This is a genomic window from Pacificispira spongiicola, assembly GCF_012926505.1.
GTDB lineage: Bacteria > Pseudomonadota > Alphaproteobacteria > UBA8366 > Aestuariispiraceae > Pacificispira > Pacificispira spongiicola.
This window is the reverse complement of record NZ_JABBNT010000001.1, coordinates 688,895-746,054: the sequence shown is the minus strand read 5'-3', so window position 1 is coordinate 746,054 and position 57,160 is coordinate 688,895. Positions and strand designations below refer to the sequence as shown.

Annotated in this window: 50 protein-coding genes, 1 other RNA gene and 1 pseudogene (2 of these 52 cut by a window edge); 25 read left to right on the top strand and 27 right to left on the bottom strand. The window is 61.7% G+C overall.

Annotated elements, in window-relative coordinates; all coding sequences use genetic code 11:
- Positions 1-794 carry the 5' portion of a pentapeptide repeat-containing protein gene (locus HH303_RS03445; protein ID WP_169623790.1) on the bottom strand. 568 nt of this gene lie to the left of the window's left edge, so 794 of the gene's 1,362 nt are visible here — the first part of the coding sequence; its start codon is at positions 792-794; the stop codon falls past the left edge of the window.
- Between the two features lie 212 nt (positions 795-1,006).
- Here HH303_RS03445 and trxB point away from each other — a divergent pair, with 212 nt between their 5' ends.
- Positions 1,007-1,975 carry a thioredoxin-disulfide reductase gene (gene trxB, locus HH303_RS03440; RefSeq protein WP_169623789.1) on the top strand — a complete coding sequence of 323 codons (969 nt, stop codon included), beginning with the start codon at positions 1,007-1,009 and terminating at the stop codon, positions 1,973-1,975.
- A gap of 219 nt (positions 1,976-2,194) precedes the next feature.
- Positions 2,195-2,662: a bactofilin family protein gene (locus HH303_RS03435; RefSeq protein ID WP_169623788.1), complete on the top strand. Its 468-nt coding sequence runs from the start codon at positions 2,195-2,197 to the stop codon at positions 2,660-2,662.
- A 24-nt stretch (positions 2,663-2,686) separates the two neighbouring features.
- Here HH303_RS03435 and HH303_RS03430 read toward each other — a convergent pair whose 3' ends face one another.
- Positions 2,687-3,604 carry a LysR family transcriptional regulator gene (locus HH303_RS03430; RefSeq protein WP_169623787.1) on the bottom strand — a complete coding sequence of 306 codons (918 nt, stop codon included), beginning with the start codon at positions 3,602-3,604 and terminating at the stop codon, positions 2,687-2,689.
- 101 nt (positions 3,605-3,705) lie between these two features.
- Between HH303_RS03430 and HH303_RS03425 the strand changes: the two genes are divergently transcribed.
- Entirely contained in the window at positions 3,706-4,563 is an 858-nt protein-coding gene (locus tag HH303_RS03425) for an alpha/beta fold hydrolase (RefSeq protein WP_169623786.1), read from the top strand.
- A gap of 83 nt (positions 4,564-4,646) precedes the next feature.
- Here HH303_RS03425 and HH303_RS03420 read toward each other — a convergent pair whose 3' ends face one another.
- Positions 4,647-6,230: an aromatic amino acid lyase gene (locus tag HH303_RS03420; RefSeq protein WP_169623785.1), complete on the bottom strand. Its 1,584-nt coding sequence runs from the start codon at positions 6,228-6,230 to the stop codon at positions 4,647-4,649.
- Between the two features lie 143 nt (positions 6,231-6,373).
- Between HH303_RS03420 and rnpB the strand changes: the two genes are divergently transcribed.
- An RNA gene (gene rnpB, locus HH303_RS03415) (RNase P RNA component class A) lies at positions 6,374-6,806 on the top strand.
- 5 nt (positions 6,807-6,811) lie between these two features.
- On the opposite strand, the gene HH303_RS03410 is transcribed toward rnpB, so the two are convergent.
- Entirely contained in the window at positions 6,812-7,150 is a 339-nt protein-coding gene (locus tag HH303_RS03410) for a DUF1491 family protein (protein WP_169623784.1), read from the bottom strand.
- 107 nt (positions 7,151-7,257) lie between these two features.
- On the opposite strand from HH303_RS03410, the gene HH303_RS03405 reads away from it, so the two are divergent.
- Together HH303_RS03405 and HH303_RS03400 are read left to right on the top strand one after the other, a co-directional pair.
- Positions 7,258-8,667: a malonyl-CoA decarboxylase gene (locus tag HH303_RS03405; RefSeq protein ID WP_169623783.1), complete on the top strand. Its 1,410-nt coding sequence runs from the start codon at positions 7,258-7,260 to the stop codon at positions 8,665-8,667.
- Between the two features lie 61 nt (positions 8,668-8,728).
- Positions 8,729-9,214 carry a hypothetical protein gene (locus HH303_RS03400; protein ID WP_169623782.1) on the top strand — a complete coding sequence of 162 codons (486 nt, stop codon included), beginning with the start codon at positions 8,729-8,731 and terminating at the stop codon, positions 9,212-9,214.
- A gap of 16 nt (positions 9,215-9,230) precedes the next feature.
- Here the strand turns inward: HH303_RS03400 and HH303_RS03395 are convergent, their stop codons facing one another.
- The 6 genes from HH303_RS03395 to eutB form a co-directional block, all read right to left on the bottom strand.
- Positions 9,231-9,737: a DUF934 domain-containing protein gene (locus tag HH303_RS03395; RefSeq protein ID WP_169623781.1), complete on the bottom strand. Its 507-nt coding sequence runs from the start codon at positions 9,735-9,737 to the stop codon at positions 9,231-9,233.
- 14 nt (positions 9,738-9,751) lie between these two features.
- Positions 9,752-11,422, bottom strand: coding sequence for a nitrite/sulfite reductase (locus tag HH303_RS03390; protein ID WP_169623780.1), 1,671 nt, complete (start codon positions 11,420-11,422; stop codon positions 9,752-9,754).
- Entirely contained in the window at positions 11,422-11,742 is a 321-nt protein-coding gene (locus HH303_RS03385; protein ID WP_169623779.1) for a DUF2849 domain-containing protein, read from the bottom strand. Before HH303_RS03385 ends, HH303_RS03390 begins: the two co-directional genes overlap by 1 nt.
- A gap of 16 nt (positions 11,743-11,758) precedes the next feature.
- Positions 11,759-12,736 carry a precorrin-2 dehydrogenase/sirohydrochlorin ferrochelatase family protein gene (locus HH303_RS03380; protein WP_169623778.1) on the bottom strand — a complete coding sequence of 326 codons (978 nt, stop codon included), beginning with the start codon at positions 12,734-12,736 and terminating at the stop codon, positions 11,759-11,761.
- A gap of 197 nt (positions 12,737-12,933) precedes the next feature.
- On the bottom strand, positions 12,934-13,926 hold the full coding sequence (locus HH303_RS03375) for a cyclodeaminase (protein WP_169623777.1): 993 nt from the start codon (positions 13,924-13,926) through the stop codon (positions 12,934-12,936).
- Complete coding sequence (gene eutB, locus HH303_RS03370) at positions 13,926-14,933, bottom strand: hydroxyectoine utilization dehydratase EutB (RefSeq protein WP_169623776.1); 1,008 nt, start codon at positions 14,931-14,933, stop codon at positions 13,926-13,928. The genes HH303_RS03375 and eutB overlap by 1 nt, the downstream gene beginning before the upstream one ends.
- Positions 14,934-15,092: 159 nt before the next feature.
- Between eutB and HH303_RS03365 the strand changes: the two genes are divergently transcribed.
- Positions 15,093-16,499: an amidase gene (locus HH303_RS03365; protein ID WP_169623775.1), complete on the top strand. Its 1,407-nt coding sequence runs from the start codon at positions 15,093-15,095 to the stop codon at positions 16,497-16,499.
- Here the strand turns inward: HH303_RS03365 and HH303_RS03360 are convergent.
- A complete protein-coding gene (locus HH303_RS03360) occupies positions 16,491-17,252 on the bottom strand; it encodes a prephenate dehydrogenase/arogenate dehydrogenase family protein (RefSeq protein WP_169623774.1) in 762 nt (253 codons plus the stop codon). The genes HH303_RS03365 and HH303_RS03360 overlap by 9 nt on opposite strands.
- 158 nt (positions 17,253-17,410) lie before the next feature.
- On the opposite strand from HH303_RS03360, the gene scpA reads away from it, so the two are divergent.
- Together scpA and HH303_RS03350 are read left to right on the top strand one after the other, a co-directional pair.
- Positions 17,411-19,573 (top strand): methylmalonyl-CoA mutase, encoded by a 2,163-nt coding sequence (scpA, locus tag HH303_RS03355; protein ID WP_169623773.1) that lies wholly within the window; start codon positions 17,411-17,413, stop codon positions 19,571-19,573.
- Positions 19,574-19,777: 204 nt separating this feature from the next.
- The gene (locus tag HH303_RS03350) at positions 19,778-20,884 is read left to right on the top strand and encodes a GlxA family transcriptional regulator (protein ID WP_227421490.1); all 1,107 of its coding nucleotides are present in this window, start codon (positions 19,778-19,780) and stop codon (positions 20,882-20,884) included.
- Between the two features lie 100 nt (positions 20,885-20,984).
- Here the strand turns inward: HH303_RS03350 and HH303_RS03345 are convergent, their stop codons facing one another.
- Complete coding sequence (locus tag HH303_RS03345) at positions 20,985-21,995, bottom strand: NAD(P)H-quinone oxidoreductase (RefSeq protein WP_227421489.1); 1,011 nt, start codon at positions 21,993-21,995, stop codon at positions 20,985-20,987.
- Positions 21,996-22,129: 134 nt separating this feature from the next.
- Between HH303_RS03345 and HH303_RS03340 the strand changes: the two genes are divergently transcribed.
- Complete coding sequence (locus tag HH303_RS03340) at positions 22,130-22,312, top strand: DUF1192 domain-containing protein (RefSeq protein ID WP_169623772.1); 183 nt, start codon at positions 22,130-22,132, stop codon at positions 22,310-22,312.
- A gap of 18 nt (positions 22,313-22,330) precedes the next feature.
- Here HH303_RS03340 and HH303_RS03335 read toward each other — a convergent pair whose 3' ends face one another.
- On the bottom strand, positions 22,331-23,284 hold the full coding sequence (locus tag HH303_RS03335; protein ID WP_169623771.1) for a phosphatase PAP2 family protein: 954 nt from the start codon (positions 23,282-23,284) through the stop codon (positions 22,331-22,333).
- A 160-nt stretch (positions 23,285-23,444) separates the two neighbouring features.
- Here HH303_RS03335 and HH303_RS03330 point away from each other — a divergent pair, with 160 nt between their 5' ends.
- From HH303_RS03330 to HH303_RS03310, 5 genes are all read left to right on the top strand, one after another.
- Entirely contained in the window at positions 23,445-24,452 is a 1,008-nt protein-coding gene (locus HH303_RS03330; RefSeq protein ID WP_169623770.1) for an NADP-dependent oxidoreductase, read from the top strand.
- A gap of 31 nt (positions 24,453-24,483) precedes the next feature.
- Entirely contained in the window at positions 24,484-25,266 is a 783-nt protein-coding gene (locus HH303_RS03325; protein WP_169623769.1) for a 3-hydroxybutyrate dehydrogenase, read from the top strand.
- A 484-nt stretch (positions 25,267-25,750) separates the two neighbouring features.
- Positions 25,751-27,058, top strand: a complete 1,308-nt coding sequence (locus HH303_RS03320; protein WP_169623768.1) for an O-acetylhomoserine aminocarboxypropyltransferase — start codon at positions 25,751-25,753, stop codon at positions 27,056-27,058.
- A 22-nt stretch (positions 27,059-27,080) separates the two neighbouring features.
- Complete coding sequence (locus HH303_RS03315) at positions 27,081-27,887, top strand: alpha/beta fold hydrolase (RefSeq protein ID WP_169623767.1); 807 nt, start codon at positions 27,081-27,083, stop codon at positions 27,885-27,887.
- Positions 27,884-28,318, top strand: a complete 435-nt coding sequence (locus HH303_RS03310) for an acyl-CoA thioesterase (RefSeq protein WP_169623766.1) — start codon at positions 27,884-27,886, stop codon at positions 28,316-28,318. Before HH303_RS03315 ends, HH303_RS03310 begins: the two co-directional genes overlap by 4 nt.
- Positions 28,319-28,370: 52 nt before the next feature.
- Here HH303_RS03310 and HH303_RS03305 read toward each other — a convergent pair whose 3' ends face one another.
- Both HH303_RS03305 and HH303_RS03300 read right to left on the bottom strand, forming a co-directional pair.
- On the bottom strand, positions 28,371-29,204 hold the full coding sequence (locus HH303_RS03305; RefSeq protein ID WP_169623765.1) for a sugar phosphate isomerase/epimerase family protein: 834 nt from the start codon (positions 29,202-29,204) through the stop codon (positions 28,371-28,373).
- Positions 29,204-30,208, bottom strand: a complete 1,005-nt coding sequence (locus HH303_RS03300) for a fatty acid desaturase (protein WP_169623764.1) — start codon at positions 30,206-30,208, stop codon at positions 29,204-29,206. Before HH303_RS03300 ends, HH303_RS03305 begins: the two co-directional genes overlap by 1 nt.
- Positions 30,209-30,345: 137 nt before the next feature.
- Here HH303_RS03300 and HH303_RS03295 point away from each other — a divergent pair, with 137 nt between their 5' ends.
- On the top strand, positions 30,346-31,275 hold the full coding sequence (locus HH303_RS03295; RefSeq protein ID WP_169623763.1) for a LysR family transcriptional regulator: 930 nt from the start codon (positions 30,346-30,348) through the stop codon (positions 31,273-31,275).
- 4 nt (positions 31,276-31,279) lie between these two features.
- Here HH303_RS03295 and HH303_RS03290 read toward each other — a convergent pair whose 3' ends face one another.
- The 7 genes and pseudogenes from HH303_RS03290 to HH303_RS03260 form a co-directional block, all read right to left on the bottom strand.
- Positions 31,280-31,612 carry a hypothetical protein gene (locus tag HH303_RS03290; RefSeq protein WP_169623762.1) on the bottom strand — a complete coding sequence of 111 codons (333 nt, stop codon included), beginning with the start codon at positions 31,610-31,612 and terminating at the stop codon, positions 31,280-31,282.
- A gap of 162 nt (positions 31,613-31,774) precedes the next feature.
- Positions 31,775-33,163, bottom strand: coding sequence for an NAD(P)(+) transhydrogenase (Re/Si-specific) subunit beta (locus HH303_RS03285; RefSeq protein ID WP_169623761.1), 1,389 nt, complete (start codon positions 33,161-33,163; stop codon positions 31,775-31,777).
- 22 nt (positions 33,164-33,185) lie between these two features.
- The gene (locus tag HH303_RS03280; protein ID WP_169623760.1) at positions 33,186-33,611 is read right to left on the bottom strand and encodes an NAD(P) transhydrogenase subunit alpha; all 426 of its coding nucleotides are present in this window, start codon (positions 33,609-33,611) and stop codon (positions 33,186-33,188) included.
- 156 nt (positions 33,612-33,767) lie between these two features.
- Positions 33,768-34,982 (bottom strand): annotated as a pseudogene (locus HH303_RS03275) (Re/Si-specific NAD(P)(+) transhydrogenase subunit alpha); the annotation flags it as partial.
- A 166-nt stretch (positions 34,983-35,148) separates the two neighbouring features.
- On the bottom strand, positions 35,149-36,492 hold the full coding sequence (locus HH303_RS03270) for an ABC1 kinase family protein (RefSeq protein ID WP_169623758.1): 1,344 nt from the start codon (positions 36,490-36,492) through the stop codon (positions 35,149-35,151).
- Positions 36,493-36,517: 25 nt separating this feature from the next.
- Positions 36,518-37,357, bottom strand: coding sequence for an alpha/beta hydrolase (locus HH303_RS03265; protein WP_169623757.1), 840 nt, complete (start codon positions 37,355-37,357; stop codon positions 36,518-36,520).
- 62 nt (positions 37,358-37,419) lie between these two features.
- Positions 37,420-39,240, bottom strand: coding sequence for an AMP-dependent synthetase/ligase (locus tag HH303_RS03260; protein ID WP_169623756.1), 1,821 nt, complete (start codon positions 39,238-39,240; stop codon positions 37,420-37,422).
- A gap of 111 nt (positions 39,241-39,351) precedes the next feature.
- On the opposite strand from HH303_RS03260, the gene HH303_RS03255 reads away from it, so the two are divergent.
- Positions 39,352-41,133, top strand: coding sequence for a M3 family oligoendopeptidase (locus tag HH303_RS03255; protein WP_169623755.1), 1,782 nt, complete (start codon positions 39,352-39,354; stop codon positions 41,131-41,133).
- A 26-nt stretch (positions 41,134-41,159) separates the two neighbouring features.
- On the opposite strand, the gene HH303_RS03250 is transcribed toward HH303_RS03255, so the two are convergent.
- The 3 genes from HH303_RS03250 to HH303_RS03240 form a co-directional block, all read right to left on the bottom strand.
- Entirely contained in the window at positions 41,160-41,753 is a 594-nt protein-coding gene (locus HH303_RS03250; protein ID WP_169623754.1) for a type 2 periplasmic-binding domain-containing protein, read from the bottom strand.
- Between the two features lie 231 nt (positions 41,754-41,984).
- Entirely contained in the window at positions 41,985-43,238 is a 1,254-nt protein-coding gene (locus HH303_RS03245; protein ID WP_169623753.1) for a nucleotide sugar dehydrogenase, read from the bottom strand.
- Between the two features lie 107 nt (positions 43,239-43,345).
- On the bottom strand, positions 43,346-44,083 hold the full coding sequence (locus tag HH303_RS03240; RefSeq protein WP_227421488.1) for a sulfite exporter TauE/SafE family protein: 738 nt from the start codon (positions 44,081-44,083) through the stop codon (positions 43,346-43,348).
- Positions 44,084-44,152: 69 nt separating this feature from the next.
- On the opposite strand from HH303_RS03240, the gene HH303_RS03235 reads away from it, so the two are divergent.
- Positions 44,153-44,932, top strand: coding sequence for an alpha/beta fold hydrolase (locus HH303_RS03235; protein ID WP_169623751.1), 780 nt, complete (start codon positions 44,153-44,155; stop codon positions 44,930-44,932).
- Complete coding sequence (recQ, locus tag HH303_RS03230; RefSeq protein WP_169623750.1) at positions 44,929-46,719, top strand: DNA helicase RecQ; 1,791 nt, start codon at positions 44,929-44,931, stop codon at positions 46,717-46,719. The genes HH303_RS03235 and recQ overlap by 4 nt, the downstream gene beginning before the upstream one ends.
- A gap of 31 nt (positions 46,720-46,750) precedes the next feature.
- Here the strand turns inward: recQ and HH303_RS03225 are convergent, their stop codons facing one another.
- Entirely contained in the window at positions 46,751-47,536 is a 786-nt protein-coding gene (locus HH303_RS03225) for a hypothetical protein (RefSeq protein WP_169623749.1), read from the bottom strand.
- 233 nt (positions 47,537-47,769) lie between these two features.
- Between HH303_RS03225 and HH303_RS03220 the strand changes: the two genes are divergently transcribed.
- From HH303_RS03220 to HH303_RS03205, 4 genes are read left to right on the top strand one after another with little or no spacing between them, the layout of a single operon-like run.
- On the top strand, positions 47,770-49,044 hold the full coding sequence (locus HH303_RS03220; protein WP_169623748.1) for an imelysin family protein: 1,275 nt from the start codon (positions 47,770-47,772) through the stop codon (positions 49,042-49,044).
- Positions 49,045-49,054: 10 nt separating this feature from the next.
- A complete protein-coding gene (locus HH303_RS03215; protein WP_169623747.1) occupies positions 49,055-50,551 on the top strand; it encodes a di-heme oxidoreductase family protein in 1,497 nt (498 codons plus the stop codon).
- Positions 50,548-51,624, top strand: coding sequence for an imelysin family protein (locus HH303_RS03210; RefSeq protein WP_169623746.1), 1,077 nt, complete (start codon positions 50,548-50,550; stop codon positions 51,622-51,624). The genes HH303_RS03215 and HH303_RS03210 overlap by 4 nt, the downstream gene beginning before the upstream one ends.
- Before the next feature lie 2 nt (positions 51,625-51,626).
- The gene (locus HH303_RS03205; RefSeq protein ID WP_169623745.1) at positions 51,627-52,703 is read left to right on the top strand and encodes a DUF1513 domain-containing protein; all 1,077 of its coding nucleotides are present in this window, start codon (positions 51,627-51,629) and stop codon (positions 52,701-52,703) included.
- 48 nt (positions 52,704-52,751) lie between these two features.
- On the opposite strand, the gene clpB is transcribed toward HH303_RS03205, so the two are convergent.
- On the bottom strand, positions 52,752-55,352 hold the full coding sequence (gene clpB / locus HH303_RS03200; protein WP_169623744.1) for an ATP-dependent chaperone ClpB: 2,601 nt from the start codon (positions 55,350-55,352) through the stop codon (positions 52,752-52,754).
- 270 nt (positions 55,353-55,622) lie between these two features.
- Here clpB and HH303_RS03195 point away from each other — a divergent pair, with 270 nt between their 5' ends.
- Both HH303_RS03195 and dusA read left to right on the top strand, forming a co-directional pair.
- Positions 55,623-56,219 (top strand): HD domain-containing protein, encoded by a 597-nt coding sequence (locus HH303_RS03195; RefSeq protein ID WP_169623743.1) that lies wholly within the window; start codon positions 55,623-55,625, stop codon positions 56,217-56,219.
- A 65-nt stretch (positions 56,220-56,284) separates the two neighbouring features.
- Positions 56,285-57,160 carry the 5' portion of a tRNA dihydrouridine(20/20a) synthase DusA gene (gene dusA, locus HH303_RS03190; RefSeq protein WP_169623742.1) on the top strand. The gene runs 141 nt beyond the window's last position, so only the first 876 of its 1,017 coding nucleotides appear in the window; its start codon is at positions 56,285-56,287; the stop codon falls past the right edge of the window.

Below are 57,160 nucleotides of genomic sequence, written 5' to 3'. Positions count from 1 at the left end.
AGGATTTCCCCGAAAGCCCGACCGATCTGGTCGATCTTGGTGGCGACGGACACTTGCGTCAGATCGACATCCGACAGGTCCACCAGGTCAAGGATGGCGCAGGTCAGGTTGGCGCCTTTTAAACGGGTGCCGCTCATCTGCGCGCGGGTAAGGATGGCGCCGTGCAAATCCGCGTTTTCCAGATTGGCGTCGGTCAGGTCCGCGCCTTCCAGGATCGCCCCGGCCAGATTGGCGCCGGAAAGGTCCGTGCGTGTCAGGTTGGCGTGACGCAGGGTCGCGTCCTTCAGGTTCGTGCGTTCGACCTTGGTGCCGACCATGCGGGCATTGGTCATCTCCGCCTTCGTCATAATGGCGTCGGTCAGATCAGCTGCCCCATTGACCTGGTCGCTCAACAGAACCGTGTTCCCGTTGTCGTCAGGCACGTATAAAAGGCCGCTGCGGAAATCCGCACCCGTCAGGTCGCAATCTTCCAGGTTGGCATTTACCAGACGCGCACCGCGCAAATCCGCGCGTTGCAGGTTGCCGCGCGACAGATCCGCCTCCGTCATGTCGCAGGCGAACAGCAAGGCATCGGCCAGGACCGATTCGCTCATCCGCGCGCCTTTCAGGGACGCGCCGCTGAAATCCGCGCCGGATAGGTCGTATCCGCTCAAATCGTAATAGGATAGATCGGCAAGTTTGAAACTCGCCCTTCGTCCGCCCTTCGACCGCTTCAGGTAGGCCTGATGCGCGCGCAGGATTTCGGGCAGGGCGTTCCGATCGAGCGTAAGTCGTTGGAATTTGGAACTCGTCACTCCCGCTCCACCTCTGGGCGCGTGCCGGAAATTCCGTTTGTCGCGCCGGCCATTGTTATCGCGGCCCCTCCGATGCGAGGGAGTTTAGTGTGTCTCGGGCATTTTGCCACGCTGGATTCCGGATATCGCGGTTGCGGATGCCGTTTCGGTGACTATCTTTGGGCACAGTCTTGCCCGTTTCGGGCGTTCTCGAATGGAATGAAGGTACCGCCATGCCGCAGCAACATCGCGTGAAACTCCTGATCATCGGGGCAGGACCCGCCGGGTATACGGCGGCGATCTATGCGGCGCGCGCCAATCTGTCGCCGATGCTGGTGGCGGGGCTGCAGCCGGGCGGCCAACTGACGATCACCACCGATGTCGAAAACTATCCGGGTTTCGAGGACGCGGTGCAGGGGCCCTGGCTTGTCGAACAAATGCAAAAGCAGGCGGAAAAGGTCGGTACGGATATTCGCTACGACCTGATCACGGATGTCGATTTCACCAGCCGACCGCTGAAGGCCGTCGGTGACGGTGGGGATGTCTATCTGGCCGATACGATCGTGATCGCGACCGGGGCGCAGGCGCGCTGGCTGGGCCTGGAAAGCGAACAGACCTTCATGGGCTTCGGCGTGTCGGCCTGCGCGACCTGCGACGGGTTCTTCTTCCGGGGCAAGGAAGTCGCGGTCGTCGGCGGCGGCAATACGGCGGTGGAAGAAGCCCTGTATCTGACGAACCATGCCAGCAAGGTGACCCTGATCCATCGCCGGGACAGTCTGCGGTCCGAACGCATCCTGCAGGATCGTCTGATGAAGCACCCGAAGGTGGAGATCATCTGGGACACGGTCGTCGACGAAATTCTGGGCGAACAGCCGGCGGGCGTCACGGCGCTGAAGCTGCGCAATGTGAAGACGGACGCCGTGTCGGAACTGCCCGTCGATGGAATCTTTGTCGCCATCGGTCACGATCCGGCAACCAAGGTCTTCAAGGGCCATGTCGATATGGACGAAGAAGGCTATGTCCTGACCGCACCGGATTCGACGGCGACCAACGTCCCCGGCGTTTTCGCGGCAGGCGACGTGAAGGACAAGATTTTCCGTCAGGCCGTGACGGCGGCGGGCATGGGCTGCATGGCCGCGCTGGAAGTCGAAAAGTATCTGGCGGAACTGGAAGACGGCGACGCGTCGGTCGCCGCCGAGTAAGCCCATCTCTTCTAAAATTCGATGGGGTCCGACTCGGAAAACGGGTGTCGTCCGAGAATATTCACATATGGCCTGTTGAACCGGTGTGAGCGGTAAACTAGTATATTTATTAGAGGGTTAGGAGAATCTACATCTGGCGTCAGGTCTGGAGGGGGACACAAAATGTTCGGGGGTAAGAAGCGTTCTGAGCCGACACCGTCGACGGAGAGGAAGATTGTCTTGAGATCTCACATCGCAGAAGGCATGACGGTTACAGGGGATATCGACGGGGATATCGACCTCCTTCTTGATGGGAAGCTGGAAGGAAATCTACGCTGCCGCGCCGTGACGATCGGCAAGTTGGGCAGTTTGATCGGGAAAATCAGCGCGCAGGAAGCCTTCATCGACGGTCGGATAGAAGGCGATATCGACGCCAAGTCGGTTCACCTGAACGAAACCGCCGTTGTCATTGGTGATGTCCGCCACGAAGTGGTCGAAGTCGCCGCGGGTGCCCGGATCGAAGGCCATTACAGCCGGTCCGAAGAACTCCAAAAGATCGAGGCCCCGAAAGACCCGCCGGTCTCCGCGGGTGTGACGATTTCGGCGGCGGTTCAGGACGAAGACGACGAGACATCCACCGACGCGGATGATGAGGATCGGGATGGCGCCGATGTCGTCACTCTCGGCCCGTCGTCCAAAGTGGGCTAAGGCCCGGATATCCGAAAAGACCGTTCACGCAATGGCGGCATCCTGCGTTCGAACGGTATCGCTTAACGTCGTTCGCAGCCATTTATGCGCCTTGTCGTTGGACCATTGACTGTTCCAGACTTGCACGATGGGGTGGCTGGGAACGTCGGCCGGCAGCGCGAATACCGACAATCCATAAGCCTTCGCCAGCGGGGCGGCCAGCCGCTGAGGCATCGTCGCCACATAGTCCGTTCCGGAAATAGCGGCGGGCATGGCCAGGAAATGCGGCACGGTATGCGCAATATTCCGCTCTAGCCCACGCGCCTTCAGAAAATCGTCCAGCCAGGTGCTCATTCCTGACGGGGCCATGATGACATGTCGGGCGGCGACGAACCGTCTCAACGTGACGCCCTCCTTCAGAAGACGGCTTTCCGGACAGGCGAGGCCGACCGCCGTTTCCTCGAACAATGTCTGAACGGTAGCCCATCCCGGGATGTCCTGCGGAATCGTGATGGACAGATCGACGTCGCCTCGACGCAGTGACTCATACTGGGTGCCATGTTCAAAATGTTGGGTCCGGATACGAATGCCGGGCGCGTCTTTCTCCAAGACCCGGATCAGCGGCGGTATCAATGCCACGGCGCCATAGTCGTTCGCGGCAATGACAAAGGATCGTTCGGCGGTTTTCGGGTCGAAATCCTCGTCGAATTGCAGGGCGTCGTTCAATGCGCCGACGCTTTCACGAATTCTGCTATAGAGCTCGTTCGCCTTGCGGGTCGGCTCCATCCCACGCGCAGTGCGCACGAAGACTTCGTCCCCCACCAAATCGCGAAGTCGTTTCAGGGCATGACTTAGGCCGGGTTGGGTCTGTCCCAGACGATCCGCCGCAGCGGAAATCTGCCGCTCCTCATATATTGCGAGGAACACTTTCAAGAGGTTCAGGTCGATGCGATAGATATTCATATATCAATAGTTAGCATGATAAATATGAATTGGTGAATAGATAAATGCCGCGCCATAGTCTGCCCTGTGTTAAGCGATGTTCAATGCAGGGAGAGTTCTCAATGACGATTTTCAGGACCGCGATGGCCGGTATCATCAGCCTTTGCGCCGTTGTTTTATCCGGGTGCGCCGGGAACATGACGCCGACCGCATCGATCGATTATGAGCTGTTCGGCAGCGGTGCGGAAAAGGTCGTCGTCCTTCATGATTGGTTGGGGGATCGGTCAAATTACGATCCTATCAAACCGTATCTGGACGGGGAGACGTTCCAATTCGCCTTCGCCGATCTGCGCGGCTATGGCGGGTCGCTGAAGAAAACCGGGGCGTTCACCGCGACGGAGGCGGCGATGGATGCGATTTCCGTTGCGGATGCGCTGGGGTGGGACCGGTTCCACATCATCGGTCATTCCATGACCGGGATGGTGGTCCAGAAAGTGGCCGTCCTGGCGGGCGAGAGGGTGAAAAGCGTCGTTGCGACCACGCCGGTCTATGCCAGCGGCATGCAGGTCGACGAAGGGACGTTCGGCTTCTTCACGGCAGCGGCCAAGAAACCGGAAGAAATGGGACAGGCGATCCAGGCGTTGACCGGCGGGAAACTGTCCGAGGAATGGACGTCCTTCAAGGTGGATCGTGCGATGACCTGGTCGACGGAGGAAGCCCGGCTCGCCTATCTAGATATGTTCGCCTATGAGGATTTCAGCGGCGAGGTCGATGGGATCGGAACGCCGTTCCTGGTCTTGATCGGGGCGAACGATATTGAGGCATTCCATCCGCCGGCGATCCAGGCGACCTTCGGTAAATGGTATCCCGACTTGACGGTCGTTCAGGTCACGGATGCCGGACACTATCCGATGCAGGAAGTCCCGGTCCTCTATGCGACGGAGGTCCAGAAATTCCTGAAAGCCCATCTCGGCGATTAGTGCCCGTCTGATTTGGACTGGACGGTAGGGGGCTCTGTTCCAGCGTGAGCTGGGGAACTACGGTCTATACCAGACAGGCCCCGCTAGATCGCTTTCCAGGTTCGCGGGTCGATCCCGGCGGCATCATAGGCCGTTTCTACGAGGTCGCCGTTCACGACGAAGTCGATGAGCGGCGATAGGGAGAAGGTCTCCTCCCCTTCGCGGTCTATCGGCAACAGGGGCAGCAGCGCCTCGAAGACCGGGCGAACGCCGTGTCCCAGCTTTCCGGGATCGATATCGCGCCGATGGATGGCCCAGACTCCGACCGTCAGCTCGATCGTGGCGATCTTGTAGGCGGCCTCGATCACGCGGGCCAGATCGGCGACGGCATGCATCGCGAGACCGGCGGTATCCTCGACCCCATCGGCAAGCTGCCCGACCGAGTTCAGCAGGACCGGTGTCGCCCAGATCTTACTGGAGGCGATGAGGGAGGCGGCGATATGAGAGAGGTTCAGGAACTGCACGCCGCCGATCGCTCCGGCCTCGCGGGCGAGCCCCGTCGGCAGGCCGGAGAAGGCGGGCCAATGTTGCTTGTGCAGCCGTTCGCCCGACAGTTCGCAGATTTTGGCCAGAATCTGGCGAAGCGGGTCGATTGCGGCAGTGAGCGCCGTCGAATCCATGTTGCCATGGCTGATCACGGCGCCGTTCTCCCGATCGATCAGCGGGTTGTCCGTCGGCGCGTTCAATTCGACTTCCCAGACCTGCTCGGCCCGGGCCAGGACCTCGTGACCGACGCCGTGAATTTGCGACACGCATCGGAAGGACAGAGGGTCCTGCAGGAAGCGCGACTCTCCCCCATACCAGAGCGCGGAGTCTCGAAGCAGGCTCCTGAGACGCGACGATGACGCATGCTGGCCGCGCCGTCCGTGGACGCGGTTCACCGGTTCGGCGATGGAGCCCAGATTGCCGCGCAGCCCTTCCAGCGCAACTGCCGCGGCGAGGTCCAGCGTCGCCAGCAGGCGCCTCGCCGAAACGAGGCACAGCGATCCCATGCCGAGCGAGATGGCATTGCTGTTCATCAGCGAGAGGGCCTCCTTGGCGCCCGGTTCGAAAACTGAGTCCGGTGCATCTTCAAGAAGCCCGAGGCCGAGCTGCGCCAGGGGGACCAAGTCCGATGCGCCCACCGATCCGGAGGCATCGACCGTGGGCACGCGATTTTCGTTCAGCCGCTTCATCAGGCGTTCGACCAGTTCCCGACGGACGCCGCTGGTGCCGGTCGCGAAGAGGTTGAGCTGCACGGCCATCGCGGCGCGGACGACCGCCGGGTCAAGGGTGGGGCCGGGCACGCGCGTCGCATGTGCGGCGAGCAGCCGTCGATTGAAGGTGGCGAGGTCGGTCTGCTGGACGCTCGACTCCTTTTGGGAGCCGACGCCGGTGGTAATGCCGTAGGCGGGACGGCCCTCGGCGACGATCGCTTCCACGACGGCGCGCCCTTCCGAAATTCTGGGCCAGGCGCTTTCGTCTATCGTCGCGTCGGTCCCGTCCACGGCGATGGTGGCAATCTGATCCAAGGTGAAGTTGTTGCCCGACAGCGCGACGGGGGCGCCGGGTTTTCCTGCACGGGGAATAGCCGCCGGAGCTGGAGAAACGTAACGCGGCGAAATGGAGGCGGCTGTCGGGTTGTTCATCAAGTTCTCACGATAAAGGGTGCCGGGCGAGGGTCATTTGACGGATTGCTGCAGACCATCGCCATCCGGAATGCGACGTCTATTTGTTTGGACATATGCGGGCGTTGAATTCAAGCGGGGAAAGGTCTATCCCCTGCTTCGGGCCAGACGGTTGGACGGTCGCGCTCGGGCAATGGGGAAACCCGTCCGGGTGAGGAAAGTCCGGGCTCCACGGAAACACGGTGCCGGCTAACGGCCGGCGGGGGCGACCCTAGGGAAAGTGCCACAGAAAGCAAACCGCCCGGAACGGTCCGCCGCTTCGGGTAAGGGTGAAAGGGTGCGGTAAGAGCGCACCGCCTCTCCGGCAACGGCGAGGGCAGGGTAAACCCCACCGGGAGCAAAACCGAGTAGGGACGGTAGCCGCGCGGCGGTGTGATCTCTCTTTTGAGATATCCCCCCGAAAGACGGCAGGCGGGTTTTCGCGCCCCGTCCGGGTAGGTTGCGAGAGGCGGTCGGCAACGGCCGCCCCAGATGAATGGCCGTCCACCACCGGTTCGCCGGTGGGGACAGAACCCGGCTTACAGACCGTCTGGCCCTAATTATCAGTGATCGGAATCGAAGGGATTGGCGCCGGACCGATCCTCGATTTCAACGATCCACAAATCGGGGTCGCGCTGCCTAGCCCGCCCGATATAGGCGTCGGCATCCGCCTCGTCAGGCGTTGCGTCGGACGGCAGGGCATCCATCCAGGTCAGGTTGCCGTCAATATCGCGCTGCTGCGTCAACAGGCGGCATTTGCCGTCCAGGGTGGCGATCTTCACCAGGACGACACCGGTATGCGGATCGCCGCTTTGCAGAACCATGGCGGATATGCCGCGACCGGAGCACAGGGCCAGCCCGGCTTGCAGCCACATCTTGGTGGGTAATCTATCGTCCTGCATGCATTGCCCCGTTCATCATGAATTCGCACCATGCCGGTTGCGGTGCGTCATTTCCAGGCCATATGAATTCTGTACCCTGACAGCAGTCGGATTTTGAGGATGGCGCCATGTCGATCGAAGTGAAATCGGAAACCGGGTTCTTCTCGCGGACATTGGCCAGCCTGCGCGAATTGTGGGCGGATATGGCGGGCAGCGAACCCGTGGCGAACCTCAAGCCTGATTTGGTTGGGCGGGACACGGAATCCGTCCGCAAGCAGATGATTGCCTGCCTGGACGGCAAGGGCGGAGAGGTTTCCGCCCGTCAGCGGGCCGCCGGATTGGGCCAGGCCTATCTGTCCTTGAGCCGCGAGGGGCGCAAACGCTTCCTTCTATTGCTGGCGACGGAATTCGGCACCGACCCCTTGGCCATCGATCAGGCCATCGACCGTCTGCATCTGGCATCGGACCCGGCGGCGCGCGCCACGGCGGAACAGGCGCTGCGCGAGGCTCTGACCGCGCGGCGGATCACGCTTCTGACGCAATTCAACGCCCTGCCGCAGGGGGTAAAGTTCCTGGTCGATATGCGCGCGGATATCCTGTCCATGCTGCGCGAGGAACCGGCTTTGCGCCCGTTGGATACCGATCTCCAGGCCATGCTGATCAGTTGGTTCGACATCGGCTTTCTGGAAATGCAGTCGATTTCCTGGCGGTCGCCCGCGTCTCTATTGGAAAAGCTGATCGAATATGAGGCCGTGCACGAAATCCAATCGTGGCAGGACCTGCGCAACCGGCTGGCGCCGGATCGGCGTCTCTTTGCCTTCTTCCATCCGCGCATGCCGGAAGAACCGTTGATCTTCGTTGAGGTTGCGCTTGTCACCGGCATGGCGGGTAACGTTCAGGCCCTGCTGGATGAATCCGCGCCGACGGAAGATGCGACCCAGGCGGATACGGCAATCTTCTATTCGATTTCCAATACCCAAAAGGGCCTTCGCGGCATCGGCTTTGGCAATTTCCTGATCAAACGCGTCGTCGGGGAATTGAGCAAGGAACTGCCGAACCTGAAGACTTTCGCCACCCTGTCACCGATTCCGGGCTTTCGCGCGTGGCTGGACACGGCCCTGGCGGAAGGGCGTCCGAATGTCCTGACGGCGGATGACCGCGCGAAACTGAAGGCCGCGGTCGGCAAGACGGTCAGCAAGGGGCAATTGCCGAAGCTGATCGACGATCCGGCTTGGCGGGACGATCCGGCCTTGGCGGAAGCCTTGCGGGAACCGATGATGCGGCTATGCGCGCGTTATCTGGCGAAGGAACGGAAGCGCAAGATGCCGTTGGATCCGGTCGCGCGATTTCACCTGACCAACGGCGCGCAGATCGAACGGATCAACTGGCTGGGCGACCGATCGGACAAGGGCCTGACCCAGTCGGCGGGCATGATGGTCAACTACCTTTATCGCCTGTCCGATATCGAACGGAACCACGAAAAACTGGCGTCCGACGGGACTGTCGCCTTTTCCAGTCAGATCAAGGCGTTGCTGTAGAAATTTCCACTCTGAATGGCACAGGAATTGCTTGGTCTTCCGGTATGGAGGGCCCTGTGGCATGCGTTTGTCGTTCTTTTCCGGCCGCCCTTCGGCCGATGAAACCTTGTCCGAATTTTCCCCCGGTCCCATGGGCCGGGCACGGCGTATCATGCGCTCCAAGCCGCCCCGGTCCCTCGACCGGCGACCGGACCCGCCGCCGCTGGACAATCCCGACGCCCGTGTCCGGGTCAGTACCGAGGCTGCCTATCTGATGGCGGGCGACCGCTATGATCCGGCGTCCATCACCCCCAATGAAATCGTGGATATGACCGAAATCCTGCTGGCCGGGCGGGTGATTACGCGCGGGGATCAGGCAATTTTGCTGAACGGCCCGACGGGCGGCGGCTATCCGCCGGACCGTGCCGGGTCGCCGCGCGACCTGATTGCGGATTGGCAATCCGCCCTGGCGGCGTCCGTCGGCCGATCCAATCTAAACGGTATCAGTCGGGCGACGCAGGCACTGGGCATTCTTGGCCGGGTTGCGGCGACAAGAATGCCCGGTTGACGGTCTGCGACAGATTTTATTCGGCCGCTGCGACCGTGGTATGCCGCTTCGCCCAGACCGGTTGCGCAGCGTCGGATGCTTTCTGGTAATAGTGGGAAAACTCCTCCAGGGCATCGATCCAGGACGAGATTTGCGTCTTATCTGTTACCTCGAAGGCATCGATCCCGGCGCGCAGCATGAACAGATATTGATCGCGCAGCACGTTGCCCGTTGCCCGGATTTCACCGCGATAGCCGTACCGCTGACGCAGCAACCGGGCATAGGAATACGCACGGCCGTCGGTGAAAGCCGGGAAATCGACCGCGATTACCTTCAGCCGGTCCAGATCGCCGGCAAGCGCCGCCACATCGTCGCCGGGCGACAGTTTCACGCCGATTTCCGCCTGACTGCGCAGCAACGAATCCCGTTCCGCGATAAAGCGGGCGAAGGGCACGATGGTCGGGATATCCGGTTGCACCGGCGTGTCGGCATCTGCCGTCAGCCATTGGTCGGAAACCTGTTTGCCGTCCTTGATCAAAGCCATGGTTCGATCCTTCCTTACGCGGCCTTCGCGCCGTAGAGACGTTCCTTGAACGGATCCTGTCCGACGCGGTCCAACGTGTCGATGAAGCGTTCTTCCGGATTGGCGCGGATCGCCAGATAGGTTTCCACCACGGTTTCCACCGCATCGATGATGCCGTCGTAGGAAAAACCCGGTCCGGTGATGCGTCCGATGGCGGCGGCTTCATCCGCGCGCCCGCCGAGCGTGAGCTGATAATGTTCCTCGCCCTTCCGGTCGACGCCCAGAATGCCGATATGGCCGACATGGTGATGTCCGCAAGCATTGATGCAGCCGGAAATCTTGATCTCCAGCGGGCCGATATCGAACTGCCGGTTCAGATCGGCGAAGCGTTCGGAAATGCGCTGGGCGATCGGGATCGACCGCGCATTGGCCAGGTTGCAGTAATCCAGCCCCGGGCAGGCAATGATATCGCCCGCAAGACCGATATTGCCGGTCGCCAATTCCGCCGCCTTCAGCCGGTCATAAACGGCCGGCAGGTCGGACAGTTTCACATGCGGCAGCACGAGGTTCTGCTGATAGGTCGCGCGGATTTCGGACCCGACGGCAAAGGCATCGGCGATATCCGCCACCGTATCCATCTGATCGGCGGTGATATCGCCGGGAATGCCGCCGGTCGGTTTCAGCGAAATATCGACGATGGCATAACCGGTCTGGCGGTGCGGCTTCACATTGCTGCGGACCCAGGCGGCGAAATCGCGGTCTTCGAAGCGCCGGGCCTCGAACCCGCGATCCGTATCGGCCAAAACCTCAAAGGCAGGGGCGGAGAAATAGGAGGCGATGCGGTCGCGTTCGGCGGTGGGAAGGTCCACCGACGTTTCCTTTTGCATGGCCTCCCATTCGGCCTCGACCAGGGAGCGGATTTCCTCCACACCGACTTCATGTACCAGGATTTTGATGCGTGCCTTGTACTTGTTGTCGCGCCGACCCAGCATATTGTACACGCGCAAGACCGCTTCCAGATAGGACAGCAGGTGGTCGCGCGGCACGAAATCGCGGATGGTTTTCGCAATCATCGGTGTGCGGCCCTGACCGCCGCCGACCATGACTTCGAAGCCGATTTCCCCGGCCTCGTTCTTCTTCGCGATCAGGCCGATATCATGGACCCGAACGGCGGCCCGGTCATGCGTTGCGCCGGTGACCGCGATCTTGAACTTGCGCGGCAGGAACGAAAATTCCGGGTGGAAGCTAGACCACTGGCGGATGATCTCCGCCCAGGCGCGGGGGTCTTCGACTTCGTCCACCGCCGCCCCGGCATAGGGGTCCGCTGTCGTATTGCGGATGCAGTTGCCCGATGTCTGAATGGCGTGCATTTCGACATCGGCCAGTTCGTCCAGGATATCCGGCGTTTCGTCCAGCTTGATCCAGTTGAACTGGATGTTCTGGCGCGTCGTGAAATGGCCGTAGCCCTTGTCGTAGACGCGCGCGATATGGGCCAGCTTGCGCATCTGCCGGGCGTCGAACGTGCCATAGGGGATGGCGACGCGCAGCATATAGGCGTGGATTTGCAGGTACAGACCGTTCATCAGCCGCAGCGGCTTGAACTCGTCTTCCGTCAATTCCCCGGCGACGCGGCGCGCGACCTGTCCCCGGAACTGGCTGACCCTTTCGCGGACCAGCGTGGCGTCGAATTCGTCGTAGCGATACATCAGGCAACCTTTCCAAGTCGCGATTCCGGTTCGGCCTGCTTGCCGAGGTCCAGACGAACGGTCGGGCCCAAGGCGCGGATCCGTTCCTTCAGTTTCGACGGGACAGGGGCGCCGTCCCGGATTTCCATGTCGATCAATTCCGCGTCGACGACGATACAGTCCGCCGTCGCCGTGCGGGCGGCGTCTTCCAGCGCGGCGATGCCGTCCGCGTCTTCTTCGACACGGGCCAGGGTTACGCGCGTTTCCCAAATGCCGGTCCGGGACAGCCACACGGCCTCGCCATCGGACAGTCGGTTTGCTTTCAGGGCTTTGGCTGCCATGGGTCTCTCTTTCCGATCAGGCAAAACGGACGGCCGGGACGGTTTCCCGCGCCGCCGAACCGTGACGAAGGGTTTCGAACATTTCTCCCGGTGCGGTGCCGGGCAGGGTCAGGATTACCGCCGATAGGCCCTTGCCGCGAGCCGTGCAGGCATCGCTGATCGTCCGGGTCATATCGGTGAAAGCGCTGTGATCGGCATCGCGGCGGGCCAGTTCCAGCACACGGCTATCGAAGCGGGCGTCATGGAAAACGACATCGGCGCGCTGCAACCGGCGCAGTCCGCGCAGGCTCAACAAGTCCGGCTGGGTCGGGTCCAGTTCGATGACGGTCACATCGCCGGTAACCTGCTTACGGCTGTCATGCCGGTTCAGGTCGGACAGCATGGCTTCCCGCGCGGCGGTTTCCTCACCACGCAGAACCATGTCGGAGACGGGACCGTCGAAGAACTTTTCCCAAAATGCCTTACGCTGTTTCCCATGCGGGATCGTACCCGCGACGGCGGGACGGAAGCTGGCGGCGAAGCGGGCCAGCGCGCCCAGCTTTTCGGGCAGTGCGGATTCGACGGTCTCCCGGATATTGCGGGCCAACACCGGGGCCGCGCCGCCGGTGGAAATCCCGACGACGACGGAGTCCCGATCCACGATGGACGGGACGACGAAGTCGCAATTGTCCGTCCGGTCGACCGCGTTTACCGGCACATGGGCGTCTTTCAGGACGGCGATCGCAGCCTCCGCTTCCGCGTCGTCTTCCGTGGCGACGATGGCGAAGGCGGTGTTGTCTGGAATGTCTTGCGGGCGCAGTGCTCCGGCGACCAGCGTGATCCGGCCATTGTCTCGCAGGCCTTCGATTTCCGCATCGATCGGGCCGGTGGCGAAGACGGAAACCTGCCCCGGCGTCCGGGTGACGAGCCGCAGCTTCCGGACAGCCGCATCGCCGCCGCCGACAACCAGCACGGTTTTGCCTTCCAGCTTCCAAAAGGACGGGAAAACGTCCATCGGTCTCTCCGCTCGTTAAAAACACACAAAATTGTGTGTTAAAAATTGTTAGACGTAATATAAGTGTGAAATAATAATTTGTCCATATTCTCACGATAAAATTCGTGTGTGCGAAATGGAACAAGCCTTGTGTCGCATGGACCAAGGCCTGGCCCGAAAAACGGGTGTAGGTCAGAAGGGATATGACCCGCCTGGGGTCAGTTTGCGATCTTGGTTCCGAACCCATTGGCCAGACAGACGGCCAGGGTATGGGTGGCGATCGCCGTATCCTGCACGCCGGTGCCGGTCAGGTCGCACAGGGTAATTTGATCCGCGTCGGTGCGGCCCGGTATAGTGCCGGACAGGATCGCTCCCAATTCGGCGACGGGCATGTCTTCCGGAACGGTCCCCGCGCCGATGGCGTGGTGCAACTCGCCCAGATGGGCCGATTGCTGATGCCGGTCGCAGGCGAAGACATCGACTTCGGCAATGACTTCCGGCGCAATCTCGTTTTTGTGTTCCGCGTCCGATCCCATGGCGGTGATGTGCAGACCGGGATGCAGCATATCCGCCGTGATCAGCGGCGAGCGGCTGGGCGTCGTGGTGACGACGATGTTCGATCCTGTCACCACATCGGCGACACTGTCGGCAACGCGAACCTCCGTGCCGGTGGCGCGTTCGATGTCGTCCGCGCAGGCGGCGGCCTTTTCGGCGTCGCGGCCCCAGACCAGGATGGTTTCGATGGACCGCACCATGCACAGGGCCTGCATCTGCAAGCGCGCCTGGACGCCGGTGCCGATCACGCCCGCGCGGGTCGCATTTTCCCGCGCGAGGGCCTGGGCGGCGACGGCGCCCGCGGCCGCGGTCCGCACATCGGTCAGATAGCCGTTGTCCAGCAGGATCGCCCGGACGAAACCGGTATCCGCGTCATGCACGATCATCAAACCGCTGGTGGTCGACAGGCCCTTTTTGGGATTGTCGAAAAAGCCGGGGCTGACCTTGATCGCGAACCCGTCGAGACCGGGGACATAGGCGGTCTTCACATCGACCTCCCCATTTTTGTCTTCCATATCCATGCGCAGGATAGGCGGCATGGAAACGGTGCCGGCGGACAATTGTTCGAAGGCTTTGCCGATCAGGCTGACGGATTCGATGTCCAGGGTCACCGCCTGGCGCAGTTCGTTTTCGGTAAGGATCAGGACTTCGCGCATCAGGCTTTCCTTTCCTGCTTGAGGTCCACGTCCTCTCCGCCCGCGATCCGGGTGAAGATATCCATATCGACATTACGCCCGCTGATGACGACCGCAACCCGTTCCTGCGGCTTCACCGCGATTTTTCCCGCCATAAGCGCGGCGACACCGACGACCGCCCCGCCTTCGGCGACCAATTGCTGGTCGCGATACAGGGCACGCATGGCGGCGGCGATTTGGGCTTCCGAAACCAGACAAGTTTCATCCACCAAATCGCGGATCATGGTGAAGGTGTGGTCGTTGTCCAAACCGATCCCGCCGCCCAGAGAGTCGGCGAGAGTCGGCTCCTCCACCACATCGACGGGATGACCGGCCTTCAGGCTTTCGACCATCGCCGGGCCGCGGTCCATGGTGACACCGACCAGACGCGTATCCGGTTTACGCGCCTTGATCGCGGCGGCGATCCCGGCCAGCAACCCGCCGCCGGACAGCGGTACGACGACCGTGTCGACATCTGCCCAGTCTTCCAGGATTTCCAGTCCGATGGTGCCCTGTCCCGCGATCACCGCCGGATGATCGAAGGGGGAGATGTAGACGAGGCCCTCTTCCTCCATCAGGCGCAGGGCTTCCCTTTCCGCGTCGTCCTGGCTTTTGCCCGCAATGCGGACTTCGCCGCCGAAGCGTTTGATGCCGTCGATCTTCACCTGCGGAACCAGTTCGGACATGCAGATCACCGCCCGCACGCCCAACTGCTTCGCGGCAAAGGCGACGCCGCGCCCATGATTGCCGGTGGAGCAGGTGACGACGCCCTTCGCGCGATCCGCCGCATTCAATTTCTGAATCGCATTCGTCGCACCGCGCAGTTTGAAGGCGCCGGTCGGCTGCAACAGTTCGAGTTTCAGGCGGACCTCCGCCCCCGTCGCATCGGACAGGGGATAGGCGGGCACCAGCGGCGTGCGCAGGACATGCGGCGCGATCTGCGCCTTGGCGTCCTCAATATCAGCGATTGTGATTTTCTGTTCTGTCATGGCGCGCAGGATAAGCGGTTCGGGTAGCGATCCGCAAGAAAGCCCGGCAAGAAAACCTCATAAGAAATCGACACGAAGGAATCGCGTGTCGCAATTAGGATGGAGCAGCCCTCGAAGCGGTGCTATCGCACTGTTCGAGGGGTTTTGCGGAGTTGGGGCATGCAGGAAATCACCAGACTTTCCGCCGGGCAATTGGCCGACGGCATGCGGCGCGGCACGTTTCGCTGTGTCGAGGTTATGCGGGCATTTCTGGATAGAATCGAAACCCACAACGCACGGGTGAACGCGATCGTCCAATTGGACCCCCAGGGCGCGATGGCGTCGGCGGAAAAGGCCGACCGCGACCGGGAGGCCGGTTTGCCGCTGGGGCCCCTGTTCGGCGTGCCCTATGCCGTGAAGGACGGGTTCGACGCGGCAGGCTTCGCGACGACTTACGGCGCGGCGGCGCTGCGCAACAACCGCGTGGACACCGATCATTGCCATGTCGCGCGGATGAAGTCGGCCGGGGCCATCGTTATCGGCAAGACGAACATGCCGGAATTCGCCTTCGGCGAGGATACGGACAACGCGCTATGGGGGCGGACCCGGAACCCCTATTGCCTGGATCGCAGTCCGGGGTCCAGTTCGGGTGGGGCCGGGGCGGCCCTGGCGCTCGATCTCGTCCCCCTGGCCGATGGCAGCGACCTGGGCGGGTCGCTGCGCATTCCGGCGGCTTGGTGCAACACGGTCGGCATTCGGCCCAGCGTTGGAGTAATCCCGGCGGCCCCCTGTAAGGCGCCTTATGATCGGCTGCATGTCATAGGACCGATGGCGCGTCGGGTGGACGATATCCGTCTGGCCCTGTCGGTCATGGCGGGGACGGACCCGCGCAGCCCCTTCGTCAGCCCGGTCGCCCGGGACGCGTTCGATACGCCGCTGACCGGGGATCTGTCCGGGCTGCGGATTGCCTTTTCCGTCGGCAAGTCGGCCTTCGATATCGACCCGGCGGTCACGGCGGCCCTGGCCCCCTGTGCGGAGGTTCTGGAACAGGCCGGGGCGACGGTCGAAGGGGCCGACCCCAATGTCGCCTTCGTCGCCCGCAGCCAATCCGTGTTCCGGGCTGTCTGCGCGGCGGATCATGCCGGATGGGCGGCGGACGAATACGGATTGCGCCTGGGGCACACGATCCTGGACCTCGTCGGCCAGTCCCGGCGCTTGAGCGGGTTGCAGATCGAACGGGCGAAAGCGGCCCAGACGAAAGGCTGGGCGCGCTTGCAGGCGTTTTTCGAAAACTTCGACCTGATCGTCTGGCCGACGACCAGCGGCCCGCCCTTCTTCGCCAAGGATGCGGTGGAGGATGGCTACGATTGGGGTACGCTTCTGGTCAGCCCGGCGCTGGACCTGCCGTCGGTATCCGTGCCGGGCGGCATGATGCCCAGCGGACCGTCGGGCGGATTGCCGGTCGGCCTACAAATCATCGGCCCGCCGGGCGCGGACCGGATGGTTCTGGAAGCGGCGGAAGCGATCGAGCGCGGCCTCGCGGTCTGGGAAAAGAACCCGCCGCGCACCGACCTGGAGTTAGTCTAGCCCATAACCTTCCGGCGCGGGGTCGACATCCATCAGGCGCTGACGCACCTGCTGCTCGACCGCGTCGAAGCGCTGCACCACGTCCCGGCAATACGGGTTGAAGCGGAAGACTTCCTCAAACAGGCGGGAATCGTGCCGCACGCTGTCCACGGCATCCATCAGGAAACCGAAGGACACGGTATCGATTTCCGTGCGTTCGAACCCGCCGCGCGCGATCACCTGACCGACATAGTGGGTCAGGAACAGGGTTTCCGCGAGTTCGCGGTCGTGTTCGTCCGCCGTCTTCTCAACGATGTCGAAGCCTTCGCGGCTCAGATAATCGCGGATCGGCGCGAAACGCTCCAGCGGCAGGTTGCTTTCCGTGATGACGACGCGCAGGCCAGTCACGTCGCCGCCTTGCTTCGTGTAGGATTCCGGGCCGAACATCGGATGAGTGCACAGATGCGGCTGCCCCGGCAGGATCTTGCGGATCAGCGCGCTGGTGTAGCGTTTGACCGTCGCCACATCGATCAGCACCGTTTCCGGGCGCAGGCGTCCCTGGATATCCAACAGGGTTTCCTCATAGGCCCCGATCGGCACGCAGAGCAGGACCGCGTCGCAGTCCAGAACCGCGTCCAAATCCGTAAAGACGCCGCCTTCCGACACCCGCTTGCGGGCATAGATACGCAGGTCCGCTTCCGGAAAGAAGCGTTCCGCCATGCGATGCATGAAGGCACCGAAATGCCCGTATCCGATAATGCCCAGACTGACCATGGTTCCTGTTCCAACAGCGATTGCGCTGCTTCCCTAGCGGCTTCCGCGCCGAACGGCAACCGATCAGCGACTTTTGGGAACGAAATTGGGGAACGGTGGACTCGCCGATTTGCGGCGCGGTATAACGCCCGTAACGACATAGGCGGGAGGCGACAGCCATGACCGAATTCGACAAGAAGACATTGGCCGATTGGGAAGCCCTTCTGGAGAAGGAAACCAAGGGCAAGTCCGCCGCGGATCTGACCTGGCCGTCCCCTGAAGGCATCGCGATCAAACCGCTGTATACGGAGGCCGATCTCGACGGGTTGGATCATGTCGGGACGCTGCCCGGTTTCGCGCCCTTCACGCGCGGGCCGAAGGCGACGATGTATGTCGGGCGGCCCTGGACGGTCCGGCAATATGCGGGCTTTTCGACAGCGGAGGAATCCAACGCCTTCTACAAGCGCAATCTCGCGGCCGGTCAGAAGGGCCTGTCCGTCGCCTTCGACCTCGCCACGCATCGGGGGTATGACAGCGACCATCCGCGTGTTGTCGGCGATGTCGGCAAGGCAGGCGTCGCCATCGATTCCGTCGAGGATATGAAGATTCTGTTCGACGAAATCCCGTTGGGCGAAATGTCCGTATCGATGACCATGAACGGCGCGGTCCTGCCCGTCCTGGCCGGGTATATCGTCGCGGCGGAAGAACAGGGCGTTTCCCGCGATCAACTGTCCGGCACGATCCAGAACGACATCCTGAAGGAGTTCATGGTCCGCAACACCTATATCTACCCGCCGGAACCGTCGATGCGGATCATCGCGGATATCATCGAATACACCGCGCAGCACATGCCGAAGTTCAATTCGATTTCGATTTCCGGCTATCACATGCAGGAGGCGGGCGCGACCCTGACCCAGGAACTGGCCTTCACCCTGGCCGACGGGTTGGAATATGTCCGCGCCGCCGTCGCCAAGGGGTTGGATGTCGACGCTTTCGCGCCGCGCCTGTCCTTCTTCTTCTGCATCGGTATGAATTTCTTCATGGAGGTGTCGAAGCTGCGCGCCGCGCGCTTCCTGTGGGCGGAACTGATGCAAAAGCATTTCCAGCCGAAGAAGGCGCAGTCGCTGATGCTGCGCACCCATTGTCAGACGTCGGGCTGGTCGCTGACGGAGCAGGATCCCTATAACAATGTCGTGCGCACGGCGGTGGAGGCGATGGCCGCTGCCCTGGGCGGAACGCAGTCGCTGCACACCAATGCCTTTGACGAGGCCATCGGCCTGCCGACCGACTTTTCCGCACGAATCGCCCGCAACACGCAGTTGATCCTGCAGGAAGAAACCCAGATCACCCGCACCGTCGATCCCCTGGCCGGGTCCTATTATGTCGAGAAACTGACCGGCGACATGATCGAGGAGGCCCGCCGCCTGATCGCGGAGGTCGAGGAAATGGGCGGCATGACCAAGGCCGTCGATACCGGCTGGCCGAAGATGAAGATCGAGGAAAGCGCCGCCGCCCGTCAGGCCCGCATCGACCGGGGCGAGGAAACCATCGTCGGCGTGAACAAATACAAACCCGCCGACAAGGACGAGATCGACGTCCTGCAAATCGACAATACCAAGGTCCGCGACGGGCAGGTGGCGCGGCTGAAGAAAATCCGCGAGTCCCGCGACAATGCGGCCTGCCATGCGGCGCTGGACGCGATTACGAAAGCGGCGGAAAGCGGGGAAGGCAACCTGCTGGACCTCGCCGTGAACGCGACGCGAGCCCGTGCCACGGTCGGCGAGATTTCCGATGCGATGGAAAAGGCGTACTCCCGCCACCGGGCGGTGATCCATTCCATCTCCGGCGTCTACGGCTCCGCCTATGAAGGGGATGAGGGCTTCATGAAAATTCAGAAGGATATCGACGGTTTCGTGGAACGCCATGGCCGCCGCCCGCGCATGCTGGTGGTCAAAATGGGCCAGGACGGCCACGACCGTGGGGCCAAAGTCATCGCCACGGCCTTCGCCGATATCGGCTTCGACGTGGATATCGGCCCCCTGTTCCAGACACCGGAAGAAGCCGCCATGCAGGCGATCGAGGCCGATGTGCATGTCGTCGGCGTGTCGTCCCAGGCCGCGGGACACAAAACCCTGGTGCCGCAAATGATCGCGGCGCTGAAGGAACAGGGCGCCGACGATATCCTGGTCGTCTGCGGTGGCGTCATCCCGCCCCAGGACTATGACTTCTTGATGCAGGCAGGCGTCGCGGCGGTCTATGGCCCCGGCACGAACATCCCGGCGGCGGCGGGCGAGATTCTGGCCCTGATCGACAAGGCGGCGGACGCGCAAGCGGCGGAATAGGTCGAATAGCCGGACTTGTTGGCGCCACAGCGACATTCGCGGCGCGTCTGGATAAGTGTGCGCTGCACCTAAATGACGCGCATTGACAAGAAACCCACGAAAGATCATACGCGATTGGAGCGACGGTCTATAATAAGGGCCGTCACCTATAAGCGCGCAATGTCGCATATGGTCTAATGGGCTTTGATGGGGCTGGGTTGGTCGATGGCGGACCGGATGTTCAAGCGGGTTGCCGGTACGGGGCCGGACAAGGTCGTGATCGTGCTGATCCCGAACTTCTCGATGATCGCGCTGTCGGGCGTGGTGGAACCGATGCGGCTTGCCAACCGGGCCAGCGGCAAGACTCTGTATGAATGGGAATTGGCCAGCCGCGATGGGGAGCCGGTGCAGGCGTCCAATGGCATGGCCCTGGTGGCGAACCGGTCGGTCGCGGATTTCACGCAAACCCCGGCCAATGTCATCCTGTGTTCCGGTATCGACGGCCATGTCTATAAGGACAATGCGGTGTTCGGCTGGCTGCGGCGCTGGGCGCGGGAAGGCGCGCATATCGGCGCGGTCTGCACCGGCGCGCATGTTCTGGCCCATGCCGGATTGTTGAAAGGCTATCGCTGTACCATCCATTGGGAAAACCTGGATAGCTTCACCGAAGAATTCCCGGACCTGGACGTCCGCGCGGAATTGTTCGAAGTCGACCGAGATCGTTTCACCTGCGCAGGCGGGATCGCGGGCCTGGACATGATGCTGCAGGAAATCGCGGCGAAGCACGGTCAGGAATTGGCCGCCGCCGTTGCCGAGCAGTTCATGCATGAACGCATGCGCGAAGGTCATGATGATCAGCGTCTGCCGCTGCAGGCCCGGCTGCGCATCAGCCATCCGAAACTGATCCGCGCGATTTCCGAAATGGAACGCAACACGGAAGAAGCCCTGACCCGCGACGAAATCGCCGACCGGGTCGGCCTGTCCCGGCGTCAGTTGGAACGCCTGTTCCGGCGCTATCTGAACACCAGCCCGGCGCGCTATTACCTGAAAATTCGGTTGAACCGGGCCCGCACGCTGCTGACCCAGACGACCATGCCGGTGACCGAAGTCGCCTTTGCCAGCGGCTTTACCTCCGCGTCGCATTTTTCCAAATGCTATCGCGACATGTTCGGCCGGACCCCGCGCGCGGAACGCCGCAATCCCGGCGCGCCGATAGACGAGGGGCTGCGCGATCCGGGTCTCGACTTCCTGGACGCGACCAGCGACCTGTCGGAAGACGGGTTCGAGGATGACGACTTCGAAGACGATTTCGACGACGACGAGTTGGATTAAGACTGTTGTCACCTTGGCGCAGGCCAGGGTCCAGAGCGTCCGGCAGGCATCGAGCGGCCCGCCCTGGATTCCGGCCTTCGCCGGAATGACGGTGTATAGGTCAGTCGACCGTCAGCATGATTTTCCCGATATGACTGGAACTTTCCATCAGGCGATGGGCTTCCGACGCTTGGTCCAGCGGGAAATCCTTGAAGATCACGGGGCCGATCTTTCCGGCCTCCAAGAGGGGCCAGACGTCGCGGCGCAGGTTGTCGGCGATCGCCTCTTTCTCCGCGATCGTTTGTGGCCGCAGGGTCGCCCCCATTACGGTCAGGCGGTTCATCAGGACGCGGGAGAAATCCACTTCCGCCCTGGGGCCTTTCAGGAAGGCGATGAAGTTATACCGCCCGTCGCGGCGCAGCAGCTTGATCCCCGGATCGATATAGGGGCCGCCGACCATGTCCAGGATGACGTCCAAGCCGGGGCCGTTGCCCAGGGTTTCCGCCCAGGCCGCGACTTCCGACGGCCAAGCACCGTCCTTGTAATTGATTGCCGCATCGGCGCCGAGGTCGAGGCAGGCCTGGCATTTTTCCGTGCTGCCCGCCGTCACGGCGACATGCGCGCCGAAGGCCTTCGCCAATTGGATTGCGGTCGTGCCGATTCCGCTGGACCCGCCATGGACCAATAGACGCTCCCCCGCTTTCAGGCCGCAACGCATGAACAGGTTATAGTAGACGGTGAAGAAGGTTTCCGGCAGGGCCGCCGCGCGGATCATGTCGAATCCGGCCGGAATCGGCAGACAGTGACCCGCCGGAACAACGCAATAGTCGGCATAGCCGCCGCCCGGCGTCAGGGCACAGACGGTGTTGCCGACCTGCCACTGCCGGACACCGTCGCCTAGGGCCGCGATTTCGCCCGCGATTTCCAGCCCCGGCAGGGGGGACGCCCCCGGTGGCGGCGGATACATGCCCGCGCGTTGCGACACGTCCGGTCGGTTAACCCCCGCCGCGCGGACGCGGACCAGAACCTCACCCGGTTTCGGTGTCGGTGTTTCCATTTCAACGGGCTTCAAGACATCCGGCCCGCCATGTTCTGAGATTTCGATGGCTTGCATTCGCGGCGGCAGGGACATCACATGGCTCCTCGGGATTTGGTGTGGGCTTGTTGCGGCTGGCGCGTGCTTAGATACTGGCAACCCCGGCCCCGTGGGACAAGAGGGGGCGGGAACAGTCCATGGTCAGACATAAGCGAATGAGGAAGACCGGCATGTTCGATGAAGAGGAAGCGCCAAAACCGAAAGGGATCGTCCCGCAGGATTTGGATGTGATGAGTGTCGAGGCGCTGAACGACTATATCGCGGAACTGGAGTCGGAGATCGCCCGGGTCCGTGAGAAGATCGAGGCGAAGCAAGGTGCCCGCAGCGCGGCCGAGACGTTTTTCAAATCCTGAACGACGGCGGCCTTTGTCTTACCATTTGTAGGACAGGACGACACCGTGCGTGTCGGGTTCGGTCATGCTTTGCATGTCGATCGGCAGATCCGCCGTGAAATAGTCGAAGTCGGAAACCGCCTGCCCGACCCCCCATCCGACGAGCGCGCTGATGAAGACGTCCGAGGTCCAGTGCTTGTCCGCATAGATACGTTGCGCGCCGACCATGGATGCCGTGCCGTAGGCCAACCACGGCACCCAGACGCTGTCGCGATATTCGTGCGACACGACGCTGGCCACGGTGAAGGCATAGGTCGTGTGCCCGGACAGGAATGAATTTCCGCCGTCGAACCACGAACCGTTGCCGTCGTTCTTGTTCGGCCGCTTCCGCCCGAAAAGGTACTTCGTGCCGCCAACCGGGATTGCGGCGATCGCCAAGCCTTGCATCCCGTTCAGGCCGATCCGTTGCAACGACCGGCTGTCGGTCAGTTCCCCGGCGATGTAAGTGCCGCCGGTCGCCGCCAACATCGTATAAAGGTCGCCGAGCGGTTCGAACGTGTCGAAGAAATCCTTCGTATCCTGGGAATCCGCGCTGGTCGCGTCGTCTCGGACGCTTTCGTCCAAGGTGTAGAAAAACCCGAAACCGCCCAGGGCAACCGCGTCGATTACCAGGGCGCGTTTCGAAAAATCGAACGGGCGCGCCGCCATGGCCATTGGGACCTTGTAGAACCCTTTCAGGTAATCCTTATCGAATGGGGACGGGTCTTCCTCGCACAGGGCCGGACTGGTGCTACAGTCCCCTGCGGCGGCAGTATAGGTCGCGGCAGCCAATTGCGGATTGGCTGTCTGTGGAGTGGAGGCATCGAAGGTGGTCGGTTGCGTCAGCCATTGCCGACCGACGCCGGATTCCTCAGCGACGGCCATGCCGCATAGTAGCGGAAGGCAGAGGCATGCTGCGACACCGGCCTTTGAAATAACCCCCGTGATCGACATTCGTCCCCCAACGACTGCGCAATCACAACGCCCCATGGCGTCGTTCCGGATCGGGACGCTACCATAAAAATCAACCCGTGCAATTTCAATTCGACGCATCCGCCGTCCTGGGGCAGCATGCGGCTTCCGCGTGACCGGCGAATAGCAGTTGAGGTTTGAAATGACGGAGCGAAACAGATGCTGGGTTCTGGCCGAGCATCCCGACGGAATGCCCGACCTGTCCAATTTCCGGATGGAGGAACGGGCGTTACCGATCCTGGAGGAGGGCCAAGTGCTGGGTAAGTCGCGATGGCTTTCGGTCGACCCCTATATGCGCGGGCGGATTTCGAAACAGGCGAATTATGCCGGCGGTGTGTCGATTGGGGAGGTCATGCACGGCGCGGCGGTCGCGGAAGTGATCGACAGCCGTCATCCCGATTGGAAGCCGGGCGATTTGTTCGAAACCATCGGCTTCGGTTGGCAGGATTATGCCGCAGTCGACGGTGATGCCCTGACCCGCGTCGATCCCGAATTGGGGCCGGAACATGCCTGGCTCAGCTATCTGGGTATGCCGGGACTGACGGCGCTGATCGCCCTGGAATTGATCGGCCAGATCAAGCAAGGCGACACGGTCGTCGTATCCGCCGCCTCCGGCGCGGTCGGTCAGGTCGTGGGTCAAATCGCGAAAATAATGGGCGGCAACGCGGTTGCCGTCGCCAGTTCCCAGGAAAAGTTGGATTGGTGCCGGGAAATCGGTTTCGACGTCGGTATCAACTATCGCGAGGAGCCGGATTTGAAGGCGGCGATCGCCCATGCCTGCCCGACCGGCGTCGACGTTTTTTTCGACAATACCGCCGGGCCGATCCACGATGCGGTCATGAACAATCTGGCGGTCGGGGCGCGGATCATCATCTGCGGCACGATCAGCCTGGCCGGGCAATTCGAAAAGCCCGACATGGGCGAACGGTTCCTGCGCAAAATACTGGTCGCCCGGGCGCGGATGGAAGGTTTCCTGATTTTCGACCATCTGGACAAATACGATGCGGCCCGGCGGCAACTCGCCTTATGGGCCTCCGCCGGGATGTTGCAGTTCAAGACGGACATCCTGGATGGTATCGAATCGATGCCGCAGGCCTTCATCAACATCCTGACTTCCAAGAATTTCGGGAAGCAGGTAGTCCGTATTTGAACGATAACTCCTGATCTGAAAGGAATTGGATATGCTGGATGGGAAAGCAGCCCTGGTCACCGGATCGACAAGCGGGATCGGTCTGGCCATGGCGCGGGCGCTGGCGCAGGCGGGTGCGAATGTCATGCTGAACGGTCTTGGCGACGCGGCGGAAATCGAGAAGACCCGCGCCGGTCTGGCGGCGGAAACGGGGCGGCAGATCGCCTATCATCCGGCGAATATGCTGAAACCGGACGAAATCGCCGATGCGGTCGAAAAGACGGCGGAAACCTTCGGGTCCCTGGATATCCTGGTGAACAATGCCGGAATTCAGCATGTCAGTCCGATCGACAGCTTCCCCGGCGATAAATGGGAAGCGATCGTCGCGATCAATCTGTCCGCCGCGTTCTATTCGACGAAGGCGGCTCTGCCGCATATGCGCAAGGCCGGGTGGGGCCGCATTGTAAATACGGCGTCGGTGCATGGCTTGGTCGCCAGTGTGGAGAAGGCGGCCTATGTCGCCGCGAAGCATGGCATTGTCGGCCTGACCAAGGTCACCGCCCTGGAAACGGCGGAAGAACCGATCACCTGCAACGCGATCAATCCGGGCTGGGTCCGCACGGAATTGGTGGAACGTCAGATCGAGGCGCGTGCCAAGGATATGGGCGTCGGGATCGAGGAAGCCGCCGTCAGCATCCTGTCGGAAAAGCAACCGTCGCTGAATTTCGTGACACCGGAACAATTGGGCGGCGCGCTCGTCTTCCTGTGTTCCCCGGCGGCGGATCAGATTACGGGGATTTCCCTGCCGGTCGACGGCGGTTGGACTGCCCGCTAAACGGCGCCGATTCGAGAAAATTTTCGTATAGGGGTTAACTCTTTGTTAGGAAACCCTAGGTAAGTTAAGAGCGTCTACCCCTCGGCCCCGATGTCCCCCTCCTTTTTCCGGGGCCGCATAGACACTCTTTGACCCCCTGTTCAACTCGGCCGCAATCTTGCGGCCGATTTTTTTTGAATTTTTTGTGTCCTGATGAGGCAATGGGACGCATAAGACTGTTGACCCGACGGAACAGCACGATTACCGTCTGCGGCGTGAGGCAAGTTGAACAGGGGGGTGCAGGTAGATCGGGTCAACCCGGCGCCGGTGCCGAGATTAGCGAAAAGGCCGCCGTAAGGCGGCCTTTTTGCGGGTTTAACGCTAGGCTGCAAACCGCGCCCCCCTTTGTTTTCCTATCTTGATCGGTCGTATTTTCCTTTCCGGTAAAAGGCGCTACCGTCGCCGGCGGAACGCGCTGGAAGCGCGATTTGAGGAGACGCGACCGATGAAACCGGAATTTCTGAAATTCGATACGCTCAGCCTGCATGCGGGCCAGCAACCGGACCCGGCGACGGGCGCGCGGGCCGTGCCGATCTATCAGACGACCTCCTATGTCTTCGACGATACGGACCACGCGGCGGCCCTGTTCAACCTAGAACGGCCCGGCCATATCTATTCGCGAATCTCCAATCCGACCGTCGCCGTTTTCGAAGAACGAATCGCGGCGCTGGAAGGTGGAGTCGGCGCGGTGGCGACGGCCAGCGGCCACGCCTCCCTGTTTCTCGCCATATCGACCTTGATGGGGCAGGGCGGCCATATCGTGGCGTCCAAGTCGCTGTATGGCGGGTCGATCAATATGTTCCTGCATACCCTGCCGCGCTTCGGCATTACGGCGACGCTGGTCGATCCCCGCAAGCCGGAGGAATTCGAGGCCGCCATCCGTCCGGAAACGCGTCTGGTCTTCGCGGAAATCCTGGGCAACCCGAATCTGGAAGTCCTGGATATCGAAAAGGTCGCCGACGTCGCGCATCGCAACGGTCTGCCGCTGATGATCGATGCGACCTTCAATACGCCCTATCTGTGCAAGCCGTTCGATTTCGGCGCGGACCTAATCATGCATTCGGCAACGAAATGGATCGGCGGGCACGGCACGGCGATGGGCGGTGTCCTGGTCGACGCCGGTCGGTTCGACTGGTTCGCGGAACCGGAAAAGTTCCCGACCATGACGGAACCCTATGCCGGATATCACGGTATCGTCTTCGCGGAGGAATACGGCCCGGCGGGGTTCATCACGCGGGCGCGGGCGGAAGGCCTGCGCGATTTCGGCGCGGTTATGAGCCCGGCCAATGCGTTCTATCTGTTGCAGGGGGTCGAAACCCTGCCCCTGCGCATGGCGCGGCATGTGGAAAACGCGAAAAAGGTCGCGGCCTTCCTGGCCGGACATGATGCGGTTGCCTGGGTCAACTATCCGGGCCTGGACAGCCATCCGGATCATGCCCTGACGAAGAAATACCTGCCGAAAGGCGCGGGGTCGATGCTGGCCTTCGGGGTGAAGGGTGGCCGCGCGGCGGGGGCGACCTTTATCGAATCGGTGCAGCTGTTCAGCCACCTCGCCAATGTCGGCGATGCAAAATCGCTGGTCCTGCACCCGGCGTCCACCACGCATCAGCAGATGACGAAGGAACAATTGGCGGCGGCGGGGATCGGCGACGATCTGATCCGCGTGTCGGTCGGTCTGGAAGACCCGGACGACCTGATCGCCGATCTGAATCAGGCCCTGCGGCGGGCCTACAAGGCGGCGGCAGCCGAATAACAGGTTAGGGGAGACCGCGTTCATGTTCATCGACCTGCCGCAAGGCCGGATTTTCGCGAATACCGGGGGGACCGATCTGGACTCGTCGAAACCCTGCGCCATCCTCGTGCATGGGGCGGGTGGCGACCATACCGTCTGGGGCGGGCAGAACCGCTATCTGGCGCATCACGGCGCGTCGGTCCTGGCACTGGATCTGCCGGGACATGGCCGAAGCACGGGCGATGCGCTGACCAGCATCGGCGCGCTGGCGGATTTCCTGATCACGTTGATCGACACGCTTAAGCTGGAGCGCCCGGTGTTGATCGGTCATTCCATGGGCGCGCTGGCCAGTCTGGAAGCGGCGAGCCGCCTGGGCAACAAATGTGCGGGGCTGGGCCTGTGCGGGGTCGCCACTAAGATGCCGGTGCATCCCGATCTGTTGGGCGCGGCGGAACGAAACGATCTGACGGCGGCGGAATTCATAGCGTCCTGGGGCCACGGGACGAAGGCGCATCGCGGCGGCAACCCGGCCCACGGCATCTGGATGCTGCGGCAGGCCATCGTTCTGACGGATCGGACGCCGCCCGGCGTGCTGCATAAGGATCTGGCGGCCTGCAATGCCTATCTGGACGCCCCGGCGGCGGCGGCGAAGGTCGCCTGTCCGACGCTGTTCCTGTTGGGACGCGGGGACAAGATGACCCCGGTTCGCGCCGCCCAAGGCCTGATCGATGCGGTCGCGGATGCGGAGGTCCGTGTCTTGGACAGCGCCGGTCACATGATGATGATCGAATCCCCGCATGAAAGCCGGGAGGCGCTGATGTCCCTGATCAAACGGGTTGCAGCGGGATGAGCGACGCCGTGCCCTCCCGTGGCGATTTCAAACGCCTGCTGGCCATCCCGACGCGTTGGATGGATCAGGACCCCTACGGTCATGTGAACAATGTCGAATATTATTCCTTCTTCGACACCGTGGTGAACGAACACCTGATCCGGGAGGCGGGCCTGGACCCCGCCACGACGCCGGTGGTCGGGCTGGTCGTTGAAACCAAATGCCGCTTCATGAAGGAAATTACCTTTCCGCAGGTCGTGCATGCAGGCCTGCGCGTGGCGAAGATCGGCAATTCGTCGGTCACCTATGAAATCGGCCTGTTCCGGGACAATGAGACGGACGCCGCCGCCATCGGCCATTTCGTCCACGTCTATGTCGATCGTGCGACGCGTCAGTCCGTTCGCGTTCCGGATCGGGTTCGGGATGCCGTTGGGCCGTTGCTGGTTGAATAAAAAAGGCTCCCGCCGAAGGGGAGCCTTTTCCATTTTCGAGACCTGTGCCTGATCAGGTCCGCGCCCAGATATCCTCGACCCAGCCTTTGATCTTCAGGGCTTCTTCCCAGCGGTCGGACAGTTCGAACCCGTCCGCGCCGGTGATCGCGTATTCCGGTGGGCCCAGTTCGGTCAGGAAGATCATCGTGTCGTCCGGACCGTGGCGGCCCTTCCAATAACCGATGCCTTCTTCCCACCAGGCCTTGTACTGTTCGACCCATTTTTGATGGCGGGGGAAGTCGATCTGAATCTGCACCTGTTCGCGGTTTGAAATCCGGCCCTGGAACATGTCGGCGCGTTTCAGGATGCGACGGATCAGGGCCTGATCCCCGGCGCTGAGCGGGAACCAGAATTCCCGGTCGACGATATAGTGGGACAGGTCCGCGCAGATCGGCATCTCCGGCAGGCGATCCATCAACTGCAGCGTATAGAACAAATCGTTGGTGATGCAGTTGCGGTGCGTTTCGAACAGCACGTCGACGCCGGAAGCCTCCGCCATCTCCATCCATCGTTTCACGACTTCCACGCCCTCGTCGACGGTGAAGGGCATAACCTGACCGATGATGTTCACATAGGACGCGTCGAATTCCTTCGCCATGTCCAGAACCGGCTGCAACCCGTCGATCGTGTCGGGGAAGGCGTTGATCATGCATTCCAGATTGTGCTTCCGGAACAGCGGCAGCGTCTTCTTGGCTTCCGCCATATCCGACGCGCCGAGATCGAGAGCCATGCCGTGGAAGCCGGCCTCCGCCACCAGGGCGAAGGCTTCTTCATCCGTGCGCTCCACCCCGTCCGGGCGGCGGAGTTCCATCGCCCAGCGGGATTGATAGATTTTGAGTTGTTGCATCAGGCAACCGCCTCCGCGGCTTCCTTGCCGCGCGCCACATCGTCGGTCTTGGCGGTGGAGCCGTCGATTTCCGCGATGCCGTCGAAGGGTTCCGGGCCTTTCATCAGCTGCTTGATGAAGCGCCACTGGAAAGCCAGATAGCCGGTGGTCGGCGGCTCATACCCGGCCTGTTTGCACATTTCGGCATGCAGTTTCGGCAGGTTATAGAACGGCACGGCGGGGAAAGTGTGGTGGGCGGTGTGATACTGCATGTTCCACGCCATCCAGCGGAAGATCCACCAGGTCTTAATCGTGCGCGTATTGTGCACGGTGTCCTGAACATGGGTCAGGCCGGTATGTTCTGTGACGTTCTGGATGTTCTGGAAAATCTTGGTGGCGAACATCGGGGCGATCCACAGCTGCACCGCAAGCCAGCTTTCGAAATAGACCGACACCGCCGCGACCAGGGCATAGAGCACCAGATGCACGCGGGATTCCAGGACGACCTGCTTCTTCTGTTCCGGCGTGAAATAGTCCGCCGTCTCGCCGCTGGCGACGATGAACAGACGCTTGATGCGGCCCGTCCAATAGGTGATGCCGATCAGATAGGGCAGGTATTCGCCCAGCGTGTACGGCCCGCCCCGGCTGATAAGTTCCGGGTCTTTTTCCCAATCCGACGTGTAGCGATGGTGTTCGAAATGATACCAGCGTTCGTAATCGCGGGGATACAGCTGAAGGAAGCCGGTGATCCGATTGAAGAAGTCGTTCAGCCAGCGCGTCTTGAACGCGGTGTAGTGATTGTATTCATGCTGGGCGGCGAACAGATAGTTCAGCAGCGCCCCTTCCGCGATGAAGAACGGGATCATCCACCACGTTCCCCAGGTCAGGTACAGGCCTGCACCCGTCGCGATGATCGCCCCGAAATGGCTGAGCGTCTGCACCCAGCCATGAAAGTCGGAGCGTTTGGTGAATTCCCGCATCTTCTTGGCCGGAATCATAGTCCGGCGGCCGACAAAATCGTCCATCTCCCGATCTCCTCACGCTATCCATCCGGGCCGCCGTTCAAGACGACGACCGCAATTGCCATTGCGCAAACCCTAGCCTTTCCCGTAACGTCTATAAATAAGGCAGTATAGAACTTTACTTCTAAGGTTTTCGACGTATGGCGCAGACTCCCTTTACCGGCCGGTTGGGCGACACGGATATCCGCCTGTTGAAAGTGTTCGCGCGGGTCGTGGAGTGCGGCGGCTTCACCCCGGCGGAGGCGGAACTGGATATCGCACGGTCCACCATTTCCACGCATATCGCCAATCTGGAAACGCGGCTGGGCATCCGCCTGTGTACGCGCGGGCGCGGCGGTTTCGCCCTGACGGAGGAAGGTCGGCTCGTCTATGAGGAAACGCAACGTCTGCTGACCGCGCTGGATTCCTTCGAAGCGCGGGTGTCCGGCGCATCCCGGCGGTTGGTCGGCGACCTGCATGTCGCGGTGATCGACGGCATTCTGACCCTGCCGGGCATTCCGGTGACGCAGGCCCTGGCGAAATTCCGCGACGCCGCGCCGGATGTGCATGTCACCCTGTCGGTGATGAGTTCCGAGGAAATGGAGCGCCGCTTGCTGGACGGCACGCTGCATGTCGCCTTTCTGGGGCAGCATCGCCCGAAATCCGGGCTGTCCTATCGCGAAGTCGCGCGGGAAGTTCAGTATATCTATTGCGGGCGCGATCATCCGCTGTACGGCAAACCGGATGCGGAGATTACGGAGGCGGATTTGACCCGTCACGCCTATGCCGGTTTAAGCCTGCTGGAAGGCAGCCACGCCGCCGATCGTCCCTATCGCACGCGGCCCGCCGCAAGCGCCAGTAATCTGGAAGCGATCCTGATCCTGCTGAATACGGGGCGTTATCTGGGCCGTCTACCGGAACAATATGCCGAAGTCTGGGAAGGCCAGGGCTTGATCCGCCCGCTGCGCAAGGACCTGACCCGATACGACCAGGGCTTCGCGATTACGACCCGCGACACGAAACGCCCGCCCCCGGTGGTGGCGGCGTTCCTCAACCGCTTCGACGAGAGCGTGGCGCGCACGCGCTCCTAACCGGTCAAGACGGCTGGTCGTCGTCCTTCATCACGACGGGGACGACTTCTTCCCAATTCTCCCCGGCGGCCAGCAGGCAGGTCATGCCGTCCGGCTGGGTATGGACGAAGGTCCAAGTTCCGGCGGGGGAGATGAAGAGTTCCACCAGCGACCCGCCGCTGGTCATGCCGATGGCGGACTGGTTTTCGCTGTATTTACCGGACAGGCGCTGAATGATCGTTTCGCGCGGCCCGCAGACCTGCGGTTCGCCGAAGGCGGCGGCGGGCGTGGTCAGGAAAGCACCGCCGATCAGGGCAGCGGAACAGAGAGATAGGGATACGGTCTTGAACATCGACACCGGGTTCTCCTCTTCGAGAAATGTGACAAGTTCATGACCTCACTATCGATGATTTCTGAAACATCCAGTGTGATTGTTTTATTACGGTAATGTTACAGAAACGAAAGAAGCCGGAACCCGTGTAGATTCCGGCTTCACTTCGGGACCCGGACGGGTCGGGTTTTAGTCCTTCAAGGCCTTCACGATCTTTTCCACCATGTGCTTGGCGTCGCCGAACAGCATGGTCGTATTGTCGTTGAAGAACAGCTCATTCTGGACGCCTGCGTAACCTGACGCCATGGAGCGTTTGAGGAACAGGACCTGACCCGCCGCTTCGACATCCAGGATCGGCATGCCGTAGATGGGCGACGTCTTGTCCGTCTTCGCCGCCGGGTTGGTGACGTCGTTTGCCCCGATGACGAAGGCGACATCGGCGGATTTGAACTCGCCGTTGATTTCTTCCAGTTCGAAGACCTCGTCATAGGGCACGTCGGCTTCCGCCAGCAGCACGTTCATGTGACCCGGCATCCGGCCCGCGACCGGGTGGATCGCGTAGGAAACCTCGACCCCCGATTCTTTCAGCAGGTCCGCCATTTCGCGCAGCGCGTGCTGTGCCTGGGCGACGGCCATGCCGTAACCGGGGACGATGATGACCTTGTCCGAATTCTGCATGATGAAGGCCGCGTCTTCCGGGCCGCCGGATTTCACCGGACGGTCGTCGTCGCCGCCTGTGGCCGCCGTCACCGATTCCCCGCCGAAACCGCCAAGGATGACGTTGACGATGGAACGGTTCATGCCCTTGCACATGATGTAGCTGAGGATCGCACCAGACGCGCCGACCAGCGCGCCCGTGACGATCAGCGCCGTATTGCCCAGCGTGAAGCCGATGCCCGCCGCCGCCCAGCCGGAATAGCTGTTCAGCATGGACACGACGACCGGCATATCCGCGCCGCCGATGGGCACGATCAGCAAGACGCCGATGGCGAAGCTGAGCAGCACGATGGCCCAGAAGATCCAGGGTTCCTGCGTCACGCAGAAGCCGACGATCAGCGCCACCAGCGACAGACCCAGCAGGGCGTTCAGCGGATGCTGGCCCGGGAAGGTCAGCGGTTTGGACCCGATCAGGCCCTGCAATTTGCCGAAGGCGATGATCGACCCGGTGAAGGTCACGGCGCCGATGGCCGTGCCCAGGCCCATTTCGACCAGGGAGCCCGGATGGATTTCGCCCGCCGTGCCGATATTATACGCCTCCGGCGCATAGAAGGCGGCACCGGCGACGAAGACCGCCGCGAGACCGACAAGGCTGTGGAACGCGGCGACGAGCTGCGGCAGGGCCGTCATCTCGATCTTGCGTGCGATGACCGTCCCGATGGCGCCGCCGACGACGATACCCAGGATGATCCATTCGTAGGAAAGCACGGACGGCATGGCCAGCGTCGTGACGATGGCGATGGCCATGCCCACGATGCCAAAACGATTGCCGTTGCGTGCGGTTTCAGGGTGACTGAGGCCCCGCAGTGCGAGGATGAAGCATACCGCTGCGACGAGGTATGCGTAACCGGCCCAATCCATTGTTACGTCTCCTTGCCGTCTCTTAGCGTTGCTTTTTCTTGAACATCGACAGCATGCGGTTCGTGACAACGAACCCGCCGAAGATGTTCACACTGGCCAGGACCACGGCGATGAAGCCGAAGACTTTGGACAGGTTCATATCCGCCGGGCCGGCGGCGATCAGCGCGCCGACAATGATGACGGAGGAGATGGCGTTGGTGACACCCATCAACGGCGAATGCAGCGCCGGGGTCACCGACCAGACCACGTAATAGCCCACGACGCAGGCCAGAACGAAGGCGGTGAAGAGATACAGGAACGGCGTGCCGGTTGCGGCTTCCGCCGCCTGGGCGATACCGGTCGGGTCCAGGGCCGTTGCCTGCTGGGCCAGTTCCGCGGCCTTCGCCGACAGGGCGTCGGCCTGTTGCTGCAGGTTGTTCGCCGCGTCGATGAGGGATTGCTTATCCATCGATCAACCCTCCTTCTTTTCGTCTTGTTGCGGGGCAGAGGTGGGGGCAGAGGTGGGGGCAGAGGCGGGGGAAGAGGCGGGGGCGGCAGGAGCCGGAGCCGCAGGAGCAGGAGAGGCAGAAGCTTTCTTCGCCGCGGCCTTTTTGGTTCCTGCTTTCTTGGCTCCCGCCTTCTTTGCGCCGGATTTCTTGCCCGCCGCTTTCTTGGCGGCAGCCTTTTTCGATCCCGCCTTTTTCGGGGCCATGTCCTTCAGCCGTTCATGCACGACGGCACCGTCGCGGCAGACCAGCGTGCCGCGCACGACCTCGTCTTCCGTGTCGATGGTCAGCTTGCCGGTTTCCTTGTCGATCATCGGCGTCAGGAAGTTCAGCAGATTGCGTGCGAATAACTGGCTGGTCGTTTCGGCCAGACGGCTGGGCACATTGGCATGACCGACCAGGGTGACGCCGTGTTTGGTGACGACCTTGCCGTATTCGCTGAGCGGACAGTTCCCGCCGGTTTCGACAGCCAGATCGACGATGACCGACCCCGGCTTCATCGATTTGACGTGGTCTTCGGTGACCAGGACCGGTGCCGGACGGCCGGGGATCAACGCCGTCGTGATGACGATGTCCATGGTCTTGATCTTTTCCGCGACCAGTGCGGCCTGCTGGCGTTTGTAGTCGTCGGACATTTCCTTGGCATAGCCGCCGGCGGTTTGCGCCTGCAGGAATTCCTCGTTCTCGACCGCCAGGAATTTACCGCCCAGGCTTTCCACCTGTTCTTTCGTATCCGGGCGCACATCCGTCGCCCAGACAATGGCGCCCAGACGCTTGGCGGTGGCAATGGCCTGCAGGCCCGCAACGCCGACGCCCATAACGAAGACGTTGGCGGGGCTGACGCGACCCGCCGCTGTCGACATCATCGGCAGCGCGCGGCCGTAATGCTCCAGAGCGTCCAGGACCGATTTGTAACCGGACATGTTCGCCTGGCTGGACAGGATGTCCATCGACTGCGCGCGGGTGATGCGCGGCACCAGTTCCATCGCGAACAGGGTGACCCCCGCCGCCGCCAGTTTCGCGACCAGATCGGTTTCGGTCAGCGCATGGGCGTGGCAGGCCAGCGCCTGTCCCTTGCTGAAAAGGCCGATTTCGGCATCCGTGGGACGCGAGACCTTCAGGATCAGGTCGGCCCCTTTTACGGTTTCCGCCGGTGTCTTGGCGATTGTAGCCCCCGCCTTGGCGAAAGCGTCGTCGGAAATCGACGCGTCGGAACCGGCTCCGGTTTCCACCGTCACGGTGCAGTTCATCTTGATGAACTTCTCGACACTGTCGGGTGAAGCGGCGACACGCTTCTCGCTGTCGCGCCGCTCCTTCAAAATTGCAATCTTCATATGGTTTCCCTAGTTCCCCAATTGCGGCTGGTCGCTGTGCCGGGACGACGCCCCACACTGCCCGCGTATCGTTAAAGCGCCCAGATCGGGCATCAGATACGGAACAGAAGATATGTTAGAATGACCGGCGTTGGCTAGGGGTGTGGTCCAAAAAATTTGAAAAATTCTAAATTGCGACGGAAGAAGTTGCTGCTTTTTGGTTTTTTTCTACATTTTGAACAGAAAATCCGTCGATCAGCTCATGAAAAAGGCGGTGCCAGTTTACCGTTGCGCGCAAATGCATGAAGACGGAGCCGAGTCCGATCGCCGCCCGATCGACCAAAACGAACTCGCGGGGCGGCTCGACGCCACCCAGTTTCGACAGTTCCGCACGGACCTTTCCGGCGATTTGCGCACCGTATAGACCGTTGTCGGCTTCCTGGATTTTTTGGACCTTGTCTTCCATCAACGGGCTGTAGAGGAAGCGGGCCCAGATATTCAAGACCTCCAGCATTTCCTTCGACAGATTGGTGAAGCCCCAGCTTTCGTAAGCGTGGACGGCCAGGGCGTCGTCATTCGTCCTCAACGCATGATACAGATCGATAACGCCGCCGACGAAGGCGGGCGGGAAAATGCGGATACAGCCGAAATCCAGCAGGTTGATGGATCGGGAATCCTCCCGCACCGCATAATTGCCCAAATGCGGATCGCCGTGAATGACGCCGTAGCCGTAGAACGGCACATACCAGGCGCGGAACAGGGCGAGCGCGATGTCGTTCCGCACGTCCTGCGGCGCGTCTTTGAAATCCAGCAACGGCTTCCCGTCCAACCAGGTCATGGTCAGCAGACGCCGGGTTGACAGATCGGCCACCGGCTCCGGGACGGTGACGCGGGGTTCGTCCTTCAGGATTTGGGCGTAAAGGCGCATGGCCTTCGCCTCACGCGCATAATCCAATTCTTCGCGCAGGCGCTCCGCCAATTCCTCATGAATGCGCGCGGTGGAGATCGCCTTGTCGTAGCGTTCATAGAGCGAAAAGATCATTTTCAACTGGCGCAGATCGGAATCGATCGCGGAGGCCATGTCGGGATATTGCAGCTTGCAGGCGACCGGCGTGCCGTCCGTCAGCGTACCGCGATGCACTTGCCCCAAAGAGGCGGCATGCGCGGCCTCCCGTTCGAACGACCCGAACCGGGACTGCCAGGACGGTCCCAATTCGGTCGCCATCCGCCGCCGCACGAAGGGCCAGCCCATGCTGGGCGCGTTCGTCTGCAATTGGCGCAGTTCTTCCGCATATTCCTTGGGCAGGGCGTCCGGAATGGTGGCGAGGATCTGGGCGACCTTCATCAGCGGGCCTTTCAGCCCACCGATGGCGGTTTTCAACTGTTCGGCATGGCGATCCTTGTCGATCCCTACGCCCAAATAACGAGCCCCGGCCAGCCGCGCGCCCAGGCCCGCCATCGCGCCGCCGACCTTGGCGGCGCGGATCAACTGCCCGGAAACCTTGGAATTGTCTTCATACCGATCCGACATGCGTCCCATCCGTTATGCTGCCGGGTCAGATATCGTGCGCGTCCAGCCAATGGGCAAGGTGCTGTGCCGCTTCCTGCCAGTTTTCGCCCAACATCAGGCTGTGTCCGATATGGTCGTAGATCGTGGCATCGGTCCGGAAAAGGCGCGCTGTGGATCGAATGAAGGCAGGGGGGATCAAGCTGTCCTGCGCCGCGCCCGCGACGAAGACCGGCATGCGGTCGCGGATGCGCGTCGGGTCCACCTGGATCAGACCGTACATTTCCGAAACCGCCGTTTGGGACTCGGTGCCCATCATCGGCATGAACCGTTCGACGCGTTCCTTCGAACTGGCGTTTGAAAACAGCGCCTGACGCATGCCGTCCACGGACATGGCCTGAGGCTGTCCGGCCTGCACCATGCCGATCTCGTAGACCAGCATCGGATTCCACAATGCGAGGCTCATCGACGGGCCGATCAAGCCGCCCGGCGGGACGGAGGCGAGCAGCACGAGCCCGGCCAGGTCGTGGCCTTCGGCATATTTCATCGACACGAAGCCGCCCATGGAATGGCCGATCAGAACCGGCCTTTCCGACAGGTCGGAAATCGTGTCGGCGATATCCTCGACATAGTCGTAGATGCCGTAGGCGTCGATCGTGTCGCGGCCGAAACTTTCGCCATGCCCGCGCAAGGACGGCGCGATACAGCGATAGCCGCGCGCGGCGAAGAATTGCAGGAAATGTTCCGCCCAACACCATGCCCCGGCGAAAGCGCCATGCACGAAGACAAGCGGTGTGGGACGGGTTTTAACGCCCTTCGGCGGCATGGCGCGGAGGATCTCCAGCGCCTGTCCGCTTCCCTGAATCGGGGACGGTCCTAAATCTCTCACTTGGGCGGGGGATCCTTAAGGTCTGAACTTACGACCGATTGAAATGGTCCGGCGCGATGCCGTCACCCTTTGCCATATAGGGCTTCCAACCGATCAAGGTAGCTTGCCTTGATAATATGACGCCGAATCTTAAGAGAAGGTGTCAGCATTCCATTTTCGACATTGAAACTTTCGTCCGCCAGGGTGAAGCGACGAACCTTTTCCAGAATATTCAATTGCGTGTTTGCCCGGTCGATCGCGGCGCGCAGCGTCTTCAGGAACGCTTCGTCGCTCTGGAGATCGGCCCAGCCCGACGTGCCGGGATCGCGGTCGTTCGCCGTGCGCCATTCCTTGACCCAATCCGCGTCCGGGACGATCAGCGCAACCAGATGCGGGCGTTTGTCGCCATGCACCATTACCTGGGCGATTTCCGGTTCCAGGGATAGAATGCCCTCGACGCGCTGCGGAGCGACGTTGTCGCCACCGGAATTGACGATCAGGTCCTTCTTGCGGTCGGTGATGCAGATGCGGCCCTGATCGTCGATATGCCCGACATCGCCGGTATAGAGCCAGCCGTCCTGAATGACCTCCGCCGTGCGGTCGGGCTTGTTCCAGTATCCCAGCATGACCAATTCGCCGCGCACCAGAATCTCGCCGTCTTCCGCGATTCTGACCTCCACGCCCTTCAAGGGCGGCCCGACGGTTTTGAGGTTATTGGTGGGCACGCGGTTCACGGAAATTACCGGGGCGCTTTCCGTCAGGCCATAGCCCTGATGGATCGGAACGCCCAGGGAGAGGAAGAACAGGCCGACATCGTAGTTCAGCGGCGCGCCGCCGGACACGAAGGCCTTTAACCGACCGCCGAAGCGCGCGGCGACCTTGCGCCGGACGAGCAGGGACAGGACCGCGTTTTGAAGCCGTTCGATAAAGGAGAGAGAGGCCGGGCCTTCATATCGTTTCGACCCCAGTTCGATCGCCTTCGTGAGCAGTTTAAGCTTTGCGCCCCCCGCCTTTTCCGCGCCGCGCAGGACCTTGCCGCGAATGCTTTCGTATAGGCGCGGCACGGCGGTCATGATGGTCGGTTGAACCTCCACCATATTCGCGGGCAGCTTGTCGACGCTTTCGGCGAAATACACCTGCGCCCCAATAGAAATCGGCACGAATTGCCCGACCGTGTGTTCATAGGAATGACTGAGCGGCAGGAAGGACAGGAAAACTTCCTTCCCGTATTCGAAGCCGGGCAGTTCCTGCAGGAAATGGTCCGCGCCCATGGCGTTGCAGATCATGTTGCCGTGGCTCAGCATCACGCCGGTCGGTTCCGCGCTGGTGCCGGAGGTGTAGATGATCGCGGCCATCGCATCCCGGGCGAGGGCGGAGGCCTCCGCTGAAATGGTGCTGACGCTCGCTTCCGGCTTTCCCTTGCCCATGCCCAAAAGGTCTTCCCAGCCGTGCAGGCGGATCCCCTGGGGCACCGGTCCCGGCCATTCCATAACGACGACCGTTTCGATACCGGTGCGGGCGCAGGCCTTCAGGACGTTCTGGGACAGGGTGGCGGACGAGGCGATGGCCAGTTTCGCGCCGGAATCCTTCAACACATGGATATGATTTTCGACCGTATTCGTGGTGTAGGCGGGGACGGAAATCGCACCGATCGACATAATGGCCAGATCGGTGATCGTCCATTCCGGGCGGTTTTCGGAGACCAGAAGAACCCGGTCCCCCGGCTTGATGCCCAACTGCCGCAATCCATAGGCCAGACGGGCGACTTTTTGCGCGGCTTTTTTCCAGGTTGTCGGCTGCCAGCGATTGCCGTCCTTCGCCCATAGGAACGGCTGTTCCGCATAGCGTTCGGCCTGCTGGAAAAACATGGTGGGCAAATTCGGAATGGAATCGTAGTCGAGCATCGGTCCGCCGCTGTATCGTTTCCCCCTGCCTTCTTATTCTTCGGGTGCTGCCCGCTTGTTCCGAAGGCGTATCGGACATAGATACGAATCATAGCGAAGGAGACAAGCATTATGCCTGATACCGCGATGACCGCCGATCTGCCTGTTTGGGACCTCACGGACCTCTATCCCGCACAAGACTCGGCGGAAGTGAAGCAGGACGTCGATACCGCGCTGTCCCGCGCACGGGACTTCGAAACCCGCTATTCCGGGAAGATCGCGGACCTGTCGGGCGCGGATTTGGCCCAAGCGATTCGGGATTACGAGGTTATCGACGAAATCCTGACGAAGCTTCTCAGCTACGCCTCGTTGCTGCATGCCGGGGACGTGACCGATGCGAAGATCGGCCAGTTCTATCAAACGATGCGCGAAAAGGCGACGGAAGCGAACGGGCATACGCTGTTCTTTTCCCTGGAGCTGAACCGGATCGAAGAAGCGGATCTGCGGGCGAAACTGGCCGACAGCGCCGATCTGGCGCGCTACCGTCCGTGGCTGGATGCGTTGCGCCTGTTCCGCCCGCATCAGCTGTCAGACGATATCGAAAAGCTGCTGCTGGATAAGAGCGTCGCCGGCGCGGGTGCCTGGATGCGCCTTTTCGACGAAACATCCGCCAAATTGCGCTTCGCGTTTCGCGGCGAGGAACTGACCCAGACGGAAATCCTGCACAAGATGCAGGATCGCGACGCGACGGTCCGCAAGGAAGCCTCGACGGCGCTGGGCACCGTGCTGGGCGAAAACATCTCCACCTTCGCGCTGATCACCAACACGTTGGCGAAGGATAAGGAGGTTGAGGACAAATGGCGCGGTTTCGACCGGCCGATTTCGTCGCGCAACTTGTCGAACCAAGTGGAAGACGAAGTCGTCGACGCCCTGATCAAGGCCGTGCAGGACATGTATCCGCGCCTGTCCCACCGTTATTACAAGATCAAGGCCCGCTGGATGGGGCAGGAAAAGCTGGACTATTGGGATCGGCTGGCCCCGCCGCCCGCGGATGACGACCGGACCTTTTCCTGGGACGAGGCAAAGAAGATCGTCTTCGACGCCTATTCCGATTTCTCGCCGGACATGGCGGCGGTCGGCCAGCGTTTCTTCGACAACGATTGGATCGATGTCGGCCCGCGTCCGGGCAAGTCCGGCGGCGCCTTCGCGCATCCGACCGTGCCGTCGGCGCATCCCTATCTGTTGCTGAACTTCCAGGGCAAGGCGCGGGATATCATGACGCTGGCCCACGAATTGGGCCATGGTGTGCATCAGGTGCTGGCCGGGAAGCAGGGGCAGCTATTGGCCGATACGCCGCTGACCCTGGCGGAAACGGCGTCGGTTTTCGGCGAGATGCTGACCTTCAAATCCATGTTGGCGGCGACGCAGGACCCGACGGCCCGGCGTGCGGTGCTGGCGTCCAAGATCGAGGATATGATCAACACCGTCGTGCGCCAGATCGCATTCTGCGATTTCGAACGCCGCGTCCACGATGCCCGGCGCGACGGCGAATTGACGCCGGATGCGATCGGCGATATTTGGATGGCGGTCAGCGAGGAAAGCCTGGGCGACGTCTTCCGCTTCGACGATCCGTACCGGAACTACTGGGCCTATATCCCGCATTTCATCCATTCGCCGTTCTATGTCTACGCCTATGCCTTCGGCGACTGCCTGGTGAACGCGCTTTATGCGAAATACGAAGCGGAACCGGATGGGTTTCAGACGAAGTACATGGAAATGCTGGCGGCGGGCGGCACCTTGCGCCACGGGGAATTGCTGGCCCCGTTCGGCCTGAACGCCGCGGACCCCGACTTCTGGAAGCTGGGCCTCGGCGTGCTGGAAGGCTTCATCGACGAATTGGACGCGACGTTCTGACAAATCGACGGCGCGCGATGACAGGGTCAGTTCTGCGCGCCGTCCACCTTTGCTTCACGGTTTGATTTTCGCTGATACTGTCGGATTGCCGCGTCGATCGAACCGATAAATTTTTCCATATCTCGGCGTAGATAGGTGTATCCGCCCAAACTTAAACTTTCCGAGATGGGTATCTGGTGATTGGGATATTGCGCGATCAAATCTCGGTATTCGAGGTTGGTTACGAATATCGCATCGACGCGCCGGGCAACGAACATCCTAAGCAACGATGAAGACTTGGTCGGCGTGAAAATCGTCACACCCTCGCCGAACCGGGATGCAAATTTTTGCAGAGCATCCTGTTGCCATTGAAACCCCAATACCACGCCAACCGTTGTGACGTCTTTCCAATCATCGCGAGACGAAATCAGTTTCCCTTGGCCCACAACGAAAGGGGTCGGGACGCGGACGGCGACATCCTTGACGCGGGATTCATACTCTGCGGTACGGGCAATATGACCGTCGATTTCCCCGGAGATAAGCATTCGATGTGCTCGTTCCTGAGGTAGTTTCACGGAAATAACGCAGATATAAGCGTCTCTCATCGCGGACAGGAATCGGCGTTCCAGTTCTTCGAACATCTGTGAAGTGTGATCCAGGGACGACAGTCGAAGGCAATCGTCCGACCGGGCGCTGCTCGGGGGAGCGACAAGCGCTAGCAGGACGAAAAGCGCGGCGCTCAATGGCAGAATTGGCTTTGAACACATATTCGCAAGCTCCGCGCCGACCTTAACGACGATCTTCGGGCAGATTATGCGGAATATGGTAAACGATTTCCTACAGTGGCGCACCTTAAGTAAGGTGTTGCCGCGTCAAAGCGTCCAATAGGTCAGGTCGCTGGGGATGCTGCGATGGCGCCAGATCGCCTTGATGTCGGCGACGAGGCCCGCGGGCTTCAGCAGCTTACGCAGCGACAGGTCCTCGAATGGGGCATGGGCAACGGCGCCGACAATCGCGTCGTAGTCGTGACCGACCTCGTCGATCAGGTCGATACCGTATTCATGTTTGGTTTCCGCCTTGTCGGCCATCGGATCGTATACGTCGACCACATGCCCGTGTTCCGTTAGCCGCGCAATGAGGTCTGCGACTTTCGAATTGCGGATATCCGGCACGTTTTCCTTGAACGCGATGCCCAGCACCAGGACGTGCGATGCGGCGTCCAACTGATCGTTGATGCGGTCGGCGATGCGGTGCGCCATGCCGTCGTTGATTTCCCGGCCGGCCAGGATGACCTTCGGTTCGATATCCAGGCGTTGCGCCGCATGGGCCAGATAATACGGGTCGACCCCGATGCAATGGCCGCCGACCAGCCCCGGCGTGAAGGGCAGGAAGTTCCACTTCGTGCCCGCCGCTTCCAGCACGTCATGCACGGAAATCCCCATCTTGCCGAAGATTTCCGCGATTTCGTTGACGAAGGCGATGTTGATGTCGCGCTGGGCGTTTTCGATGACCTTCGACGCTTCGGCGGTGCGGATATCCTTGGCGATGAAGATGTTGCCGCCGTTCATCGTGCCATAGAGGCGGGACAGCAACTGGCTGACCTTTTCATTCTGACCGGCGACGACCTTGGTGATCAGGTCGACGCGATGGACCTTGTCGCCCGGATTGATGCGCTCAGGGGAATAACCCAGATAGAAATCCTGCCCGGCGATCAGGCCGGATTCCGCTTCTAGGATCGGGCCGCAGAATTCTTCGGTCACGCCCGGATAGACCGTGGATTCATAAACCACGACCGAGCCCATCTTGATGCGCTTGCCGACGGTGCGGCTGGCCGATTCGACGGCGCGCAGGTCGGGCTTGTTGTCCGGTCCGACCGGCGTCGGGACGGTGACGATATGGATATGGGCATCGGCCAGGAAACTGTCGTCGACGATGTATTCCAGTTTCGAATCCGCCAGTTCGCCTTCCGACAATTCGCCGGTGCGATCGTGGCCGCGGCGCAGTTCTTCGACCCGCGTTTTGTCGATGTCGAATCCGATTACATCGAAATGCCGTGCCAGCGCGACGGCGAGCGGCAGGCCGACATAACCAAGGCCGATAACGGCGACGGTGGGACTTTCGAACATGCGGGGTATCTCCCAGAAACAGTGGGTCCCTGAAAAGGCGGGTTCGATTGTTGTATCGAACCCGGTCGCCGTTCTGTCAACTCCGCGCCCAATATCGCGCGCCGGTTTTAGCTGCCCAGCCAGTCGACGATCTGCACGATCCCGCCGACCATCAGCATGACCAGCACGACCTTACGGAAATGGTGATCCGCCAGCCGCCGATAGGTCAGGATGCCCGCCACGGCGCAGACAGCCACGATGGGAAAGACGATCAGGCTTTCCATCGGCAAGGCCTGATAGCGGCCCAGCATCAAATGCCCGACGGCGGAGATGCCGAGGACAAAAAGATTGAACGGCTGATAGACCGCGCGTTGCTGATCCTTCGGCCAGCCGCGCAGCCCGGTCCAGATGGTCGGCAGCGGTCCGGCAATACCGCACAGCCCGCCCAGGAATCCACCGCCCATGCCGACCGTTCCGTCCGCCAGTCTGCCGCCGCCGGTGACGGTCGGGGGGTGTCGGACGAGGAGGCCGTAGGTGCAATAAAGGATCAGGAAGATGCCCAGACCGGCCTTTGCCGTATCGCTGTCCAGGGCCGACAGGGCCAATACCCCGATGGGCAAGCCGATGGCCCCGCCGACAAGGAAAGGCCAGACCCGCCGCCACATGAACCCCTGCCGCACGAAGGACAGGGACACGACATGGTTCACGATGGCGATGGCGCAGGCCAGGGGGACGGCGGCCTGCGGCGGCATGATATGCAGCCAGAAGGCAAGCGCCGTCAGAGCGGTGCCCAGACCTGTCAAACCGGCGATGAACCCCGCCGAAGCGGCCCCGACCGCAAGAATTATAAGAGCGCTTTCATCCATGGAGGCGAGACGGTAGGGTCTCGACGAGTCGCGGTCAAACCAAGAAACATCGAGCAACGGAGGGTCCGAATGGCGCCGGTCGCATTGTCTTTTTCGGAAGCCGGGGCGGGGATACCGCTTGTCGTCATTCACGGGCTTTTCGGGAACAAGCGGAACTGGGGCATGATCAGCCGGGCCCTGGCGGATCGGTACCGCATCTTGACCGTCGACCTGCGTAATCACGGCGAGTCGCCCTGGGACCCGGAAATGACCTATCCGGCGATGGCGGAAGACGTTGCCGCCTTCATCGAAAAGGAAGTCGGCGGCCCGGCCCATGTCCTGGGCCATTCCATGGGCGGCAAGGCGGCGATGGTGCTGGCCCTGACTCAACCCGATCTGATCGACAAATTGATCGTGGCGGACATCCCGCCCGCGCCCCGCAACAGTGGCTTGCGTGCCTATATCCAGGCAATGCGCGCGCTGGACGTCGGGTCGATGAAGCGGCGGTCGGAAGCGGAAGACGCGCTGGAACCGGCGATTCCCGAGCGGTCGATTCGCACCTTCCTGGCGCAGAACCTGACCCCGGCGGATGGCGGCGGCCTGGCCTGGCGGCTAAACCTTCCCGTGATCGACGCCAGCATGGACGCGATCGAGGGCTTCCCGGAATTCGACACGGACGACGCCTTTCCACGACCCGTCTTGCATCTGATCGGTGCCGACAGCGAACACGTTCTGCCCCACCACCACGCGGAAATCGATCGTCTGTTCCCGCATAGTGAAATCGTGGAAATACCGGAGGCGGGCCACTGGCTGCACGCGGAACAGCCCAAGGCCTTCGTCGCGGCTGTGGAGTCCTTCCTGGGACGATGAGCGATCCGGAAGACATCGTGAAATCGGTATTCGGCTTTGCCGGGTTCCGACCGGGGCAGCGCGAAATCGTCGACCGGTTGTTGGGCGGCGTAAACACGTTGACCGTCATGCCGACCGGGGCGGGGAAGTCGCTGTGCTATCAGGTCCCGGCGCTATGTCTGGACGGGCCGACGGTCGTGATTTCGCCGCTGGTCGCCCTGATGGACGATCAGGTCGCCGGGCTGCGCGCGAACGGGATCGACGCGGCCTGCCTGCATTCGGGCCAAAGCCGCGACCGGAATGTGGAGGAATGGCTGCGCCTGCGCGACGGGTCGGCGAAGATCGTCTATATGGCGCCGGAACGCCTGATGACCGACCGGATGATGGCGGCGATGGAAAAGCTGAACCCCGCCCTGTTCGTGGTCGACGAGGCGCATTGCATTTCGAAATGGGGCGCGAGTTTCCGGCCGGAATACGAGATGCTGTCCGCCCTGCCGGACCGCTTCCCGAACGCCGTCATGGCGGCCTTTACCGCGACGGCGGATGCGGCGACGCAACGCGATATCGCCGACAAGCTGTTCCGGGGGCGCGGCGACACCGTCGTGCACGGTTTCGACCGTCCGAACCTGATGCTGGCGGTCCAGCCCAAGACGAATTGGCGCAAGCAATTAGGGGCCTTTCTGGCGGATCGTCGGGATCAGGCGGGGATCGTTTATTGCCTGTCGCGGCGGCTGACGGACGAGGTTGCGGAACTGCTGAAGAACGACGGTTATCGCGCCTTGCCCTACCATGCCGGATTGCCGCCGGAGGTCCGCAAGGAAAACCAGGAAATCTTCATGTCCGAGGACGCGGTGGTCATGGTCGCGACCATCGCTTTCGGCATGGGGATCGACAAGCCGGATATCCGCTATGTCTTCCATTTGAATCTGCCGGGCAGCATGGAGGCCTATTACCAGGAAATCGGTCGCGCCGGGCGCGACGGTGCCCCGTCGGAAGTCGCCATGCTGTACGGGTTGGACGATATCCGCCTGCGTCGTCAGTTCATCGAACAGGACGGCGAGGATACCGACCACAAGCGCCGCGAACACAAACGCCTGGATGCCTTGCTGGCCTACTGCGAAACGACGCAATGCCGACGGGTTTCGCTTTTATCCTATTTCGGGGAGGAATCGGGACCCTGCGGCAATTGCGATACCTGCCTGGACCCGCCGGAGGTGATCGACGGCACGCGCGAGGCGCAGATGCTGCTATCGGCCGTGCTGCGGACCGGCGAAAGCTTCGGCGCGGCGCATATCATTGACGTCCTGCGCGGCGCGCGGACCGTGAAGATCGAGGAACGCGGGCACGATACATTGCCGACCTTCGGCGTGGGGGAGGCGCAATCGAAACCCTTCTGGCAGGCCTTCATTCGTCAGGCGATCGCGGGGGGATATCTGTCGATCAATATCGAAGGTTTCGGCGGCTTGCAGTTGACCCGAAAGGGCCGCGACGTTCTGAACGGCCACGAAGCGTTTTCCTATCGCGCCATACCGGTCGCGAAGGAGAAGAAAAAGGCCGAGCGGCAGGCGCGTCGGGATGTCGATATGGAGGGCGTCGACCACGATTTGCTGGTCGCGCTAAAATCTCTGCGGCGGGAATTGGCGTCGGAACGCAATGTCCCGGCTTATGTCGTGTTTTCCGATGCAACGCTGATCGACATGTGCCGGTTGCGGCCTGAAACGCTGGATCAGATGGCGCTGGTCAGCGGTGTCGGCCCAAAGAAGCTGGAAGATTTCGGCCCTGCCTTCCTGCATGCTTTGGCAGGTTGATGGCCGCACGCCGGATAGGCGGTCGTATCGATCACGGATCGGCAAAGACCGATATGGACTGATAGTGTGAATACTGTCCTGTCAGTATTTCCGAGTAGGTTTGGCCGGTGCCGTCGCTTCCGAACTTTCTGTATGAGCTAAAGGGGGCCGCGTCGGTTTGGGCCGCGAAGGTGGGCGCGGCGGTGGCGGTGTCAAAGTTTGGAATCAATTTTCGAAGCCGGACTTCGAATTCCGTCGGGTCGACGAAGGGCGGCGGCAGAAATGCATGTTCAAGGTGAAGTTCGACCCTGTTGCCGGTTTCGAACAGGAATGTCAGATCAAGCGGATGGCTGCGCAGGATGCCGTTCTGATCGCGGAACACGGCGCGGTGGGCTTTTCCCCTATGGATAGATGCCGCAAGGCTGTCGGTATCGTCCGGCGCGTCGCTGGACCACACCTTTTCGCCCGGCGCATGCAGTCGCGGTTCGAGAATTCTATATTGCCGCGCTGACAAGAGCTTGATCTTAAAGCCGGTGTTGTCGATGGCGTCCTTTCCGTTGTTCGCGAAGAAAATGCAGTACAAAGGGAAGGTGAGCGAATAGGCAAATCCAAGTCCGGGGGAATATCCCTTGCCCGGTTCTATGATGGCGTGCGTTGATCGAGTGGCGCCCCAGACTTGTCCATTTTGCACGCAAATATGGGGTAGGGAATATGCCTCGATATAGGGGTCGTTCGCCTTTTTCAGGCTTTCGATTTCCGGGTTCGGTTCCAGATAGACGGAAAGCCGGTACCCGTCAGCGATTTTCTTTTCAATGTCTTCGTATTCGCCGCGCGTCATTTCCGGGTTCCGTTCTTTGCCGCAATCTCAACAACCTATTCGATTTTCTGCGAAAGTATCAATCACACCGTTGGATGCGCGTTTCCTGGCAGCTTTGTCGAAATCGCAAAAAAATTTGCAGATTGTGCAGACCGTCATTTGACTCCTCTGCGAGCGATTAGTAAGCATTCGCAATGTAAATCATTCTCAATCTCACTTTCAGGGTGGGAGCAGCACGGGAGAGGAGTGGACTGATGAAAAGCATGACAGCAGGCGGTCTCGCGATCGTCGCGTCGGCGGCCATGGGGGCGGCGATGGGCGTCGCAACGACGGCGCAGGCGGCGACACCTGAAGAGGTCGTCAAGACTTATGCCGATATCGCGCTGGCCGAGTATCAGGATTCCCTGGCCACGGCGAAACAGCTTCAGACCGCGATTGCGGCACTGATCTCCGCGCCCAGCGAAACGACGCTGACGGCGGCGAAGCAGGCTTGGATTGCCGCCCGCGCGCCGTATCAGCAGACCGAGGTCTATCGCTTCGGCAACGCCATCGTCGACGATTGGGAAGGCAAGGTGAATGCCTGGCCCCTGGACGAAGGCCTGATCGATTACGTCAACCGCGACAGCTATGGCGAAAGTTCCGACGAAAACCCGTTCTATGCGGCCAATGTGATTGCCAATACGTCGCTGACGGTCGGCGGCACGACGGTCGATACGACGGAAATCACGCCGGAACTGCTGGGTGAAACCCTGCATGAAATCGACGGCGTCGAAGCCAATGTCGCGACCGGCTACCACGCCATCGAATTTCTGCTGTGGGGTCAGGACCTGAACGGCACGGGTCCGGGGGCCGGTGCGCGTCCGGCGAGTGACTTCGATGTCGCCAATTGCACGAACGGCAATTGCGATCGTCGCGGCGCCTATCTTCAGGCGGCGGCCGACCTGCTGGTGTCCGACCTGACCTGGATGGTCGGGCAATGGGAAGACGGCGGCGACGCGCGCGAAGCCGTGGTTTCCGATCCGGCGGCGGGCATTTCCGCGCTGCTGACCGGCATGGGCAGTCTGTCCTATGGTGAATTGGCCGGTGAGCGCATGAAGCTGGGCCTGATCCTGCACGACCCGGAAGAGGAGCATGATTGCTTCTCCGACAACACGCATCATTCCCACTATTACGATGCGCTGGGTATCCGGAACGTCTTCCTGGGCAGCTATACCCGCCCGGACGGCACGGTCGTGTCCGGTGCCGGTCTGAAAGACATCCTGCCGGAAGCCGAAGCCGCTGCTTTGGGTGAGGCCCTGGACAGCACCGTTCTGAAGATGCAGGCCATCGTCGACCGCGCCGAAGGCGGGGAGTCGTATGACCAGCAGATCGGCGAAGGCAACGCGGAGGGCAATGCCACGGTTCAGGCCGCGATCGACGCCCTTGTGGCGCAGAGCAAGGAAGTTGCGCGTGCGGCAAATTCGCTCAACATCGCGGATCTGGCGATCGAAGGCTCCGACAGCCTGGATGATCCGGCGAAGGTTCAGTAAACACGGGGCCATGCAACGCAGGTCTTCCGTTACCGGGGTCGTTCTCGCCGCAATCGTGGCGGCAACGGTTCCCGCGATTACCGGGTCCGCTTCCGCCGCTGGCGGGGGCGGGCCCGGCCCGTTTGGGGTGGCTGCCTTCATGCCGGGGGAAGACCGTCCGGGCGGTGATGCCACCCACATGAAACCGCGCGACCGCAATACCTACAGCCACCCCTCCGCCAATATGCCGTTCGAGGACCAATTGGACTTCAATATCGGCAACGGGTTCTTCAAACGGCTTTGGGTGTCGTCGCCATCGTCTACCAAGGCGGCGGACGGGTTGGGACCGCTGTTCAACGCGCGCGGTTGTCAGCGTTGCCACGTCGCCGATGGCGGCGGCCATGCTCCGGCGGCGAACTATCCCGACGACACCGCCGTGACCATGCTGATGCGCCTGAGTGTTCCCGCGCGAACGGCTATGGAGCGGGAGGCCCTGGCCAGCGGTCGGGCCAGTGCAATCCCGGACCCCGTCTATGGCGGACAATTGCAGGATTTCGGCGTGCAAAGCGTGCCCGCCGAAGGCCATATCCATATCGACTATACCGAAGAAGAGGTTCGTCTAGCCGATGGCACGGTCGTGTCTCTGCGCAAACCGGCGGTCAGCCTGACCGATCCCGGATATGGGCCGCCCGACGCGGACCTGATGATTTCGCTGCGCATCGCCACACCGATGATCGGATTGGGGTTGTTGGAACTGATTCCGGAAGACGCGATCCTGGCCCATGCCGATCCGGCGGATAAGGACGGCGACGGAATATCGGGCCGCGCCAACCGCGTTTGGGATATCGCGCGGGATCGATTGGCGTTGGGCCGCTTCGGATGGAAGGCAGGCCAGCCGACCTTGGATCAGCAGAACCAAAGCGCCTTTTCCGGCGATATCGGCATTTCGACGCCGCTGTTCCCTGCCGCCTATGGCGATTGCAGCGCGGCGCAGGCCCTGTGCCGGGATGCGCCGCATGGCGACGATGCGAAGTATGACGGGTTGGAAGCCCCACAGGAAGTAACGGACCTGCTGCTGTTCTATGCCCGGAATCTTGCGGTACCGTCCCGGCCCGATGCGGCGGACGAAACCGTTTTGATGGGAAAGGCGGTCTTCCTGGGGCTGGGTTGCGATGCCTGTCATGTTCAGGCATTCACGACGGGGCCGTCCGAGGACAGCCCACATCTCGCCAATCAGGTTATCTACCCCTATACCGATTTACTGCTGCACGACATGGGGGACGGGCTGGCGGATAACCGGCCGGAGGCCCTGGCCGACGGGCGGGAATGGCGGACCGCGCCGCTCTGGGGGATTGGGGTGGCCCGGATTGTGAGTGAAGAGGCGACCTATCTGCATGACGGTCGGGCGCGCACGCTGCTGGAGGCGATCCTCTGGCACGGTGGGGAGGCGCAATCGGCCCGAGACGGGGTCGTCACCCTTTCAACAGAGGAGCGGGAAGCGCTGATCCGTTTCCTGAAATCGTTATGAGATTTACCCCCATGAGGCTTGTGCCGGTACTGGCTTGTCTGGCGTTGCTGTTGACGGCGTTGCCGGTTCGCGCGGCGCCCGACGTCGACCATCGGGCCATTGCGCGGGCCGCGCTGGACGGTTTCATCCTGCCAGCCTATGCCGATCTTGAAGCGACCAGCGAGGTTCTCGACACGGCCCTGAACGCCTATTGCGAGAACGGCACCGATCCGCGCCCGGCCTATCAGGACATGATGGATGCATGGCAGAAGGTGCAGGCGATTCGCGTCGGGCCGATTTTAGATGATAACCGCTTCGCGCGAATTCAGTTCTGGCCGGATGCCAGGAACCTGACGGCCCGGCATCTGCGCGAGCTTTTGAGCGAAAAGGACCGGGACCGTCTGTCGGCAGACCGTTTCGCGGAAACCAGCATCGCCGTTCAGGGTCTCTGGGCGTTGGAACGACTGTTCTTCGATGAGGAGTTCCAGGAAGCAACCGCGTCGCATGACGATTATTACTGCGCGTATCTGCGCGCGGTCGGCGGAAATCTCGTCACCATCACGTCGAATGTGCTGGCGGCCTGGGAAAATGCGGACAGCCCGATTCGACAGGCCTGGGACGCGCCGTCCGAGGACAACCCGATGTTCCACACGCCGGTGGAGGTGACCCAATCGGTCGCCGGTATCGTCACGGACGGGGTCCAGGCCGTGGTGCTCTTGAAGCTGGACAAGCCGATGGGCAAGTCCGTCGACCGACCGCGCCCGCGACTTGCGGAAAACTGGCGGTCGCAACGGTCCCTGCGCAATATCCGCCTGAACCTCGCGGCGGCTCGGTCGCTGTACGAGGTCACCCTGCGACCGGCGGTTCTGGAGTATCCCGATGGGGACGAATTGGACGAATCCATCGCGGCGGGCTTCGCGTCGGCGGCACAATTGACGGACGATCTGGGTCGGGAACTGGATGTTTCGCCCGATCATTATTCGCGCCTGCAATTGCTGCGCACGCAGCTTGAATTCCTGCACAAGACGCTGGCCGGACCGATGTCCGGCGTCCTCGGACTGGGCGTCAGCTTCAATGCCCTGGATGGAGATTGAGGATGGAGATCGATCGCCGTCGATTCCTGGCGCTGTCGGCGCTTGCCATGGTTCCGGGAACGGCGTTCGCGACCCCGCAAAAGGGCGGGGTCATCGGATGCGCGGAACGGGACGGGCAATATGTCGCCGCCCGCTGGGACTGGCAGGGCGGGCTGCGGTATACCGTCGACCTGCCGGAACGCGGACACGGTCTGGCCCTGCGCCCCGGCACGGTGGAAGCGGTTTTCCCCGCCCGGCGGCCGGAGACGTTTTGCACCGTCATCGATGCGGAAAGCGGCTCGGTTGTGACCGAATTCGACAGCCCGGAGGGCCGTCATTTCTATGGCCACGGCGCGTTCGATCCGACGGGGCAATTTCTCTACACGCCGGAAAACAACTATGACGCCGGGCGGGGGGTGATCGGCGTCTGGGATGCGGCGGACGGCTATCGCCGGGTCGGTGAGTTCGATGCGGGCGGGATCGGGCCGCATGAGATGATCTTGATGCCCGACGGCAAGACCCTGGCCGTCTGCATCGGTGGAATCGACACGCATCCCGACTATGGCCGGGAAATGCTGAACCTACCGACCATGGAACCGGCGCTGAGTTTCATCGACTTGCAAGGAAACCTGCTGGCCAAGCATCAGCTACCGCATGAATGGCATCGGTTGAGCCTGCGTCACCTGTCGGCGGATGCGGCGGGCACGGTCCTGATCGGCGGGCAATATGCCGGGCCGCTGACGGATCTGGTCCCGCTGGTTGTGAAAGGGACGATGGCGACCGGCCTGGAAATCGTGCCGGTCCCGGAAGAGGTGATCCTGGGCATGGCCCATTACTGCGGCAGTGTCGCCTTGTCTGGCGGGGAAGCGCTGGTCACGTGCCCGCGCGGCAATCTGGCGATCCGCTTCCCGCTCGACGATCCGCAGGCGGTGCAGAAAATCGACCTGCACGATGTCTGCGGCGTGGCGGCGGAACCGGACGGATTCGCCCTGACCACAGGCACCGGTATCGTTACCCGGATCGGCCCGGACGGGTCGGAAACCTTCCACGCGACCGACCCGTCAGGCCTTCATTGGGACAATCATCTGGCGGTGATTTAAGGGAAAAGATCACCCCGCCCGAGATTGTCTCGGGCGGGGTTAGGATCGTTACGCCGCTTCGGCGGCTTCCACCGGTTTGCCGTTGAGGACGAGATTGCCGTCCTCCACCGTGACCTGGACGGTGTCGCCATCGGCAACCGTGCCTTCCAGGATCAGACCGGCCAGCGGGTTTTGCAGGTTCTTCTGAATGACCCGCTTCAGCGGCCGCGCCCCATAGACCGGGTCGTAGCCCATATTGCCGAGCCACATCAGTGCATCCTTGCTGAGGTTCAGCGTGATCTTGCGATCCGCCAGCAGAGAGCGCAGGCGTTCCAACTGGATATCGACGATGCCCGTCATGTTGTCCCGCGTCAGACGACGGAACAGCAGGATTTCGTCCAGACGGTTCAGGAATTCCGGACGGAAGGCGTGGCGCACGACCTCCATCACCTGACCGCGGACCTCTTCCACATCCTCGCCGTCCTTCTGTTCGGCCAGATATTCGGCCCCCAGGTTGGACGTCATGATGATCAGGACGTTGCGGAAATCGACCGTGCGGCCCTGACCGTCCGTCAGGCGCCCGTCGTCCAGGACCTGCAGCAGGACGTTGAACACATCCGGATGCGCCTTTTCGACCTCGTCGAACAGGACGACCTGATAGGGGCGGCGGCGGACGGCTTCGGTCAGCGCTCCGCCTTCGTCATACCCGACATAGCCGGGAGGCGCGCCGATCAGCCGAGACACGGAATGCTTCTCCATGAATTCCGACATGTCGATGCGGACCATGGCCTGGTCGTCGTCGAACAGGAATTCCGCCAAGGCCTTGGTCAGCTCCGTTTTCCCGACGCCGGTGGGGCCCAGGAACAGGAAACTGCCGATCGGACGGTTCGGATCCTGCAGACCCGCGCGCGCCCGACGCACCGCATTGGCGATGGCGACGACGGCCTGATCCTGACCGATAACGCGCTGGCCGATGATCTTTTCCATCTGGAGAAGCTTGTCGCGTTCGCCTTCCAGCATCTTGTCGACCGGAATGCCGGTCCAACGGGACACGACGGAGGCGATGTGCTGATCGCGCACTTCTTCCTCCAGCATCGCGCTGCCGTCCTGGGCTTCCGCCTCGACCAGTTGCCGTTCCAGATCGGGGATGACGCCATAGGCCAATTCGCCCGCCTTATCGTAACGCCCTTCGCGTTGGGCGATGGCAAGGTCGTTGCGCGCGGCTTCCAGCTTTTCCTTGAGCGTCTGGGCGGCGTTCAGCTTGCCCTTTTCCGCCTGCCACTGCGCGGTCAGGGTGGTCGATTTCTCGTCCAGTTCCGCCAGTTCGGTTTCCAGCTTTTCCAGCCGTTCCTGCGACGCCTTGTCGCTTTCCTTCTTCAAGGCCTCGCGTTCGATCTTCAGCTGAATGATCCGCCGGTCGAGTTCGTCGATTTCCTCCGGCTTCGAATCCACTTCCATGCGCAGGCGCGAGGCCGCTTCGTCCACAAGGTCGATGGCCTTGTCCGGCAGGAACCGGTCGGTGATATAGCGGTTGGACAGGGTCGCCGCCGCGACGATCGCCGCGTCGGTGATCCGCACGCCGTGGTGCAACTCGTATTTTTCCTTGAGCCCGCGCAGGATGGAGATCGTGTCCTCTACGGAGGGTTCATCCACGAAGACCGTCTGGAACCGGCGGGCGAGCGCCGCGTCCTTTTCGATATATTTGCGGTATTCGTTCAGCGTGGTCGCGCCGACGCAGTGCAGCGCCCCGCGCGCCAGGGCGGGTTTCAGCATGTTGGAAGCATCCATGGAGCCTTCCGCGCTGCCCGCGCCGACAAGGGTGTGAAGCTCGTCGATGAAGACGATGATCTGACCCGCCGCGGCCTCGATTTCCTCAAGCACCGCTTTCAGGCGTTCTTCGAATTCACCCCGGAACTTGGAGCCCGCGACCATGGAGGCGAGGTCGAGCGACATCAACTTCTTATCGCGCAGGGTTTCCGGCACGTCGCCCGCGACGATGCGCTGGGCGAGGCCCTCGATAATCGCGGTCTTGCCCACGCCCGGTTCGCCGATCAGCACCGGGTTGTTCTTGGTGCGGCGGGACAGGACCTGGATGGTGCGGCGGATTTCCTCGTCGCGGCCGATGACCGGGTCCAGCTTGCCTTCCCGCGCCACGGCGGTCAGGTCGCGGGCGTATTTCTTCAGCGCGTCGTATTTGTCTTCGGCGGACGCGCTATCGGCGGTGCGGCCCTGGCGCATATCCTTGATGGCGCCGTTCAGCGCCTGCGGGGACACCTGCGCGGCCTTCAAGGCCTTCGCGGCATCCGTGCCTTCGGCCATGGCGAGCGACAGCAGCACGATTTCCGTCGTGACGAAGCTGTCGCCGTTCTTTTCCGCCACCTGCTGGGCGTTATCCAGGACCTTGGCCAGGCTGGTATCCAGGTGCAGGCCACCGGCGCCGCTGCCTTGAACCTTCGGCATCTTGGACAGGAATTCGTCCAGCTTCAAAAGGGCGCGTTTCGGGTCGCCCCCTGCCGCGGAAATCAGGCTGGCCGCCATGCCCTCGCTGTCGTCCAGCAGGGCCTTCAGAAGGTGTTCGGGGGTCAGGCGCTGATGATCCTCGCGAACCGCAATGGTTTGGGCCGCCTGGATGAATCCGCGCGCGCGTTCAGTGAACTTTTCGATGTTCATGTCTATCAACCTCTCGATTCCGTCTCCCTCTTCGAGGCAAGACCGGTTTTGGAGTTGTACCAATTTACAGTGTGAACCCGCTTTGCGGCATCCACAAAAAAGATATGGGTAAACGGGATGACCGGTACAAGATCATAACGGTCCGACCGGTTCGAAATTCATCCATCAAATTGTCAACGAAGCGCGGTATCGGGGGGCGGGCGGTCATGCTACGGCTACGGTAACCGGAACACCGACCGTTGCGGTGAAGGATAGACCCGAGGAAACCCCATGACTGCCATCCGCGATACATTGCCGACCGATCCCGATACGGTGACCAAGGAGACGGTCGTCGATTTCATCTTCGACCTGTTCCGCCTGTCCGGTGACAAGGAATATCTGGGCGAAGCTGTCCGTCAGGGGGAACACGCGATCCAAAGCGCGATCCTGGCCGATCAATTGGAAGGCCGCGACAGTCTGACGGCGGCGGCGCTGCTGCACGATGTCGGGCACTACCTGCATTCCTATGCGAAGGACTGTGCCCTGACCGGTGTCGATTCCCGGCACGAGGTCGTGGGGTCGGACTTCCTGGCCCGTTTCTTCCCGCCGGAAGTATCGGAACCGGTGCGCCTGCATGTCGACGCGAAACGCTACCTCTGTGCCGAAGACCCGGACTATTTCGCGGGCCTGTCTCCGGCGTCCGTGCGTAGCCTGCAATTGCAGGGCGGCCCGTTCGACGATGCGGGCATGGCCGACTTTCGCAAATCTCTATACTACGAGGATGCGGTCATCCTGCGGCGTTGCGACGACGGCGCGAAAACGCCGGACATGCCCCTGCCGGATGTCGAAGCCTTCCGCCCGATCCTGGAACGGCTGGTCCTCCGTTAAAATTTGGACCAAGGGTATTATCGTTGTAGAAGGACGCGACTTCGCGGCTACAAACGATTGGACCCATGCCAGATTTGGACCGACGTCTCAGTATAGCGCCGATGATGGATTGGACGGACCGGTTCGACCGATACTTCCTGCGCCTGATCACGCGGCATGCTTTGCTGTATACGGAAATGATCACGACGGGGGCGCTGATCCACGGCGATGCTGAACGGCACCTGCGTTTCGATCCGTCGGAACACCCGGTCGCGTGCCAGTTGGGCGGGTCCGATCCGGTGGCGCTGGCGCAGTCGGCGCGGCTGGTCGAAGACGCCGGGTATGACGAGGTGAACCTGAATGTCGGCTGTCCGTCGGATCGGGTGCAGAACGGGTTCTTCGGCGCCTGTCTGATGGCCGACCCCGCGCTGGTCCGCGATTGTGTCGCGGCGATGCGGGATACCGTATCGATCCCGGTCACGGTGAAACACAGGATCGGCATCGACGGCCGCGAAGGCTATGACGACCTGACGCATTTCATCGACACCGTTCGGGCGGGCGGGTGCGACACTTTCATCGTGCATGCGCGGATCGCGGTGTTGGCAGGGTTGAGTCCCAAGGAAAACCGGGAAATCCCGCCGTTGAAATACGATGTCGTTCATCGGCTGAAACAAGACTTTCCCGACCTATCGATCTCGCTTAATGGCGGGGTGAAGACGATCGCCGACGCCAAGGCGCTGATCGACGCCGGGCTGGACGGCGTGATGATCGGTCGTGCGGCCTATCAGGACCCGTATTGTCTGGCCGAAGCGGATGCCGCGATTTACGGGGACGACACGCCGCCCCGCAGTCGCCATGACATCGTGAGGGATCTGCTACCCTATATCGAACGGGAAGTGACGGCGGGAACGGCTCTTCACCATATCACGCGTCATATACTGGGCCTGTTCAACGGATTGCCG

Excerpts from the sequence above, each read along its gene's own strand:
- trxB (WP_169623789.1), top strand. The coding sequence starts at position 1,007 with ATGCCGCAGCAACATCGCGTGAAACTCCTGATCATCGGGGCAGGACCC.
- HH303_RS03430 (WP_169623787.1), bottom strand. The coding sequence starts at position 3,604 with ATGAATATCTATCGCATCGACCTGAACCTCTTGAAAGTGTTCCTCGCA.
- HH303_RS03425 (WP_169623786.1), top strand. The coding sequence starts at position 3,706 with ATGACGATTTTCAGGACCGCGATGGCCGGTATCATCAGCCTTTGCGCC.
- HH303_RS03420 (WP_169623785.1), bottom strand. The coding sequence starts at position 6,230 with ATGAACAACCCGACAGCCGCCTCCATTTCGCCGCGTTACGTTTCTCCA.
- HH303_RS03410 (WP_169623784.1), bottom strand. The coding sequence starts at position 7,150 with ATGCAGGACGATAGATTACCCACCAAGATGTGGCTGCAAGCCGGGCTG.
- HH303_RS03405 (WP_169623783.1), top strand. The coding sequence starts at position 7,258 with ATGTCGATCGAAGTGAAATCGGAAACCGGGTTCTTCTCGCGGACATTG.
- HH303_RS03400 (WP_169623782.1), top strand. The coding sequence starts at position 8,729 with ATGCGTTTGTCGTTCTTTTCCGGCCGCCCTTCGGCCGATGAAACCTTG.
- HH303_RS03395 (WP_169623781.1), bottom strand. The coding sequence starts at position 9,737 with ATGGCTTTGATCAAGGACGGCAAACAGGTTTCCGACCAATGGCTGACG.
- HH303_RS03390 (WP_169623780.1), bottom strand. The coding sequence starts at position 11,422 with ATGTATCGCTACGACGAATTCGACGCCACGCTGGTCCGCGAAAGGGTC.
- HH303_RS03385 (WP_169623779.1), bottom strand. The coding sequence starts at position 11,742 with ATGGCAGCCAAAGCCCTGAAAGCAAACCGACTGTCCGATGGCGAGGCC.
- HH303_RS03380 (WP_169623778.1), bottom strand. The coding sequence starts at position 12,736 with ATGGACGTTTTCCCGTCCTTTTGGAAGCTGGAAGGCAAAACCGTGCTG.
- HH303_RS03375 (WP_169623777.1), bottom strand. The coding sequence starts at position 13,926 with ATGCGCGAAGTCCTGATCCTTACCGAAAACGAACTGCGCCAGGCGGTG.
- eutB (WP_169623776.1), bottom strand. The coding sequence starts at position 14,933 with ATGACAGAACAGAAAATCACAATCGCTGATATTGAGGACGCCAAGGCG.
- HH303_RS03365 (WP_169623775.1), top strand. The coding sequence starts at position 15,093 with ATGCAGGAAATCACCAGACTTTCCGCCGGGCAATTGGCCGACGGCATG.
- HH303_RS03360 (WP_169623774.1), bottom strand. The coding sequence starts at position 17,252 with ATGGTCAGTCTGGGCATTATCGGATACGGGCATTTCGGTGCCTTCATG.
- scpA (WP_169623773.1), top strand. The coding sequence starts at position 17,411 with ATGACCGAATTCGACAAGAAGACATTGGCCGATTGGGAAGCCCTTCTG.
- HH303_RS03350 (WP_227421490.1), top strand. The coding sequence starts at position 19,778 with ATGGCGGACCGGATGTTCAAGCGGGTTGCCGGTACGGGGCCGGACAAG.
- HH303_RS03345 (WP_227421489.1), bottom strand. The coding sequence starts at position 21,995 with ATGTCCCTGCCGCCGCGAATGCAAGCCATCGAAATCTCAGAACATGGC.
- HH303_RS03340 (WP_169623772.1), top strand. The coding sequence starts at position 22,130 with ATGTTCGATGAAGAGGAAGCGCCAAAACCGAAAGGGATCGTCCCGCAG.
- HH303_RS03335 (WP_169623771.1), bottom strand. The coding sequence starts at position 23,284 with ATGTCGATCACGGGGGTTATTTCAAAGGCCGGTGTCGCAGCATGCCTC.
- HH303_RS03330 (WP_169623770.1), top strand. The coding sequence starts at position 23,445 with ATGACGGAGCGAAACAGATGCTGGGTTCTGGCCGAGCATCCCGACGGA.
- HH303_RS03325 (WP_169623769.1), top strand. The coding sequence starts at position 24,484 with ATGCTGGATGGGAAAGCAGCCCTGGTCACCGGATCGACAAGCGGGATC.
- HH303_RS03320 (WP_169623768.1), top strand. The coding sequence starts at position 25,751 with ATGAAACCGGAATTTCTGAAATTCGATACGCTCAGCCTGCATGCGGGC.
- HH303_RS03315 (WP_169623767.1), top strand. The coding sequence starts at position 27,081 with ATGTTCATCGACCTGCCGCAAGGCCGGATTTTCGCGAATACCGGGGGG.
- HH303_RS03310 (WP_169623766.1), top strand. The coding sequence starts at position 27,884 with ATGAGCGACGCCGTGCCCTCCCGTGGCGATTTCAAACGCCTGCTGGCC.
- HH303_RS03305 (WP_169623765.1), bottom strand. The coding sequence starts at position 29,204 with ATGCAACAACTCAAAATCTATCAATCCCGCTGGGCGATGGAACTCCGC.
- HH303_RS03300 (WP_169623764.1), bottom strand. The coding sequence starts at position 30,208 with ATGGACGATTTTGTCGGCCGCCGGACTATGATTCCGGCCAAGAAGATG.
- HH303_RS03295 (WP_169623763.1), top strand. The coding sequence starts at position 30,346 with ATGGCGCAGACTCCCTTTACCGGCCGGTTGGGCGACACGGATATCCGC.
- HH303_RS03285 (WP_169623761.1), bottom strand. The coding sequence starts at position 33,163 with ATGGATTGGGCCGGTTACGCATACCTCGTCGCAGCGGTATGCTTCATC.
- HH303_RS03280 (WP_169623760.1), bottom strand. The coding sequence starts at position 33,611 with ATGGATAAGCAATCCCTCATCGACGCGGCGAACAACCTGCAGCAACAG.
- HH303_RS03270 (WP_169623758.1), bottom strand. The coding sequence starts at position 36,492 with ATGTCGGATCGGTATGAAGACAATTCCAAGGTTTCCGGGCAGTTGATC.
- HH303_RS03260 (WP_169623756.1), bottom strand. The coding sequence starts at position 39,240 with ATGCTCGACTACGATTCCATTCCGAATTTGCCCACCATGTTTTTCCAG.
- HH303_RS03255 (WP_169623755.1), top strand. The coding sequence starts at position 39,352 with ATGCCTGATACCGCGATGACCGCCGATCTGCCTGTTTGGGACCTCACG.
- HH303_RS03250 (WP_169623754.1), bottom strand. The coding sequence starts at position 41,753 with ATGTTCGAAGAACTGGAACGCCGATTCCTGTCCGCGATGAGAGACGCT.
- HH303_RS03245 (WP_169623753.1), bottom strand. The coding sequence starts at position 43,238 with ATGTTCGAAAGTCCCACCGTCGCCGTTATCGGCCTTGGTTATGTCGGC.
- HH303_RS03240 (WP_227421488.1), bottom strand. The coding sequence starts at position 44,083 with ATGGATGAAAGCGCTCTTATAATTCTTGCGGTCGGGGCCGCTTCGGCG.
- HH303_RS03235 (WP_169623751.1), top strand. The coding sequence starts at position 44,153 with ATGGCGCCGGTCGCATTGTCTTTTTCGGAAGCCGGGGCGGGGATACCG.
- recQ (WP_169623750.1), top strand. The coding sequence starts at position 44,929 with ATGAGCGATCCGGAAGACATCGTGAAATCGGTATTCGGCTTTGCCGGG.
- HH303_RS03225 (WP_169623749.1), bottom strand. The coding sequence starts at position 47,536 with ATGACGCGCGGCGAATACGAAGACATTGAAAAGAAAATCGCTGACGGG.
- HH303_RS03220 (WP_169623748.1), top strand. The coding sequence starts at position 47,770 with ATGAAAAGCATGACAGCAGGCGGTCTCGCGATCGTCGCGTCGGCGGCC.
- HH303_RS03215 (WP_169623747.1), top strand. The coding sequence starts at position 49,055 with ATGCAACGCAGGTCTTCCGTTACCGGGGTCGTTCTCGCCGCAATCGTG.
- HH303_RS03210 (WP_169623746.1), top strand. The coding sequence starts at position 50,548 with ATGAGATTTACCCCCATGAGGCTTGTGCCGGTACTGGCTTGTCTGGCG.
- HH303_RS03205 (WP_169623745.1), top strand. The coding sequence starts at position 51,627 with ATGGAGATCGATCGCCGTCGATTCCTGGCGCTGTCGGCGCTTGCCATG.
- clpB (WP_169623744.1), bottom strand. The coding sequence starts at position 55,352 with ATGAACATCGAAAAGTTCACTGAACGCGCGCGCGGATTCATCCAGGCG.
- HH303_RS03195 (WP_169623743.1), top strand. The coding sequence starts at position 55,623 with ATGACTGCCATCCGCGATACATTGCCGACCGATCCCGATACGGTGACC.